General features: G+C 37.3%; 64 protein-coding genes and 3 pseudogenes (2 of these 67 running past the window's edge). 59 read left to right on the top strand and 8 right to left on the bottom strand.

Features of this window, described 5'->3' with window-relative positions; genetic code table 11:
• Positions 1–29: pseudogene (locus tag EJN90_RS03225) on the bottom strand (IS3 family transposase); it reaches 1,110 nt to the left of the window's first position.
• Between the two features lie 357 nt (positions 30–386).
• Here EJN90_RS03225 and EJN90_RS03220 point away from each other — a divergent pair.
• From EJN90_RS03220 to EJN90_RS03170, 13 genes and pseudogenes are all read left to right on the top strand, one after another.
• Positions 387–677: a hypothetical protein gene (locus EJN90_RS03220; protein ID WP_126108839.1), complete on the top strand. Its 291-nt coding sequence runs from the start codon at positions 387–389 to the stop codon at positions 675–677.
• Between the two features lie 122 nt (positions 678–799).
• Entirely contained in the window at positions 800–1,006 is a 207-nt protein-coding gene (locus EJN90_RS13950; RefSeq protein ID WP_174919252.1) for a hypothetical protein, read from the top strand.
• A 107-nt stretch (positions 1,007–1,113) separates the two neighbouring features.
• Positions 1,114–1,386 carry a hypothetical protein gene (locus tag EJN90_RS13945; protein ID WP_174919250.1) on the top strand — a complete coding sequence of 91 codons (273 nt, stop codon included), beginning with the start codon at positions 1,114–1,116 and terminating at the stop codon, positions 1,384–1,386.
• Between the two features lie 76 nt (positions 1,387–1,462).
• On the top strand, positions 1,463–1,678 hold the full coding sequence (locus tag EJN90_RS03210) for a phage holin family protein (RefSeq protein WP_227872566.1): 216 nt from the start codon (positions 1,463–1,465) through the stop codon (positions 1,676–1,678).
• Positions 1,679–1,780: 102 nt separating this feature from the next.
• Complete coding sequence (locus EJN90_RS14010) at positions 1,781–2,470, top strand: hypothetical protein (protein ID WP_227872565.1); 690 nt, start codon at positions 1,781–1,783, stop codon at positions 2,468–2,470.
• A complete protein-coding gene (locus tag EJN90_RS14005) occupies positions 2,421–3,182 on the top strand; it encodes a hypothetical protein (RefSeq protein WP_227872564.1) in 762 nt (253 codons plus the stop codon). Before EJN90_RS14010 ends, EJN90_RS14005 begins: the two co-directional genes overlap by 50 nt.
• A 170-nt stretch (positions 3,183–3,352) precedes the next feature.
• Complete coding sequence (gene istB / locus EJN90_RS03200) at positions 3,353–3,910, top strand: IS21-like element helper ATPase IstB (protein ID WP_227872605.1); 558 nt, start codon at positions 3,353–3,355, stop codon at positions 3,908–3,910.
• 21 nt (positions 3,911–3,931) lie between these two features.
• Entirely contained in the window at positions 3,932–4,246 is a 315-nt protein-coding gene (locus EJN90_RS03195; RefSeq protein ID WP_456077583.1) for a phage holin family protein, read from the top strand.
• 2 nt (positions 4,247–4,248) lie between these two features.
• Positions 4,249–5,187 carry a GH25 family lysozyme gene (locus tag EJN90_RS03190; RefSeq protein ID WP_126108837.1) on the top strand — a complete coding sequence of 313 codons (939 nt, stop codon included), beginning with the start codon at positions 4,249–4,251 and terminating at the stop codon, positions 5,185–5,187.
• Between the two features lie 157 nt (positions 5,188–5,344).
• Positions 5,345–5,629 (top strand): annotated as a pseudogene (locus tag EJN90_RS03185) (conjugal transfer protein); the annotation flags it as partial.
• A 196-nt stretch (positions 5,630–5,825) separates the two neighbouring features.
• The gene (locus tag EJN90_RS03180; RefSeq protein ID WP_126108835.1) at positions 5,826–6,422 is read left to right on the top strand and encodes a TetR/AcrR family transcriptional regulator; all 597 of its coding nucleotides are present in this window, start codon (positions 5,826–5,828) and stop codon (positions 6,420–6,422) included.
• 11 nt (positions 6,423–6,433) lie between these two features.
• Positions 6,434–6,979: a GNAT family N-acetyltransferase gene (locus EJN90_RS03175; RefSeq protein ID WP_126108834.1), complete on the top strand. Its 546-nt coding sequence runs from the start codon at positions 6,434–6,436 to the stop codon at positions 6,977–6,979.
• Between the two features lie 42 nt (positions 6,980–7,021).
• On the top strand, positions 7,022–7,213 hold the full coding sequence (locus EJN90_RS03170) for a cysteine-rich KTR domain-containing protein (protein ID WP_126108833.1): 192 nt from the start codon (positions 7,022–7,024) through the stop codon (positions 7,211–7,213).
• A gap of 56 nt (positions 7,214–7,269) precedes the next feature.
• Here EJN90_RS03170 and EJN90_RS03165 read toward each other — a convergent pair whose 3' ends face one another.
• A complete protein-coding gene (locus EJN90_RS03165; RefSeq protein WP_126108832.1) occupies positions 7,270–7,623 on the bottom strand; it encodes a helix-turn-helix domain-containing protein in 354 nt (117 codons plus the stop codon).
• Between the two features lie 280 nt (positions 7,624–7,903).
• Here EJN90_RS03165 and EJN90_RS03155 point away from each other — a divergent pair, with 280 nt between their 5' ends.
• From EJN90_RS03155 to EJN90_RS03030, 26 genes and pseudogenes are all read left to right on the top strand, one after another.
• Complete coding sequence (locus EJN90_RS03155) at positions 7,904–8,122, top strand: hypothetical protein (protein WP_126108831.1); 219 nt, start codon at positions 7,904–7,906, stop codon at positions 8,120–8,122.
• Positions 8,097–8,414: an rRNA biogenesis protein rrp5 gene (locus EJN90_RS03150; RefSeq protein WP_126108830.1), complete on the top strand. Its 318-nt coding sequence runs from the start codon at positions 8,097–8,099 to the stop codon at positions 8,412–8,414. The genes EJN90_RS03155 and EJN90_RS03150 overlap by 26 nt, the downstream gene beginning before the upstream one ends.
• A complete protein-coding gene (locus tag EJN90_RS03145; RefSeq protein ID WP_126108829.1) occupies positions 8,407–9,543 on the top strand; it encodes a DUF2800 domain-containing protein in 1,137 nt (378 codons plus the stop codon). Before EJN90_RS03150 ends, EJN90_RS03145 begins: the two co-directional genes overlap by 8 nt.
• Before the next feature lie 14 nt (positions 9,544–9,557).
• Entirely contained in the window at positions 9,558–10,100 is a 543-nt protein-coding gene (locus EJN90_RS03140; protein WP_425354863.1) for a DUF2815 family protein, read from the top strand.
• Between the two features lie 73 nt (positions 10,101–10,173).
• Positions 10,174–12,114: a DNA polymerase gene (locus EJN90_RS03135; RefSeq protein ID WP_126108828.1), complete on the top strand. Its 1,941-nt coding sequence runs from the start codon at positions 10,174–10,176 to the stop codon at positions 12,112–12,114.
• A 55-nt stretch (positions 12,115–12,169) separates the two neighbouring features.
• Positions 12,170–12,388: an SHOCT domain-containing protein gene (locus EJN90_RS03130; RefSeq protein ID WP_086035010.1), complete on the top strand. Its 219-nt coding sequence runs from the start codon at positions 12,170–12,172 to the stop codon at positions 12,386–12,388.
• A 61-nt stretch (positions 12,389–12,449) separates the two neighbouring features.
• Complete coding sequence (locus tag EJN90_RS03125) at positions 12,450–14,012, top strand: recombinase family protein (protein ID WP_126108827.1); 1,563 nt, start codon at positions 12,450–12,452, stop codon at positions 14,010–14,012.
• On the top strand, positions 14,013–14,429 hold the full coding sequence (locus EJN90_RS03120) for a recombinase (RefSeq protein ID WP_069980599.1): 417 nt from the start codon (positions 14,013–14,015) through the stop codon (positions 14,427–14,429). It begins immediately after the preceding gene.
• Position 14,430: 1 nt separating this feature from the next.
• The gene (locus EJN90_RS03115) at positions 14,431–15,993 is read left to right on the top strand and encodes a recombinase family protein (protein WP_174919248.1); all 1,563 of its coding nucleotides are present in this window, start codon (positions 14,431–14,433) and stop codon (positions 15,991–15,993) included.
• Positions 15,994–16,253: 260 nt separating this feature from the next.
• Positions 16,254–16,559: a PadR family transcriptional regulator gene (locus tag EJN90_RS03110; protein ID WP_126108826.1), complete on the top strand. Its 306-nt coding sequence runs from the start codon at positions 16,254–16,256 to the stop codon at positions 16,557–16,559.
• A gap of 56 nt (positions 16,560–16,615) precedes the next feature.
• The gene (locus EJN90_RS03105; RefSeq protein WP_126108825.1) at positions 16,616–17,011 is read left to right on the top strand and encodes a hypothetical protein; all 396 of its coding nucleotides are present in this window, start codon (positions 16,616–16,618) and stop codon (positions 17,009–17,011) included.
• A 34-nt stretch (positions 17,012–17,045) separates the two neighbouring features.
• Entirely contained in the window at positions 17,046–17,240 is a 195-nt protein-coding gene (locus EJN90_RS03100) for a hypothetical protein (protein ID WP_076765384.1), read from the top strand.
• Positions 17,241–17,444: 204 nt separating this feature from the next.
• Complete coding sequence (locus EJN90_RS03095) at positions 17,445–17,669, top strand: helix-turn-helix domain-containing protein (RefSeq protein WP_089981969.1); 225 nt, start codon at positions 17,445–17,447, stop codon at positions 17,667–17,669.
• Between the two features lie 12 nt (positions 17,670–17,681).
• Entirely contained in the window at positions 17,682–18,107 is a 426-nt protein-coding gene (locus EJN90_RS03090) for an SMI1/KNR4 family protein (protein WP_126108824.1), read from the top strand.
• Positions 18,108–18,111: 4 nt separating this feature from the next.
• Positions 18,112–19,017: a teneurin-3 gene (locus EJN90_RS03085; RefSeq protein WP_126108823.1), complete on the top strand. Its 906-nt coding sequence runs from the start codon at positions 18,112–18,114 to the stop codon at positions 19,015–19,017.
• A gap of 358 nt (positions 19,018–19,375) precedes the next feature.
• A complete protein-coding gene (locus EJN90_RS03075; RefSeq protein ID WP_126108822.1) occupies positions 19,376–20,137 on the top strand; it encodes a hypothetical protein in 762 nt (253 codons plus the stop codon).
• A complete protein-coding gene (locus EJN90_RS03070; protein WP_164543989.1) occupies positions 20,130–20,873 on the top strand; it encodes a restriction endonuclease in 744 nt (247 codons plus the stop codon). The genes EJN90_RS03075 and EJN90_RS03070 overlap by 8 nt, the downstream gene beginning before the upstream one ends.
• Before the next feature lie 423 nt (positions 20,874–21,296).
• A complete protein-coding gene (locus tag EJN90_RS03065) occupies positions 21,297–22,088 on the top strand; it encodes a recombinase family protein (protein WP_126108820.1) in 792 nt (263 codons plus the stop codon).
• Positions 22,089–22,140: 52 nt separating this feature from the next.
• Positions 22,141–23,271 carry an SAP domain-containing protein gene (locus tag EJN90_RS03060; RefSeq protein ID WP_126108819.1) on the top strand — a complete coding sequence of 377 codons (1,131 nt, stop codon included), beginning with the start codon at positions 22,141–22,143 and terminating at the stop codon, positions 23,269–23,271.
• Between the two features lie 67 nt (positions 23,272–23,338).
• Positions 23,339–23,545 (top strand): hypothetical protein, encoded by a 207-nt coding sequence (locus tag EJN90_RS03055; RefSeq protein ID WP_126108818.1) that lies wholly within the window; start codon positions 23,339–23,341, stop codon positions 23,543–23,545.
• 293 nt (positions 23,546–23,838) lie between these two features.
• Positions 23,839–24,717 carry an AraC family transcriptional regulator gene (locus EJN90_RS03050; protein ID WP_126108817.1) on the top strand — a complete coding sequence of 293 codons (879 nt, stop codon included), beginning with the start codon at positions 23,839–23,841 and terminating at the stop codon, positions 24,715–24,717.
• A 431-nt stretch (positions 24,718–25,148) separates the two neighbouring features.
• The gene (locus tag EJN90_RS03045; protein ID WP_126108816.1) at positions 25,149–26,084 is read left to right on the top strand and encodes an ABC transporter ATP-binding protein; all 936 of its coding nucleotides are present in this window, start codon (positions 25,149–25,151) and stop codon (positions 26,082–26,084) included.
• Positions 26,077–26,847 (top strand): annotated as a pseudogene (locus EJN90_RS03040) (ABC transporter permease). Before EJN90_RS03045 ends, EJN90_RS03040 begins: the two are co-directional and overlap by 8 nt.
• A 16-nt stretch (positions 26,848–26,863) precedes the next feature.
• Positions 26,864–27,322 (top strand): GNAT family N-acetyltransferase, encoded by a 459-nt coding sequence (locus EJN90_RS03035; RefSeq protein ID WP_126108815.1) that lies wholly within the window; start codon positions 26,864–26,866, stop codon positions 27,320–27,322.
• A 2-nt stretch (positions 27,323–27,324) separates the two neighbouring features.
• A complete protein-coding gene (locus EJN90_RS14110; protein ID WP_265415842.1) occupies positions 27,325–27,450 on the top strand; it encodes a hypothetical protein in 126 nt (41 codons plus the stop codon).
• 172 nt (positions 27,451–27,622) lie between these two features.
• A complete protein-coding gene (locus EJN90_RS03030) occupies positions 27,623–29,143 on the top strand; it encodes a carboxylesterase/lipase family protein (RefSeq protein ID WP_126108814.1) in 1,521 nt (506 codons plus the stop codon).
• Between the two features lie 252 nt (positions 29,144–29,395).
• On the opposite strand, the gene EJN90_RS03025 is transcribed toward EJN90_RS03030, so the two are convergent.
• Positions 29,396–31,411 carry a right-handed parallel beta-helix repeat-containing protein gene (locus EJN90_RS03025; RefSeq protein ID WP_126108813.1) on the bottom strand — a complete coding sequence of 672 codons (2,016 nt, stop codon included), beginning with the start codon at positions 31,409–31,411 and terminating at the stop codon, positions 29,396–29,398.
• Between the two features lie 235 nt (positions 31,412–31,646).
• Between EJN90_RS03025 and EJN90_RS03020 the strand changes: the two genes are divergently transcribed.
• The 7 genes from EJN90_RS03020 (at position 31,647) to EJN90_RS02985 (ending at position 37,818) form a co-directional block, all read left to right on the top strand.
• Positions 31,647–31,946, top strand: coding sequence for a DUF2089 family protein (locus EJN90_RS03020; RefSeq protein ID WP_126108812.1), 300 nt, complete (start codon positions 31,647–31,649; stop codon positions 31,944–31,946).
• A 549-nt stretch (positions 31,947–32,495) separates the two neighbouring features.
• Complete coding sequence (locus EJN90_RS03010; RefSeq protein WP_126108811.1) at positions 32,496–33,401, top strand: LysR family transcriptional regulator; 906 nt, start codon at positions 32,496–32,498, stop codon at positions 33,399–33,401.
• Between the two features lie 115 nt (positions 33,402–33,516).
• Entirely contained in the window at positions 33,517–34,110 is a 594-nt protein-coding gene (locus EJN90_RS03005; RefSeq protein ID WP_227872563.1) for a LysE family transporter, read from the top strand.
• A gap of 338 nt (positions 34,111–34,448) precedes the next feature.
• Positions 34,449–34,577, top strand: a complete 129-nt coding sequence (locus tag EJN90_RS14105) for a hypothetical protein (RefSeq protein ID WP_265415841.1) — start codon at positions 34,449–34,451, stop codon at positions 34,575–34,577.
• 998 nt (positions 34,578–35,575) lie between these two features.
• Positions 35,576–36,691: a YibE/F family protein gene (locus tag EJN90_RS02995; protein ID WP_227872562.1), complete on the top strand. Its 1,116-nt coding sequence runs from the start codon at positions 35,576–35,578 to the stop codon at positions 36,689–36,691.
• Entirely contained in the window at positions 36,688–37,455 is a 768-nt protein-coding gene (locus EJN90_RS02990; protein ID WP_126108810.1) for a YibE/F family protein, read from the top strand. Before EJN90_RS02995 ends, EJN90_RS02990 begins: the two co-directional genes overlap by 4 nt.
• A 57-nt stretch (positions 37,456–37,512) precedes the next feature.
• Positions 37,513–37,818 (top strand): hypothetical protein, encoded by a 306-nt coding sequence (locus tag EJN90_RS02985; protein WP_126108809.1) that lies wholly within the window; start codon positions 37,513–37,515, stop codon positions 37,816–37,818.
• Positions 37,819–38,086: 268 nt separating this feature from the next.
• On the opposite strand, the gene EJN90_RS02980 is transcribed toward EJN90_RS02985, so the two are convergent.
• Positions 38,087–39,556: a PTS transporter subunit EIIC gene (locus EJN90_RS02980; RefSeq protein WP_126108808.1), complete on the bottom strand. Its 1,470-nt coding sequence runs from the start codon at positions 39,554–39,556 to the stop codon at positions 38,087–38,089.
• Positions 39,557–39,815: 259 nt separating this feature from the next.
• Here EJN90_RS02980 and EJN90_RS02975 point away from each other — a divergent pair, with 259 nt between their 5' ends.
• Together EJN90_RS02975 and EJN90_RS02970 are read left to right on the top strand one after the other, a co-directional pair.
• Positions 39,816–40,295 carry a UPF0158 family protein gene (locus EJN90_RS02975; RefSeq protein ID WP_126108807.1) on the top strand — a complete coding sequence of 160 codons (480 nt, stop codon included), beginning with the start codon at positions 39,816–39,818 and terminating at the stop codon, positions 40,293–40,295.
• Between the two features lie 99 nt (positions 40,296–40,394).
• A complete protein-coding gene (locus EJN90_RS02970) occupies positions 40,395–41,216 on the top strand; it encodes a polysaccharide deacetylase family protein (protein WP_126108806.1) in 822 nt (273 codons plus the stop codon).
• Between the two features lie 231 nt (positions 41,217–41,447).
• Here the strand turns inward: EJN90_RS02970 and EJN90_RS02965 are convergent, their stop codons facing one another.
• Positions 41,448–41,762, bottom strand: a complete 315-nt coding sequence (locus EJN90_RS02965; protein WP_126108805.1) for a DsrE family protein — start codon at positions 41,760–41,762, stop codon at positions 41,448–41,450.
• Positions 41,763–42,143: 381 nt separating this feature from the next.
• A complete protein-coding gene (locus EJN90_RS02960) occupies positions 42,144–44,828 on the bottom strand; it encodes a YhgE/Pip domain-containing protein (protein WP_164543988.1) in 2,685 nt (894 codons plus the stop codon).
• Between the two features lie 171 nt (positions 44,829–44,999).
• On the opposite strand from EJN90_RS02960, the gene EJN90_RS02955 reads away from it, so the two are divergent.
• From EJN90_RS02955 to EJN90_RS02930, 6 genes are all read left to right on the top strand, one after another.
• Positions 45,000–45,617: a TetR/AcrR family transcriptional regulator gene (locus EJN90_RS02955; protein WP_227004630.1), complete on the top strand. Its 618-nt coding sequence runs from the start codon at positions 45,000–45,002 to the stop codon at positions 45,615–45,617.
• A gap of 158 nt (positions 45,618–45,775) precedes the next feature.
• Complete coding sequence (locus EJN90_RS02950) at positions 45,776–46,621, top strand: endo alpha-1,4 polygalactosaminidase (RefSeq protein ID WP_126108803.1); 846 nt, start codon at positions 45,776–45,778, stop codon at positions 46,619–46,621.
• Positions 46,622–46,756: 135 nt separating this feature from the next.
• Positions 46,757–47,791 carry a 3-deoxy-7-phosphoheptulonate synthase gene (locus EJN90_RS02945; RefSeq protein ID WP_126108802.1) on the top strand — a complete coding sequence of 345 codons (1,035 nt, stop codon included), beginning with the start codon at positions 46,757–46,759 and terminating at the stop codon, positions 47,789–47,791.
• 234 nt (positions 47,792–48,025) lie between these two features.
• Positions 48,026–48,373, top strand: coding sequence for a hypothetical protein (locus EJN90_RS02940; RefSeq protein WP_126108801.1), 348 nt, complete (start codon positions 48,026–48,028; stop codon positions 48,371–48,373).
• A 295-nt stretch (positions 48,374–48,668) separates the two neighbouring features.
• Entirely contained in the window at positions 48,669–48,857 is a 189-nt protein-coding gene (locus EJN90_RS13845) for an LbetaH domain-containing protein (protein ID WP_076768574.1), read from the top strand.
• 103 nt (positions 48,858–48,960) lie between these two features.
• Positions 48,961–49,899, top strand: a complete 939-nt coding sequence (locus EJN90_RS02930; RefSeq protein ID WP_126108799.1) for a TIGR01212 family radical SAM protein — start codon at positions 48,961–48,963, stop codon at positions 49,897–49,899.
• 155 nt (positions 49,900–50,054) lie between these two features.
• Here the strand turns inward: EJN90_RS02930 and EJN90_RS02925 are convergent, their stop codons facing one another.
• Positions 50,055–50,921 (bottom strand): nuclease-related domain-containing protein, encoded by an 867-nt coding sequence (locus tag EJN90_RS02925; protein ID WP_227872604.1) that lies wholly within the window; start codon positions 50,919–50,921, stop codon positions 50,055–50,057.
• 494 nt (positions 50,922–51,415) lie between these two features.
• On the opposite strand from EJN90_RS02925, the gene EJN90_RS02920 reads away from it, so the two are divergent.
• The 5 genes from EJN90_RS02920 (at position 51,416) to EJN90_RS02900 (ending at position 56,313) form a co-directional block, all read left to right on the top strand.
• Positions 51,416–52,198 (top strand): L-threonylcarbamoyladenylate synthase, encoded by a 783-nt coding sequence (locus EJN90_RS02920; protein ID WP_126112231.1) that lies wholly within the window; start codon positions 51,416–51,418, stop codon positions 52,196–52,198.
• A 61-nt stretch (positions 52,199–52,259) separates the two neighbouring features.
• Positions 52,260–53,645, top strand: a complete 1,386-nt coding sequence (gene leuC, locus EJN90_RS02915; protein ID WP_126108797.1) for a 3-isopropylmalate dehydratase large subunit — start codon at positions 52,260–52,262, stop codon at positions 53,643–53,645.
• Positions 53,646–54,245 (top strand): 3-isopropylmalate dehydratase small subunit, encoded by a 600-nt coding sequence (gene leuD, locus EJN90_RS02910; protein WP_126108796.1) that lies wholly within the window; start codon positions 53,646–53,648, stop codon positions 54,243–54,245.
• Between the two features lie 109 nt (positions 54,246–54,354).
• On the top strand, positions 54,355–55,092 hold the full coding sequence (locus EJN90_RS02905) for a hypothetical protein (protein ID WP_126108795.1): 738 nt from the start codon (positions 54,355–54,357) through the stop codon (positions 55,090–55,092).
• Positions 55,093–55,131: 39 nt separating this feature from the next.
• Entirely contained in the window at positions 55,132–56,313 is a 1,182-nt protein-coding gene (locus EJN90_RS02900) for an MFS transporter (protein WP_126108794.1), read from the top strand.
• A 244-nt stretch (positions 56,314–56,557) separates the two neighbouring features.
• Here the strand turns inward: EJN90_RS02900 and EJN90_RS02895 are convergent, their stop codons facing one another.
• Positions 56,558–57,671, bottom strand: partial view of a BglG family transcription antiterminator gene (locus tag EJN90_RS02895; RefSeq protein WP_227872603.1) — the 3' portion only. It continues 371 nt past the right edge of the window; only the last 1,114 of its 1,485 coding nucleotides appear in the window; its start codon lies off the right edge, out of view — the gene reads right to left on this strand; its stop codon occupies positions 56,558–56,560.

Genomic DNA, 57,671 nt, shown 5'->3' with positions numbered 1-57,671 from the left:
GGTGTAAATGTTCGACGTTGACGTGTCATAGTAGCACGCTCCCTTATAGTTATAGTCTAAGTTTCCTAGCCCTTATTTTATTTGTCCAACTTAGTGTAACCTATCCAAATTGTTAATGATGAAACAACCTTTAAGGAAAGTAGGCTATGGTGGCATTATTGGAGAACAACTTGTTGATGAAAGTTAAAGAAGAATATATCCTTAACAGCAGGTACACATACCATCAAAGTTAAAGCAAGAATACCCAGTGTACAGTTTTATGGTGTAGAGTTATCTCAGACTTCAGGCAATCATCTAGCGCGGGTGAAGCAGAATTTTTACTTGCTCCGCGAAAATATAGAAGGGTAAATGGTCAAACGGTAGAACCTGACCGGGCATTTAAATTATTGATCGAAGTGTTGAGAAGAAAACCTGACTCAGCTCTTATTTGGTACGAAGACTCCAGGGATGAAAATCCGCTACCTAGCAATTATTGGACAACCCTAAGAGGTGAATGGGAAGTATGGAAAAAAGATGATTTTAACAATCCACGTACTTATCCACAACTTGATGGAAAAGGTGAATTGACATGGAGATATTTAGGTTTTAAAGATATACTCATTCGAGCAAAAATTGGATTCCCACAAAACGGAAGTGGGAGAGCAGAAGTTTTTGTGGAGATTTGTTTTGTTGTTTAAATTATACTTCTCAACATCTAGAGTTGTATAAAAGTAATCCATTTCTGGGTAGTTATAATGTTCAAATTGAACGAACATCAAACGCTAATTTACGAACTGCTCCTAATCTGTAGACGACTGAAATGCGAATCGGTAATAATTCTGTCATGGTGTATTCCGGGGCAGCAAACATATTCAGATTTAAAGTGGATATAAATGATTTCAGAGGAGGCTATGCAGGGATTCGTTCAGATAAACGTATGATAACTGACTTACTTCGTTTAGGAGATGCTTGGACATACGAACCATATGAAAGTGTAGATATAACTTTTCCAATGGAAACACAGTAGAATTTGGAAGAATACCAAGAACAGGAGTTACCAGTGATAATGAGTTCCAAGTCTTTAAAATAAATAATGATGTGGAAGAGATAAGCACAAGAAATGATGATATATCAATGGATTATGATTTCTTAAACTCACAAGAATTACCATTAATTGCAGGAAATGATTATACCGTCAAAATAAAACCAAAGGATATTAATCTTTGGATATCACGATTATTTCTAGGAGATGCCGATGGTTTTTCGATTCTTTATTATCAAGATGTCGATAGTCTGGTTTATTGGGCAAATGAAGCGGCTTACCGATGGAAATTACGAGGGATTGCCATTTGGTCATTAGGGCAGGAAGATATGCGAGTGTGGGAAGCATTACCCAAACAAATATGAATAATTCAAGGGTGTCTACAAAATGTGGACACCCTTTTTATATAGATGTTTTTAAAACTGAAGGGGGAAATTTTCTATGAAGGACATATGGAACTGGATACAGATTATCGTTACAGCGCTAGGCGGATTTATTGGTTGGTTTTTAGGAGGGTTAGATGGCTTTTTGTATGCGTTGATCATATTGATTGTTGGTGATTATATCACTGGAATTATGTGTGCAATTGTTGATAAGGAACTATCTAGTGAGAATGGTGTTTGTGGCAGAATAAAAGTACACAACTTTGCAGTGTAAAAGTGCAGAGTTTTGCAATGTAAAAAATCATTGCCAGCCACCCGATAAACCTTTAATGTTTTAGTGTCGAAGCTAAACATGGAGGTTGAGAGGATGCTGACAATGACTGACATTAATACTATCAAAAACTTAAAAAATAATCACGGATATTCGGTAGACAAGATCCGAAAAGATTTAAAAATCAATTGGCGAACGGCTAAAAAATATGCGGACGATGACCAATTACCGCTTGATGTTATTCATTTAAAAAAAGGAATGATGTACGATGACAAATGGGGTGACATTGTTAGTTCATGGCTGGCAGAGGATGCTAGGCTGACGAAGAAAAAACGTCGGACGACAGTGCAATTCCTTAAGGAATTAAAGGCAATTGGTTTTACTGGGTCTTATCGCACGGTTTGTATGTTCGTTCAAGAATGGCATGTGACCCATGTAGAAGGCGGCGTGGATGATGGGAGTGAACGGTTGGAACACCCTCCTGCCGATGCGCAGCTAGACTTTGGTACCATGGAAGTGGAACACAAAGGAGAATTTAAAGACGTCAAGGTGTTGGTAATGTCGTTTCCGTATAGTAATGCGGGATTTGCCGTCGCCCTTCCCTCCGAAAATCAAGAATGCCTGCTTGAGGGTATGAAACAGCTCTTCAGTCAAGCGGATGGCGTCCCTAAAAACATCCGCATTGATAACATGTCAACGGCGGTCAAGGAGACCAAATCGAAGTTCGAACAAGCGCAATTGACCGATGGCTTTCAGCAGTTTGCCAACCATTACGGCTTCCACACAAGTCTGTAATCCGAGAAGTGGGAATGAAAAAGGAAGTGTGGAAAACAAAGTCGGCTACGTACGGTATAACTTCTTTCCAACCGCTCCTCGCATGGCGGATTATGAATCTTTAAACAAGGATCTTTATACACAACTTCTGAAAGATCGGAACCGCCAGCACCATGAAAAACCGTCACTGATTGAAGAGTTGTGGGTAGAAGAAGGGGCTGCCCTTTGGGCGCTTCCTAATCATGATTATCCGGTGAGGAGAGAGTTAGTGGTGACTTCGAACAAGTACAACGAAATCGTGTTGGATAAGACCAGAATCCATATTCCGCGGGCAAGGAACCACTCTCTGCTCACGGCACGTCTGACATGGGATAAGTATCAAATCGTTTCTGGAAATGGTGAGATTATTGACGAGGGGAATCGTCCCTACATGGGGAAATCTCGCAAAATCCCCTGGGAAATGATCCTGAGGGATTGGCGCCGGAAACTAAATACCGTTCCTTATTCACGATACTGGAAATACTTGCCCGGTAGAATCCAGCACTACTTAAACACAGAGGACTTGCGTGTGCGCTACGACCGGGTTTCAGAGCTTCTAGAGTTGTTGCCACACAACGATATGACAACCATTAATGAGCGTTTTTTTGAACTGGTTGGGGAACGCTCAGAAGGCGTGGATCCTTATGAAGTCAGATGGTCTGCCTACGATAAACTGACAAAGGGGGAAAACTAGTTGGGGAATGAGTTGGAAGAATTATGTAAGTCACTGAACCTGTCGCATGTGGCAAGACGGGTGGGAGAGATTGAGCATGATTCAAAAGAAACCTTCTTAATCAACTTACTCCGACATGAAATAAGTTGCCGGGAAGCAGCGAAAATAGAACGGTTTCAGAAAAGTGCTAAATTCCCTTCGCGAAAGTCCTTGGGGGGTACGAATGGCACCCGCACATCAAGCTGCCGACGGCAGAAACGCGTATCGAGTTAGAATCCTGTGCTTTTATTCAGAGGGCTGAGAATGTCGTTTTAGTCGGTTCTCCGGGAACGGGAAAAACTCATTTAGCGATTGGTCTTGGACGCAAGGCGTGTGAATTGGGTTATGAAACGAGGTTCCTACGTGTGTCTGACCTTGTGATAGAACTGGAAAAACACTGGCGGAATCACACCCTCGAGCAGTTTAAGAGACGGTTTGATAAAGTAAAATGTGTCATACTCGACGAGATGGGCTATGTCCCGTTCACGAAGGAAGGCTCTGAGCTGCTCTTTCAGCTCATCAGTGATTGGTATGAAACGAAAAGTATCATCATTACATCGAACCTTGAATTCAGCCAATGGAACCGTGTTTTCGTTGACCCTCGGTTAACGGCTGCACTGGTGGATCGCTTGATTCATCATGCGCATATTTTAAGTTTTACTGGCGAGAGCTACCGGCTGAAAAACGCGCTATCAAATACATCAAAATAACGGAAATATCGGGTGGCAACATTGTGTACTTTTCTTTGCAATCTTGTGTACAAAACTATTGCAAAACACACCATCGCTGATAAGACCCTATCAAGTGAAGTGGGATTTATCGGAATCAGCCGTAAAGTGCTGATTTTTGTTTTAGTGGGTGTAGCCAATATTTTAGACGTTTATGTGATTGGTGATGGGAGCGTACTAAGAACAGCGATTGTTTTCTTCTATCTATCAAATGAGGGAATTTCGCTGTTAGAAAATTCAGCTCACCTTGGACTACCGATCCCAGAGAAACTAAAAGATGTATTAAAGCAGCTCCATAAAAAGAACGAGGAGGAATAATCATGAAAACTACAGGAATTGATATTAGTACGTGGCAAAAACCAAGTCAGATTAACTATGACCAACTTGCAAAAGAAGTTGATTTTGTCATCCTTCGAGCAGGATATACGGGCCACGGTACAGGAGTAAGTTTGCACAAGGATGATGCCTTTGAACAACACTACAAAGCCTTTCACGAGAGAGGTATTCCTATCGGTGTTTACTGGTACAGCTGTGCCAATACCAAAACCAAGGGCATAGCAGAAGCGAATAAATGCCTAGAAATTATCAAAGGCAAGACCATCTCTTATCCCGTATTTATTGATACAGAGGATAATTATCACCAGCGACCAAGTGGCAAGAAAGCCATTTCCGATGCTTTAGTAGGCTTTTGTGAAACCGTAGAAAGTGCTGGCTATTACGCCGGCATCTATGCGTCTAGTTCTTGGTTTCAAGATTTAACAGAACTGGATCGTATAGCACCTTATGATTTCTGGGTCGCTCAGTGGTCCAGTAAAGAACCGACACTTCGTCATGGTCTCTGGCAGTACACAAGCAAAGGTAAACTGAATGGTTATTCAGGCAATTTGGATATGAACTATGCCTATAAAGATTACAAAGCGATTATCCAAAGTGCAGGGCTTAATTATCTTGGTAAAGAAGAAAATGCACCTGCTCCTACACAAAAGAAATCGGTCGAGCTGCTGGCCAAGGAAGTCATTCAAGGGTTATGGGGTAATGGTGAAGAACGAAAGAAACGCTTAACAGATGCAGGCTATGATTATGCGGCGGTGCAATCAAAGGTCAATGAAATGCTATCTAGTAAAAAGTCTATTGATGCCATCGCAAAGGAAGTCATTCGTGGCGATTGGGGTAACGGACAAGATCGAAAAAACAAACTTACAAAAGCCGGTTATGACTATATTTCAGTACAAAAAAGGGTCAATGAACTCTTGAAATAAGAAGTATCAAAAATGCTTATTGTACACTTTGCATATATTGAAAGTGACTAGAAATAAACTCAAAAATTCTATTTAATCGCAAAAAGAAAACCTGTGAAATCAATCTTTGTTATGGACTGATTTCACAGGTTTTAAATTATTTAGGGTTTATTTCCTAGTCCCAACCAATGAAATCAGTGAGTTTATAACCACGTTCTTTAAGCTCTATCCTATAGCTACAGCCAATGAACTTTCCTACTATGTGAATGATGGGATATTAAAACCAATCGGCAAATATTATATCTTTCAAGAACTGGTAAACCCTATTTACAATCGCAAGGGTAATCAAATCACGGTATCGCTGGCAGTGAAGTACCTCGACCAACAGACTAAAGCAACGCAGGTATCGCAATTTGACTTGGTACTTGAAAAGAGCGGAAGTAACTGGAAGATTATAAAATGAAGTGAGATAGTGTATAGTCCACATATATGTGATCTATACGCTATTTTTTTTGAAATTAAACATTTTTGAGATATTCGCTATCTAGTGCTTTTGCTAAATCACTGGTAGGCAAGAAAAATTCATCATTGATAAAGTTAGAATAAAACTATATACTAAAATAGACAACAGTGTCTATTTTGTTGCAGGAGGATTATCTATGCCACAAGTCAGTGAGAAGTATATAGAAAGTCGAAAAAATATGATAGCAATATCAGCAATAAATGTCTTTGCTAAAAAAGGGTATTCTAACGCTTCAATGAGAGATATTATGAATGAAGCTAAAATTTCAAGAGGGGGGTTATATGCACATTTTAAAAATATTGATTCCGTTTTTATAGAGGTGCTCAAATATGAAGATTCGCTACAAGCCAACCAGTTACTAAACCCTGACTTGAATAAGCCCTTACTACCTCAACTAAATGATTGGAGTTGTGAGATTGTCCTATCCATTCAAAATACAGAAACTAATTTAATTCGTGCTAAATCAGAATTTTTTCTCTCACATAATATTAAAGATGTTCCATATTTACGTGAAAGACATGAAAAACTTTCGCAAAATATTCAACAATTTATTAGTGTAGGGGTTGAGAAAGGCGAATTTAAAAAACAGATTGATGTAATCTCTTTTTCTGAATTATTAATTTCAATGATTGATGGGGTTATGCTACACCAATATTATCAATATTCTTTTGATACTAATCTCGTACAAATAATTAGTTTGATGAATAATATGATTGAGAATATCTTAACTTAGGAGGGTTGTAAATGTTTGAAAATAAAATTATTAAGCTACGGAAGTTATCAACTAATGATTATAGCACTTATCATAACTGGCGTAATGATATAGAGGTCATGAAAACGACCAGTCCTCAACTTGACATATACACGCTGGAGGAAACAGAGCAATTTATTTCAGTAATTGCTTCTCAAGCTAATGCTAAAGGTTATATGATTGAACATAAAGAATCTGGACAAACTGTCGGTATTGTTTCTCTAATAAATATAGATTATAAGAATCGTTCTGCTGAATGTATTCTTGATATTGGTGCAAGAGATATGTGGGGTAAAGGTATCGGAACTTCGGCTATGTCCTTAATACTTGGATTTGCTTTTTATGAGCTAAATTTACATCGAGTATATCTACAAGTATTTTCATTTAATGAAAGAGCAATAAAATTGTATGAAAAAATGGGATTTACACATGATGGAAAGTTTCGAGAAGCAATTTACCGTGACGGAAGATGGCATGATACTGTCATTATGAGTATTCTAAAAAAAGAATACTTAAACAAAGAGCAATCTGACCTGTAAATATGTTCAGATTGCGAATGTGGAACATAAGGGTTGATTAATATGATTGAAAAAAGTAAGTGGATATTCTGTCCGATTTGTAATTCCAAAACTCGTATAAGGATACTTTCCAACACGGTATTGACTAATTTCCCCTTATACTGTCCAAAGTGTAAACAAGAAACTTTAATAAATATAAGTTCTTTACAAATAACAGTAATTAAAGAGCCAGATGCAAAGACGCAGAGCCGATAATTTGAGGTTAATTCAATCTCATCTTATCGGCTCTTCCTGTTATGTATGAACTTTAACTAGTCTTTGACATTTCTTGATTCATTGATACCATTAGCTAATGCTTCCATGAGTGCTAATTCTCTATCAGTGAAGTTATCCATAAGTTTTTCTACCTGTAACCGTCTGGTGCTTTTTACAAGATCGTTGGCAGGTAAGAAAAATTCATCAACGGACACATGAAGTAATGATACAAGGTCATAAAGAATTTGTATACTTGGGTGTTGCCCCTTATTTTCAATATTGGTTAAGTAACGTGGGTCAATTTCAATCAATGCTCCCACTTGTTCACGAGTTAAACCTTGCTTCAATCGAGCTTCTTTAATGGCTAAACCAAAGGCTCTAAAATCATATCTATCTTCCTTTTTACGCATAATAAACCACCTCTATACATTTTACTGTTCCTATCAAATTAGAAACAGGATGTCACTCCAAACATTTTGAAACATACATTCTGTACTAACTATGTAAATGAAGGAATGGATACGAAAGCATTACGGTATATTATGGGTTCACAAGTATAAACATGGCCTATCAAGGAGTACTTCTCTTTGGTAGGCTTTCTTTTTTTCTAAACCGTCAGATTCTATCACCTCCCGAGGCTACTAGGTAGAGGGCAATAAATAAATCGCCCTTTGGAAAGAGGTGATGGATATGAAACACAATCTCAAAATTAGTGTTTCTAAGAAACCACAGACAGGCGGACTTGTTGCCTACCGTAATGTGTCCGTAAGGGAACGAATTCTTCGCTTTCTTTTAGGGAGTATACAGCGTGTAACGATTGTGATCCCTGGAGATAGCATCGAGGAACTATCTATCTGTGAAATTATGAAAGGAGGAACTAACCTTGAGCAAAATAAAATTACTGCTTGAAGTGGTCAATGATATGCGAAGTCTTGCTGACAGCATACAGGCAGTTTGCGATGCGATGACAGAAGGAGATCCTGCTCCAGGTGCAAAAGCTACAACTGAACAAGAACCAGTAAAAGAGCCGGATATCCCACTTGAAAAATTGCGTATGGTACTTGCTGAAAAGAGCCAGATTGGGTTTACTGCCGAAGTGCGAGGACTCATTCAGAAGTATGGTGCAGACAAGTTAAGTGCTGTTGATAAGGCTTATTATTCTGACATCTTGAAAGATGCGGAGGAGCTTGGAAATGGGTAATCATGCAATATTATCTGCATCCTCATCCCACAGGTGGCTTAACTGCCTACCCTCTGCAAGACTTGAACTGGAGTTTGAAGACCAAAGTGGTGAGGCAGCAAAAGAAGGCACAGCGGCTCATGACCTGTGTGAACACAAACTAAAAAAGGCACTTCATATGAGAAGTCAGCGACCTATCGCTGAGTATAACTCTGATGAGATGGAGGAATGTACAGATGCTTACGTGGACTTTGTTATGGAGCAGGTGGAACTTGCAAGAAAGTCTTGCACAGATCCTATCGTTCTTATTGAACAACGTCTTGACTTCTCTTGTTATGTTCCAGATGGTTTTGGGACAGGAGACTGTGTAATCATTTCAGATGACAGACTTCACATCGTAGACTTTAAATATGGAATGGGTGTGCTAGTTGATGCAGTGGACAATCCACAGATGAAGCTCTATGCCCTAGGAGCACTTGGAATCTATGATCACCTGTACGACATTAAAGAAGTGTCCATGACGATCTTTCAGCCTAGAAGAGAAAATGTCAGCACCTGGACAATACCGGTGGAAGAACTAAAAGGCTTGGCGGAAGAGGAACTAAAGCCCAGAGCTGACAAAGCCTTCAACGGTGAGGGTGAATACATTCCCGGTCCATGGTGTACCTTCTGTAAAGCGGCAAACAGATGTCGGGCCAGAGCCGAAGAAAAGCTAAAACTTGCAGAGAAAGAATTCAAGATGCCACCTCTGCTGACGGATGCTGAGATAGAAGAAATCTTACTTATTCTTCCCGACCTTACCAAGTGGGCGAATGAAATAACAGCCTATGCCACTGATGCAGCAGTCAATCACGGTAAAGAGTGGAACGGTTTTAAAGTTGTGGAAGGTCGCTCGGTTCGCAAGTACAAAGATGAAGGAGCCATTGCAGAAAAAGCCGTGGCAGGTGGATATAAGGACATTTACAGAAAGAGCCTTATTCCGCTGACAGAGATGCAAAAACTGATGGGTAAATCCAAATTTGAGGAACTCCTCGGTGACCTCATTTACAAACCACCGGGTAAGCCGACTCTTGTTCCAAACTCAGATAAAAGACCGGCAATGAACGTAGCAGATGCTAAAAACGAATTTAACGAAATTATGGAGGATTAAATATTATGGCAAATATGCAAAACAAAACAAAAGTTATCACAGGTGTAAACTCAAGATTTTCTTACTTCCACGGATGGGAGCCTGTATCTATTAATGGTGGTGCAGAAAAGTACAGCGTATCCGTCCTTATTCCAAAGGATGACAAGGAAACCATTAATGCTATCCATGCAGCAGTTGATGCTGCCATTGAGGAAGGTATCGCAAAGTTTGGTGGTAAGAAACCAAATAAGGCAGCCATTAAACTACCGCTGCGTGATGGTGATGTAGAGCGTGATGATGAGGCTTATAAAGGCCATTACTTCATCAATGCGAATAGCAAGACAGCGCCACAGATTGTAGACAAAAGTGTTAAGCCGATACTGGATCGTAGCGAGGTATACAGCGGTTGTTATGGTAGGGTTTCTCTTAACTTCTATGCTTTCAACTCAAATGGTAATAAAGGTGTAGCTTGTGGTCTTGGTAACATTCAAAAAATTAGAGACGGAGAACCTCTAGGCGGTAAGACTTCTGCAGTAGATGATTTTACGACTCTTGTCGATGATGACTTCCTTGCCTAAAAGGAATAGAAAACTTGATGGTGGTGGAGGACTTCCCTCTGCCACCTTTTTTCATTTAGGAAAGGTGGTAGCTATGAAGAACTTAGAAATTGATATAGAAACCTATTCTTCTACCAATCTACAAAAAAGTGGTGTTTATCGTTACGTAGAAGCAGATGATTTTGAGGTGATGCTGTTTGGTTATGCGGTTGACGGTGATGAAGTCAAGGTCATCGATTTGATGAATGGAGAAAAGATTCCAAAAGAAATCCTAGATGCCTTAACCGATGAAACCATTACGAAGTGGGCATTTAATGCTCAGTTTGAGCGAGTATGCCTTTCACGTTATTTGGGCTATCCCACTGGGACTTATCTAAATCCTTCCTCATGGAAATGTTCCATGGTTTGGTCTGCCTATATGGGTTTACCTCTTTCTTTAGAAGGTGTAGGTGCAGTGCTAGGACTTGAAAAGCAAAAGCTGACGGAGGGTAAAGACCTGATACGATATTTTTGTCTTCCATGTACTCCAACAAAAATAAATGGTGGTAGAACCCGTAACCTACCCACTGATGAAATCGATAAATGGCAGCAGTTTAAAGTATATAACAAACGTGATGTGGAGGCAGAAATACAGATACAACAAAGATTGATTAAGTTTCCAGTACCAGAGGACATCTGGGATGAGTATCATCTCGACCAAGAAATCAACGATCGAGGCATAAAGGTGGATATGGATTTTGTTAAGCAGGCCATCGCCATGGATGACATATCTCATGAAAAACTACTAACTGCTATGCAGCACATAACACATCTCGAAAACCCTAACTCCGTACAACAGATGAAAGACTGGCTTTTCGAAAACGGTCTAGAGATGGAGACACTCGGCAAAAAGGCGGTTGCAGAGAAACTTAAAGAAACAGACGGAGAGCTAAATGAAGTTCTTTCGCTCCGTCAGCAACTGGCAAAATCCTCGGTAAAGAAATATAGAGCAATGGAAAATGCAGTTTGTATTGATTCTCGTGCCAGAGGAATGTTTCAGTTTTATGGAGCTAACAGAACAGGACGCTTTGCCGGAAGGCTTGTGCAATTACAAAACCTCCCTCAAAACCATATGCCAGACTTAAAAGAGGCGCGAAATATTGTTAGAAATGGTGATGTTGAAACACTAGAACTGCTCTATGAAGATATACCTGATACCCTCTCACAACTGATTCGTACAGCCTTTGTACCAAGAGTTGGTCATAAGTTTATTGTGGCTGACTTCTCAGCCATTGAAGCTCGTGTGCTTTCATGGCTCGCAGGCGAAACATGGCGAACAAAGGTATTTGCTAGTGGTGGCGATATCTACTGTGCATCTGCCTCCCAGATGTTTAAAGTCCCCGTTGAAAAGCATGGTGTGAACGGTCACTTGAGACAGAAGGGTAAAATCGCTGAATTGGCACTTGGATATGGTGGTTCTGTTGGTGCGCTAAAAGCCATGGGTGCATTAGAGATGGGGCTTGAAGAGGAAGAATTAAAACCGCTTGTGAATGCCTGGAGAGAATCAAATCCAAACATCGTGAAATTCTGGTGGGATGTGCATAGGGCAGTTAAAAAGTGTGTTAAAGAAAAGAGATCTCAGAAGACATATGGTATGGAGATTCATCATATAAGTGGAATGCTCTTTATTGTTCTTCCATCTGGAAGGCGTCTTTCATATGTGAAACCTCTTATAGGTGAGAATAAGTTCGGTGGGGAGTCTGTGACCTATGAAGGAGTAGGTGGAACAAAGAAATGGGAGCGTCTTGAAAGTTACGGACCTAAGTTTGTAGAGAATATTGTTCAAGCTATATCCCGTGATATTTTGATGTATTCAATGAAGATGCTTAGTACTTATCGTATTGTGGCTCATGTCCATGATGAAGTAATTATTGAATCTAATCCTCAAATATCGGTTACTGAAGTATGTAAACAGATGAGTCAAGTGCCACCTTGGGCAAAAGGGCTGCTACTTGATGCCGATGGCTATGAATGTGACTTTTATCAAAAAGATTAATAAAACCATCAGATTTCACCTCCTGCCGTGGCTACTAGGTAGGAGGTGTTTTTCTATGAACATTTTTGAAGTAAAAGACGGTTGTCCTACTATCAAGGGCAAAGCAGAACAGATGACAACAGAAGATTTGCAGAGGGAATATGACTTTCATATGGCGGAGAGCATTATCAAAATGCTTTATAAAGAAGGCAAAATTACAGCGGATGAATTACACAAAATATCAGCATTAAACCGAGAGAAATTCTCCCCTCGACTAGCCAAGATTATGTCCTAAAAGCCTTGCTATTAATGGCTTTTAGAGTGATATATGTAATGGATGAATGCGAGGTGAGATGATGAAAAAGATAACAAAAATAGATGAACTGCCCCAAGGACAACTACCTAATACGAAACTTAGGGTTGCCGCCTATGCCAGGGTCTCAACCGATAGTGATGAACAGCTTGAAAGCCTTAAAGCACAGCGTGAACACTATGAGCGCTATATTAAGTCTAATCCTGAATGGGAGTTTGCTGGTCTTTATTATGACGAAGGGATCTCCGGCACCAAGATGGAGAAACGGACTGAACTGCTCCGCATGATACGAGATTGTAAGCAAGGTCGGATAGATTTTATTATCACCAAATCAATCAGCCGCTTTGCTCGTAATACAGTAGATTGCCTAGAGTTAGTAAGAAAGCTGATTGATATCGATGTTTACATTTATTTTGAAAAAGAGAATCTAAATACGGGTGATATGGAAAGTGAGCTGATGCTTTCTATCCTTTCAGGATTTGCTGCAGAAGAGTCTGCATCTATTTCACAAAACTCAACATGGTCCATTCAAAAGAGATTTCAAAATGGCAGTTATGTTGGTACTCCACCCTACGGCTACACCAATACAGATGGTGAAATGGTAATCGTCCCAGAAGAAGCAGAAATCATCAAACGTATTTTTGCTGAGTGCCTTTCAGGGAAAGGTGGAGGTACTATAGCAAGAGGTTTGAACAAAGACAAAATCCCAGCAAGAAGAGGTAATCACTGGAGTGCAGGCACGGTAATAGACATGCTCCGAAACGAAAAATACATGGGAGATGTTTTGTTACAAAAGACCTACACTGATAGTAACTACAACCGCCATTCGAATACAGGTGAAAAAGACCAGTACTATTACAAGGACAATCATGAACCTATTATAAGTAGAGAAGACTTTGCTAAGGCACAAGATCTCATTGATGAAAGAGCCAAGATGAAGTGTAAGGGCGTGAAAAAGAACGTTTATCTTAATCGATATGCTTTAAGTGGCAAGATTGTCTGTGGAGAGTGTGGTCGCAATTTTAGGAGAAAGACAAACTACTCAGCTGGTAGGAGTTACATTGCTTGGAGTTGCATCGGTCATATCGAAGACAAAGAGAGTTGCTCCATGTTGTTCTTGCGAGATGGAGAAATAAAAGCCACATTGACAACCATGATGAATAAGCTTGCTTTCAGTCATAAGCTAATCTTAGAACCGCTATTCAAATCAATTAGCCAAATTGATGAAGAAAGCGACCGTGAAAGAATGGATGCTATTGATAAGCGAATGGAGCAACTCATGGAAGAACGCAACACCCTTATTACACTGATGGCCAAAGGTTTCCTTGAGCCAGCTCTTTTTAATCAGGAACGGAATGTTATAGATAGTGAGATTAAAAATCTTACTACCGAAAAAACAAACCTGGTAACGAACTCTACGAGTGGGGTTTTACGAGCAAACGATATAAAGGACCTCATTGATTACGTGTCAGCAGATAATTTTAATGGTGACTACACAGAAGAATTATTTGAAGAATTTGTAGAGAACATCATTGTTAATTCCAGGGATGAGCTGACATTCAATTTGAAATGCGGTCTTTCCCTGAAAGAAAAGGTGGTGAGATAAATGGCATATATTCCATATGGATACAAAATTCAAGATGGAGAGGTTACTGTCGATGAAAAGGCAGCAGGTCAAGTAAAGGTATTCTTTGAGAAATACATATCAGGACTATCCCTTACAGTGGCTGGCGAACAGGCAGGTATTGATAAGACACACTCTGTGATGGGACGTATTTTGAAAAACGTCAACTACCTTGGAAATGATACGTATCCAGCAATCATTGATAAAGAGATATTTGATAAAGCTGAAGAAGTTAGAGATAAGCGTGCAAAGGATTTAGGACGAGTGGTAGAGCTTGCCGCTTTCACCTCTCCCCCTCCCAAAGAACGATTTAAAATGAGAAAGGCAGATAATAAGATGCCAGTTGATCCTTTTGAACGAGCAGAATACTTATATAGTCTGATAGAAAGCGAGGAATAAAGTGACAGAGAAAAATATAATGGTTATTCCTGCTCGTAAAAGAGTAGGAAGTACAGCCGCAAAAGAAAAGATAAAGAAACTTCGTGTTGCTGCCTATTGCCGTGTTTCTACAGAAACAGAAGAACAAAATTCTAGCTATGAGGTTCAGGTCGCACACTATATAGAGTTTATAAAGAAAAATAATGAATGGGAGTTTGCTGGCATCTTTGCAGATGATGGTATCTCCGGTACAAACACTAAAAAGCGTGACGAATTTAATCGTATGATTGCAGAGTGTATGGATGGTAACATCGACATGGTTATTACTAAATCCATCAGCCGATTTGCACGTAACACCCTAGACTGCCTTCAATATATTAGACAGCTCAAGGATAAGAACATATCCGTTTATTTTGAAAAAGAGAACATCAACACCATGGATGCCAAAGGTGAGGTTTTGCTGACTATTATGGCATCTTTGGCACAACAGGAAAGCCAGAGCCTTTCACAAAACGTTAAGCTTGGGCTACAGTACCGATACCAACAAGGAAAGGTGCAGGTCAACCATAAGCGATTTATGGGCTACACCAAAGATGAAGATGGAAATTTAATCATTGTTCCCGAAGAAGCTGAGATTATCAAACGCATCTACCGAGAATACCTTGAAGGTCAGAGTCTAGTGGGCATTGGTCGAGCCCTTGAAAAGGATGGTATTTTAACAGCAGCAGGAAAACCAAAATGGCGACCGGAATCAGTTAAGAAGATCCTTCAAAACGAAAAATACATCGGAGATGCCCTTCTTCAAAAGACCGTCACAGTAGATTTTCTGACCAAGAAAAGAGTTAAGAACGAAGGTCATGTTCCACAGTATTATGTTGAAAATAGCCATGAAGCGATTATTCCCAAAGAATTATACTTGCAGGTGCAGGAGGAAATTCATCGAAGAAGCAACATCTACACAGGAGCAGGCAAGAACAAACGAATTTATAGCAGCAAGTACGCTTTAAGTGCCATCACCTTCTGTGGAGATTGTGGCGATATTTATAGGAGAACCTATTGGAATATCCATGGTAGAAAAGAGTTTGTCTGGCGATGTGTGACTAGAATCGAGCAAGGTCCTGAAGTCTGTAAGAACCGAACCGTAAAAGAAGATGAACTCTATGGTGCTGTAATGACCGCAATTAATAAGCTGCTTGCAGGTGGCAATAACATGATAAAAACACTGGAAGAAAATATTCATGCTGTGATTGGAGAAACCACAGAATACCAAATTTCAGAGATTAACAATTTACTAGAAGAAAAACAAAAAGAACTCATCAAGCTGGCCAATAAGGGTCAAGATTATGAACATCTAGCAGATGAGATTGATGAGCTGAGAGACAAGCGACAGACCCTTTTAGTAGAAGATGCCTCCCTCAGTGGCGAGAATGAACGAATCAATGAGTTAATTACGTTTATACGCAAGAACAAGTTACGATCCCTAGAATATGACGATAGGCTAGTAAGGAAGATAATCGAGAATGTCACAGTCTATGAAGACCACTTCATCATATCCTTTAAATCTGGCATTGAAATGGAAATATGATTTAAAAACAGAGCATGGGTTATGTCCATAGGTAACTAAAACCTTTAGGAACTAAACTAATGCTCTGCTTTTAATTAACAATGAATTAAGTTCACATATTTCTCGTTGATAGACAGTTGATATAAAAGTTTATGATGTATTATATACATTTTATTAGTGTGTGAAGTGAAAAAATAATTGACAAACCATTTTTTTCGAGATACTATTACGTTAGACGTTATAACGTTACGCGTATTAATTGAAAGGAGATGACAAAATATATGAGTTCAACTGACCGGTTTTCTGAACCAACTTTGTTTATTTTAATAAGCTTGGCTGAGGAAAATAAACATGGTTATGCAATTATGGAAGATATCGAACGCTCATACGATATTAAAATAGGACCTGGGACCTTATATGGTGCTATTAGTAGAATGGAGAAATCAGAATTAATTAAATCTATTCCCTCACAAGATAGAAAAAAACCTTATCAAATTACTTCTGCCGGCAGGCAGTATTTACAAGAAAAATTAAAGGAAATTGAAATAGTAACAAAATTAGGATTTGAAAGGTTAGGTCTAATATGAAGTGGCTTATCCGTCTATACCCCCGAAAATGGCGACGACGCTATGAAGATGAGTTCATGTGTATTTTAGAAAATAGGGATATTTCCTTTAGGGAGGTAATAGATGTAATAATTAATGCGATAGATGCAAGATTTTTAGATTTAGTAGAAAGGATGATTAATATGAATAAGAAAATTCATGATATTATGTTTGATTCTATTGTTGCAAGATACCTAGTTATTGGTTCAGCAATGTTTATAGGTTTGTTTGGTGGATACTGGATTTCAAAAAGTATTCCCGAGTTTTTGGAAATTCAACCTAAATTATTGCTGATAATTGGAGTTGGAATGGGACTGTTTGTTGGTTATATCGTTGGTGTTGCAAGAGGTATTCTGAGAGTAATTAATGTTACAAAAAAGGAAGATGTATTTCTTCCAACTGGTAAGCTAAAGTTCGAAAAGTCGAATAACTAAATACATCTTCAAATCCAGCGAGGTGAAGCAAATAATGAATTATAAAGTTTTGAAAGATAAAAAAGTAGTGATTGGATTAATTTCAGCTATGGTATTAGCAATTACTGCAATACTATTAGCAATTTACGATATTAGTTATTGGGTGTTATCTTCAGGGTTATCAATAGTGATCCTATATTCAAGTCTCGGTAGAGCTGATAGAATAATGAAAGATGATAGCAAATCGTAGATAATGATAAATTCATTTCTTGAAGGATTACTTCTTGTTTTTATAGAAGGGCAAGAAATAAAAAATAAATTTCCGATAGCCCATAACTCTACAGTAGAGTTGTGGGTTTTATTTTGTCTATTTAATATAATAATATTTTAATAACTATTGTTATCATCAACCAAATGGTTTATAATATTCTTATAGTAAACTTGGAGGTGCTGTATGACTACGGCAGAAATGATTAAAGAACTGTGTGAGCAAATGAATATAAGCGTTTCTGAACTCGCTAGACGTATTGGACAGACTCCACAGAATTTCAATAAGAAATTAAAACGGGAAACGGTAACCTTGGATGAGTTGAAAGCCATCGCTGATGTGCTTGGTGTCAAGTTTGAGCAGGCTTTTATATTGCCTGATGGCAATGAAATAAAGACGGGTAACGAGTGAAGGAGGAAAACAATGGTTTCTGCAGAATTAAAGCTAATTATTGATGAATTAAGTACACAGGGTAAAATGATTTTTCATGAGGCGACTACAGAAGAAAAAATCACAACCTTTGAAAAAGAAAATAATGTCGTTCTTCCATCCAAATACAAAGAATGGCTGCAGCTTTCTGATGGTGGTGAGTTCTTTTTGCCAGCAGGTATTCAATTATATGGAATTGAACACAAGCCAGTGATTAATGTAAATGATAATTCACGACCAAACGATGACTATATCGTTATTGGGGCTTTAGCATCAGGCGACCCAATCATCTGCGCAAAAAATAGCGAAAAAATAGCTATATATAATCAAGAAGCTGGAAGGATAGAAGACGATGAAATTTATGATGATTTTATAGTCTTTCTTAAACATCTGCATGATTTGCTTGGCATAGGTGGTTGATTATATGTTAAGAAGAACAGCAGAATCTAACAAGGCGATACATGCGGCTTGGAATAAGGAGCAGGAACTTGTCCAAGAAGGAAAAGGGACAAGAGAATGGACTGCCCAACAACAGAAAGATATTCTTGATAAAGGTAAAGCCTATGATGAGAACGGTGTAGCTTTTCAAGGACAGCATATGAAAAGTGTGGAAAGATATCCAGAATATCAAGGGGACCCCGGAAATATTCAGTTCCTAACAAGAGCAGAACATTTAGAGGCCCACGATGGGGATTGCAGAAATCCGACTAATTGGCATTTTAATCCTGTTACAAAAGTAAAGACTGACTTTGGAGATGGAAAATTTATTCAATGCGAAACAATACAATTAGCCGATCCTGTAAACAAAGCACAAAATAAACCAGAAATTGAGAAAGAAGTTAATCAAGAGTCTGTAAGTGGAGTTCAGAAAAAGGCAGAGTCAAACAAAAAATATGAATCTCTACACGAGACTGTACCACCTAATAACATAGAAGACATAACGAAGCAGGAATTTGTACCGAAATTGAAGAGCGGCTTCAAAACCATAAGTAAAACAATTATAGAATTTTCAGATAAACACCCGAATGCAATAAAAGCAATAAAGGGCGTTGGATTATTTGTGGCTACTGTGGCTGTAGCTGCTATCAAAGAATCATCAAGGAGCGGTTCATCAAATTCAGAATACGAATGGTCAGATGATGACCGCGCTGAGTACGAAGATTCATATGATGATTATCCTGCAGATCAGGACACTTCAGAATCCTCGGAGCGTTCTTCTCCGAATGAACACACAGTGAGAGGACATGGACAGCATTATCATTATAAAGATGGTAGTGTTAAATGGAAAGATAAGGATCCATACCCGCGTGGTGGAAACAATGAGGAATAACAAAAGACCCCCCTGGCATTATAATTGATATAATAATGGATATGTTCCCACATACTAAAGTCCACTGTGGATATGTTCCCTCAAAGAGAACTTCAACTAAAAATATTTAGGTTTTTAATTATTGACAGCTATCCCTTCATCTCAAAACATGTGGAGTGTGTATCGTTGCTACAAAGAAAAACTATATAGAAATCCTTAGTTTTAAACACTTTCACAAGCATTTCGTGTTTGTGGGATAAGGTGAAAAAATGAGAAATAAAGTACTGAAAAACCACATTACCGTTTCGGTGGTAATTGATCTGGGGTGTGGGAATACAATAAATGTTAATCAGTTGATATGATTAAGAGGAGGGAAATAGTGGAAGCAAGAGAGAATCCAGGATTAAAAGCTAATGTGATTTCAATGTATAAAAGTCGTTTTCAAAGGGAGGGATTTTTTAGGCCTAAGATTGTAGAAGACTGGAAAATCCCTGGGAAATTGAAAAAACAACACTCGGTTGATATTTATTTTGAATTTATTCAGATGAATAATTTAGAACGGACAATAATAAAAACAATAGAGGGCACAGAAGTAACGGAGGAAGATGTTTGGGAATTCGCTTGTGTTTTAAATGACCTACGTTTTTTTGCAAAAGGGATTCTATACTATGATGATAAAGTCTCTATTGGGGCAAAAAAAGCAGCTGAAATGGCAAATATAGATTTGAAGAAATTTAATTTCTTAAATGAAGTACAAAAAAGCGTTATAAGTGCGCTCAAAATGATGCTTCCAGAGGATGATATAGTGGGAGATCCGTTTTGGGTTGTTATGGAAACAATAAAAAACAATAATGATGAGAATACAGGGAATTATGATATGGTTAATGATAAGATTTTGCTGTTTTTATCAAAAAAACAGGCGGATAGTTATTGTGAAAAATTGGAAGAGAGCTCTAGAGTGTTTGGGATTTCGCAAAACCATCTCAAGATATTAGTTAGACTACAGGAAAATGGGATATGTCCAGATTTTAATATAGTTTTGCCTAAATTTGAGCAACCAGAGAAAGATTCCATCGCATGTTATAGTATTAGCCATGAAAAGTTCAGAAAATTTTATTTGCGAGGTGATGGTAATGAATAATACATCGCAAATAAAGGGAGAGAAATTTGAATCTATTGTTGAAAAAATCTATATTCAAATCGCAAACAACGAACGGATAAAAGCTAAAGTTGAGAAGCGCGTACCAATGTTAGGTGCTGATGGTGCAAGCCACGAAATTGATGTACTTTACTCATTTGAACATTTTGGTGTAAAATACAGGGTAGCAGTTGAATGCAAAAACTGGAAAAACCCAATAAATGTTAGTCAATTAAGAGATTTCTCTTATAAGTTAGAAAAAATAGGGAATATAAATGGAATTTTTATTTCAGCAGAAAGCAAGTTTCAAGACGGAGCTCAAAAAGTATCTACTTATAATGGAATTAAGCTTATAAAATATGACGAATTCGATAGATTTATTAATGGGCAAAATGATCAATATTTGGTTCCGGATTACAAAACTATAGGAGATCCGTTTTGGATGTTCATGAATTCAACCGGAAAGAATTCAATAGAACAAAATGTATTTTTGGAAGAGGGAATTTTACTTTTTGAAAACAAGTATTTTGCGGAACAATTTCAAAAGCTTTGCTTATTGAATTACGGTGACATAAAACTTGTAGGTGTTTCTCAATCACATTTAAATGAGATAAAATCTTTAAAGAATAAGAACAAAGTTTCTGTGAAATTATTCAATCAGTTTACAAGTGATTTATACAAAACGCCTTATCATTTCTGGGATTTAGATGCCTCTGATATTGAAATGTATATAAGGTGAATATAAGCACTTGCAGTTTTCAGTATTACGCTAATACGTGGTAAAAAGACGCCTTTGATTATTTAGGAAATTGTTTATTAAAAAATCTTAATCATGGACATTGATGTTTTGTAGACATGTTTATAGCGTGAACTCATGTTGAATGTGTGGTATTGATGGAAAAGAAACAAGAAATAATCGCTTAACAGAGGGGTTTCTAGACATTGTGCAAGTGTCTAGGAACCTCTTTTTTTGAAATTATGGATAAACTTTTGTCGAATTTATCGTTTGGAGCAATAAAGGTTGGGTATATATGTGGGAACAGGTCGAGCCTTGAAAGGTTGATATAATAGTATTCCTTCTCGGAAACAAATACTATAGTTTTAAATAACCTACTCTGTTATATTATGAATAGATAAGTAGCCTTCTGAGGGAGAAAAGATAATGGTTTATAATCCTAAAGTTCATTATATACCGACTCGTCCTAAGCCTATTAAGCGAATAGGAATTTATTGTCGAGTATCATCAGCCAAGGGTGAACAATTGAAAAGCTTGTCTAATCAAATCTCAGGTCTGACTCGCAAGGTAGCTAATATTTCTTCGTGGAAAATCATAGATATGTATGTGGAGATTCAATCCGCCAAGGAAGAAACAAATCGCTCAGAGCTTAATCGTCTGATAGAGGATTGTCAGAATGACAAGTTGGATATTGTTGTTCTAAGAGATGTCAGCCGATTAGGCAGAGATACTGTAGAAACCCTAGAAAGCTATCGAGTCATTAGAAATTCAGGAGTACGTGTCATTTTTGATAATAATGGGCTAGATACAGATCAGGATTCAAATGAATTTATTTTGAGTGTGTTAGAAGCAGTATATCAGGCAGAAAATGAATCGCGCAGTCAGAATATTAAACTTGGTATGCAGCAAAAGGCCCAGGAGGGAACGTCTGGGTTTTATCACCGTAAGTGTTATGGATATACAAAAAATCGTGAAGGTCATCTTATTCCTCATGAGGATGAAGCTAAAGTGGTTCAACAAATTTTTGGTTGGTACTTGGAAGGTAAGAGTGTGTTAGGCATTGTAAAGGCTCTTGAAAAGAGTAGCCTTTCTTCGCCTTCTGGGAGAGAGAAATGGCCAAAGCGAACGGTGGATGTGCTTTTGTCTAATGAGAAGTATATCGGTACAGTTTCAAGCTGTCCAAGAAGAAAAAGCCAGACGAAGCGTCCGGCAAGGTAATGAACTGAAAAGGACTGATCGGAGATATAAAACTAAGGAATAGTATCAATAGATGAAAAGTGAAGGGGAAGAATTTATGGGGTTATTTAATTTCTTTAAGGGTAGTGGTAAGGGAAAATCTTTATCACCAGACCAAGCATGGAATAAACCAGTTGCAAAAGAGGATAAGAAATTTTATCAGCCGGATTCATACTATACAAGGGCCTCCTATGAAGGAACCATGATGGGAAAAAGAGTAGTCACTTATCCAGAACGGAAAAAGACCGCAATTTCTTCCGATAGAGGTCTATATCCTTCAGAAATTTTATTGCTGGAATACTGTAATAAAGGTATCTATCCAAATCCTGAAAATGGATATCCTGGATTTTGGTGGTTTGAATACGGGATTAGGAATGTAGGAGTTATGCTGAAAACATTAGAAGATAGGGGGTTTATCATTCTAGGTTCACATGAGGATTCTGTTAATAGCCTTAAGGTAAATGAGATAAAAGAATTACTTAAATCTAAAGGTTTAAATACCACTGGGAAAAAGTTAGAATTAGTTGAAAGAATTATTGGCAACATTACACCGAATGATGTACAAATATATGGTCTTCAAGCAAAATATAGATTAACTAATTTAGGACAGCAGGAGATAAGGGATAATGCTTACGTTGCATATATGCATAACCATAAGAAGAAAACTATAGAGAATAATTCCTTCGGACCTAATTTTAACGTCTGGGGAATAAACAATAAATTAGGTTCAGGGGATAAGTCTAATTGGAAAAATATAGTTGATCGATTAGAAAAAGAAATGGATGATGAATCAAGAAATAGAAATATAGAATTCATGAAGAATCTAGAAAAATCAGATCCTGAGATGCATAAAATTCTTGATGGCCAAGATAAACAATTAGAGGCGATTAAAGTAGCAAGAGAAAATTATGAACAAGACAACAATCTAGAGAGATATATAATTTTTTGGGAAGAAATTTGGAATAATGGTGGATTAAAATTTGAAGGATCAAAATGGCATTTCGAACTTCCAGATTTGTATATTAAATCTAAGGACTATGACTCTGCTCTAAGACTACTCAAGAGAATAAAGAACACTAAGCCAAATTATTCTGAAAAATCAGACAAGTATTCTGATAGAATTAAAAAACTTATCGAAAAAGAAATCAATAAGAAGAATATGTAAGCCACACAATTAGAAGGGGAAAATTATAACTAATAAATTAACCTACTTATCTATCTGATTTAAACTATTGAAGATTCATGTTGAAATAATGGGCTTTTTAAAGGCCAAAGATAGCCTAAAAATTACATGTGGAATATGTAGTGTTGATGGAAAAGAAATAGAACAGAATCGCTTAATAGAGGAGTTTTCCAGAGCTTTTAATCCAATAGGAAGCCTCTTTTTGGAGTTTGAAACGGCAATTTTAAATGAAATGAGTTATTTTGATAATAAATAGTAAATCATTGTGTGGAAACAAATCGACTCTATAAACATTGATATAACAAGTATCTAACTAATCTAGCTAAGTGTATGATTTTTCTCGGCAATACCATTCGGAAGGTGAACAAAAAGAGGGGACACTTAGACTACTATAGGTTTGCCGCTTAAATATAGTGTAGAGAAAGTCTCCCATGAGAAATAGTGTAAATATTTATCCTGCTATGAAACAGACTCGACTATATTGTGCACAGATTGTCGGATGGAAAAACTCACCCTTTGATAATATTGATGATGAAAGGAGGTTGTTCAATGGATTCTTTAAGAAGTATGAATAATGCATTGGCATATATTGAAGAGAACTTAACAGAAGAAATTGATTATAGTAAAGTATCTAAAATTGCTTATTGTTCAGAGTATCATTTTAAGCGGATGTTTTCTTTTTTAGCAGGCATAAGTTTGTCAGAATATATTCGGAGAAGAAGATTGTCGTTGGCTGCACTTGAGTTGAAAGATAAGGATTTGAGGATAATTGATGTAGCTGTCAAATATGGCTATAATTCGGCTGATTCATTTTCCCGTGCTTTTCATTCCCTGCATGGTATTCTCCCTTCTAAGGCAAGAAGTGAGAATACACAATTAAAAATTTATCCACGAATGACCTTTCAATTATCAATTAAAGGAGGATGCGAAATGAACTATCGTATTGTTGAGAAAGGACCTTTTAAGTTAGTAGGATTTAAGAAGAGAGTTCCGATTGTATTTGAAGGTGTCAATCCAGAGATTGCAAAAATGACCGAACTTTTAACTCCGGAGGTTATTAAACGATTAAAAGCTATCTCAAATGTAGAACCAACAGGTATTATTAGTGCTTCCGCTAATTTCTCAGAAGGAAGAATGGATGAAAAGGGTGAGTTGGATCATTACATCGGGGTAGCAACTTCAGATGATGAAACAGCAGAATTTGATGTGTTAAAAATTGATGCTTGTACCTGGGCAGTATTTGAATCGATTGGACCATTCCCACAAACACTTCAAAATGTATGGGGGAGAATATACTCAGAGTGGTTTCCATCTTCAGGATATGAGGTAGTTGAAGGCCCTGAAATTTTGTGGAACGAGAGTCCAGACACTGGAAATCCAAAGTATCGAAGTGAAATCTGGCTTCCGGTAAAGAAAAAAGTCTATTAATTACATTATTTTTTTCGTAAATGCTACGATTGGTGGATATTTTTCCAAGAACGGGCATGTTCAAATGACATTCATTTTATCAACTCATCACATATAGAAATTCTCAATTTTAAACACTTTCACCAGCATTTCGTGTTTGCAGGAGAAAGAGAAAACTTGAGAAATAAAGTACTGAAAAACTATATTACTGTTTCGGTGAGAATTAATCCGAGCGTGGGAACACAATAGAATAAAATTATTTTTAGGCGTTCAACTAAAATGAACGTCTTTTTGTTTGTCCAGCAACGGCACATTCTAAAGAGTGAAAGTCCCAAGCGTGACCTAATAGCGATAGGGTAACAACGCTTAAATCCATTTCATATTAAATGACGCATATAGAAGACAAATCCATGTTAAAATAAGGAATAATATCATAAGGAGACAACAAATAAATGACATATGCATTAGAAATAAAAGATTTGAAAAAAGTATATGCGACTGGTGTTGAAGCACTTCGAGGGATTGATTTGGCTGTAGAAGAAGGCGACTTCTACGCTTTACTGGGACCTAATGGTGCTGGCAAATCAACCACCATTGGCATCATTACATCACTTGTCAACAAGACATCAGGGCAAGTAAAAGTTTTTGATTATGACCTGGATACTGATTTAGAGCGGGCAAAGCAGCAAATCGGTTTGGTACCTCAGGAGTTTAATTTCAACCCCTTTGAGACGGTTCAACAAATTGTAGTTAATCAGGCAGGTTATTACGGTGTTTCACGTAAGGAGGCACTTAAGCGGAGTGAGAAGTATCTCAAGCAATCGAGTTTATGGGAGAAGCGACATGTTCGTGCCCGTATGTTATCAGGTGGAATGAAGCGTCGTTTAATGATCGCTCGAGCGCTGATGCATGAACCGCGATTACTGATTTTAGATGAGCCGACTGCGGGGGTAGACATCGAATTAAGACGTGATATGTGGGCATTTTTAAGAGAATTGAATAAAAGTGGGACAACGATTATTTTAACCACTCACTACTTAGAAGAAGCTGAAATGCTTTGCCGAAATATTGGGATTATTCAATCGGGTGCATTGATTGAAAATACAAGTATGAAGTCACTTCTTTCTAAGTTACAGTATGAAACGTTTATTTTCGACTTGGATACCTATGATTATAAACCTGAAATCAAGGGTTATAGCTATGAATTTGAGGATGACCTGACATTGACGGTAGAGGTTGAACGCAATCAAGGAGTCAATGACATCTTTAATCAACTAAGTAATCAAGGGATTAAAGTCTTATCGATGCGGAATAAATCAAACCGCTTAGAAGAACTATTTTTGAAAATCACAGAAGAAAAGCACCAATTGGAGGAAAGAAATGTTTAGTCTTTATTTTACAGCTCTAAAAAGTTTAGCGATCAAGGAAACAAACCGTTACCTGCGTATCTGGGTACAGACCTTGGTACCACCTGTTATCACCACATCATTGTATTTCGTTATTTTTTGAAAAATGATCGGTGGACGCATAGGCGATATGGGTGGATTCTCTTATATGGAGTTTATTGTACCAGGGTTAATCATGATGTCAGCTATCACGAGTTCTTACTCAAATGTTTCTTCATCATTTTTCTCACAAAAATTCCAAAAAAATATTGAGGAATTATTAGTAGCCCCAGTGCCGACGCATGTGATTATTTGGGGATTTGTCTTAGGAGGATTAGGGAGAAGTCTGCTGGTGGGTACACTGGTAACCATTATTTCGTTATTATTTGTTCCATTGAATGTTTTCTCTTGGTTAATTGTTATTCTGACATTATTAATGACGGCTATTCTGTTCTCTCTAGCTGGGCTAATAAATGGCGTTTTTGCACAATCATACGATGATGTGTCGATTGTACCGACCTTTGTATTACAACCATTAACTTATCTAGGTGGTGTATTTTATGCCATTTCGATGTTACCGCCATTCTGGCAAACCGTATCAAAAGTAAACCCGATTGTTTATATGATTTCTGCTTTCCGTTATGGGTTCTTGGGGACGACTGATGTGCCGATTATGGTTTCGCTTATGATTCTGGTTCTGTTTATTATTATTGTCTATTCGGTGTGTTACTATCTGATTAATACAGGAAAAGGGATAAGAAGTTAGAGAGGTAGGAGAGCCAATGACACCATTATTTTTCAGAGATATTGATGCAAACAATGAGGCCGCTGTTAGAGCCATAAGTTTAAAAGATGGGCAAGAAGGATTCATTGAAACGGTGGCTGAATGTTTAGAGGAAGCTGCACGCTATCCAGAATGGCAACCAGTATCTATCTATCACGAAGAAGAATTAATTAGATTTGCTATGTATGGGTCTTTTGGCGTCAACAAAGACACTTGGACTGATCGTATTATGATTGATAAAAACTATCAGGGAAAAGGCTTTGGAAAACAAGCGATGAAGCAGCTCATTGAGATTGTCTCAAAGGAATACGACATTAAATCCATCTATTTAAGTATTGTTGAAGAGAATAAAGTGGCCTATCGGTTATATAATAGTATCGGCTTTGAGTTTATCAATGAACGAGATCCGAATGGCGAGTTGATTTTTCAATATCAGTTTGATGAGAAGGGGGTATAACAATGGATGCAAAAGAAAAAATGAAGGCACTAATAAAAGATAAAAAATCTGGCAACAAAGTGAAACATCATACTGTCGCAAAGAATGACGGAAAATTCATGCGCAAAGCACCGATACTACATAAGTAAATCAGATTATTCACACCCTGAAACGAGTATTTAATACTGTTTTCAGGGTTTTATTGACTCTAAAGAAAGCGAGTGATACATTAAAATTGTAAAAAAATTTAAAATGACTGACTAAATTTACGGTTTGAGTCATTTTGTACAAGTGGCCTATAATCGAGAGGAGAAATGCTTGATGTTAAGAAAGGTAAAAGTAGAAAATGGTTTTATTCAAGGATTGCCAGCAGCTGATCCCCGTATAACAGCTTTTAAAGGGATTCCGTTTGCAGCACCGCCTGTAGGCGAGAATCGTTGGCGGGCACCACAAGCTGCAGCCGATTGGGAAGGTACGCTGAAAGCATTTGAGTTTGCACCGATATCGATGCAAGCAAGGCCGGGCGTCAACCCGGATGATTTTTATTCGCGTGAATGGCACGTAGATCCAAACGTGCCGATGGATGAAGACAATCTATACTTGAACGTGTGGACACCTGCTAGTCATACCGATGAAAAGCTACCGGTTTATGTGTGGATTTTCGGTGGTGGGTTCCAGTATGGTTATACATCAGAAATGGAATTTGATGGCGAGCGCTTAGCACGTCGCGGCGCGATTGTGGTTACGGTCAACTATCGCTTGAACGTATTTGGTTTCCTAGGCCATCCGGAAATCACGGCAGAAGCACCGGATGCACCAACCAACTTTGGTCTACTGGACCAACAAGCAGGAATTGAATGGGTCAAACGTAACATCGCTGCATTTGGTGGAGATCCCGATAACATTACGGTCGGCGGTCAATCGGCTGGTGGCGCGAGCGTGATGCACCAATTAACCGCACCGCAAAATGAAGGACTATTCCATAAGGCTGTTGTTTTGAGTGGTGTTTTTGCAAACGTATACAAAAGTGGCGGAATACCAGGAAGTGGTCGAACATTAGCCGAAGTCGAAGAGGCGGGCGTGCAGTTCTTTGAGTTCATGGGGGTGTCTTCATTGGAAGAGGCACGGGCGCTAGACGGAGAATTCGTCCGCGAAAAACTATTGGAATATCAAGCTTTCTGGGGGCCTGTCGTAGACAAAAAATTTGTCATGGGAAATGCCTTCGAACTGTTTATGGAAAACAAACGTTTGATGGTTCCTGTTCTGTTGGGGCAGACGTCATCTGAGTTCTTCGGAGTTCCGGAAGTTTCTAGTTTGGATGCATTCAAGGAATTGGCCGACAAACTCTTTGGGGCGGATGCGGATGAGTTTCTGAAGCTATGTAACTTTGAATCAGGAGACTTTGATACAATTAAACAAAATGCATCGATTCCAATGATTGAGTATGCAATCCGTGTTCTGGGTAAGGCAAACGCAGACACCGGCGCTGATATGCCACTCTACTATTACAATTTTGATCCAGAGATACCGGGCTGGGATGATCCCGGTACCTTCCACTCTGCCGATCTGTGGTTCTTCTTTGAGACCTTGGCAAAATGCTGGCGTCCGTTTGTAGGCAAACACTACGATTTGGCGCGGGAGATGAGTAATTATTTAGCCAACTTTATCGCTAGCGGTGACCCGAATGGCAAAGATGTGACAGGTGAAAAAATGCCACAGTGGAATCCCTATACCTTGGATGCACCTTATGGCATGGTGTTTGGCGACAAGTCAGAATTTGTTAAAGAGCAACCGAACGAATTGATGACCTTCTTGGTGAATCAAACCTTCAAGAATAAATAGAAAAACGCGATGGGGCCGGGAAAAAACTCCCGGCCCCTTTCCTATACCCGAATAATGTAGCGTAAATGTGCTCAAAAAGGCAGCCCCGACGTCCACTTCACGAATCATGCTCAGATGGTCTGCAACCATCTTGCGCTTATTCGCTCCAGTGATTCGGATCTAAACGCCTTTTTTCCCACTTTCATCGCATTTTGTTTGAGTAGGGAAGCCTTCCTCATTCAAATCATTTTTTCCATTTGAGCGCTTCATTTCCTAAAACTCAAATACCACAGCTTCCGTTACTTCAAACGGTCCTGGTGTCTTCACAGTTCTTTCGTTTTCGAAGAAATCCGTATCAAAGTGATAAGGAGTCCCGTCTGGCTGTTCGAAGTTCATGTCAGCGTGATAAGTTTTGCCTAATACATTTGTCGAGACAGGGACTGTATCGGATCCGTTAACCGACGCAGCATCTGTGACAGCAACCGTCACAGCACCTGTAGATGGATTTGTTGTGATTTCAAATCCACTCTTTTCAAAGACAGTTGCTTGTGGTTCGTGGCTACTACTTGGGAGCGCATCGTTCAGATAGAGATTGCCATCTACTGCTACAGGCAGTACAGCATTTCCAACAAAGAAATCTTTAGCAGCATCTCCGAGGGCTATCAGTTCCTCTTTCGTATATTCCCACAGTTGTTTATCGTTTGCGTTAGGATGTTTGTTATAACCACCTAAGCCGACTGGGTACAGATAACAAATGGAATCATCTGGAACGCCGTCCATGACAGTCTTGCCATTATCTTCTGGGAGTTCGCGCGGTTTAAGCGGCAGGTGTTCAAAGAACGTAATTGGAACAGGTTCTTTATTAGAGTCGTTATCACCCAAGAAAATATTGTTATAATAGCGGTCATCCCCGCTCGAAATATTAGAATAGCCTGCCATCGCTGTTTCATGAGGGAAGTGGTAAGGCGTAATTCGACTAAGTTCGGACTGTACAACGAATCGACCAGCAAACAAGTTATGAACAAAAGCGCCACCTTGTGCCATATTTCTAAAATTCATCGGTGATAAAAAGAGATTATGGTCTACCAGATAAGGTCCGTGACAAACTTCCATGAATAAATCTTCAGACAAATGATCAAACAACACATTGCGGTTGATGCGAGTTCCTTGTGCTTGCCAATCCAACCAAATACCACGATAACAGCTATGGATTTTATTATCACTAATTTGTGTATCTAGGGCAGCGTGCAGCTTAATCCCAGCAACTTCCGCGCCGTGTCTCAAGCGTTTGTGATGGACATTGTAAATATGGTTTTGGTAAATCTCACTGAAGGCACATCCCATATGGCCAACAATGGCGGCTTGTTCGCAATCATGAATGACATTGCCACGAACAATATGACTGCCGACAGTGTCCTTGTGCCAACCAGCATGCAACGCCCGTAAAATAACCTCTTGCTCACGTTGCGTACCACCTTTTTTGTGCTTACCTGCATATTTCACATGCCCCGTGCCGATTTTAGTTCCCAGACTGATGCCGACACTTTTAGATTCAGAGATAATGTTATTTTCAATAATCCAGCCTTTGCTCCAATGTGGCCCAATCAAGCCTTCTTGGTAATCTGTCGGAGGTGCCCATTGGGGGGAAGCTTGGCGTAAAGTGAATCCGCTTACGGTAATGTAGTCAAGACCTGACTTTTCCGGCCAGAAACAATGTGGACGGACGTTAATTTCAACATTTTCCTTGCGAGGGTCTTTACCAGCAAAATTTGCCCAAATCTTTGTTGTAGAAGGCCCTGCTTCACAATACCATTTCAACAGTGAGTCTTCTGAATATTTCGCTTCTGGCCACACTTCGGGATTTTCAACTTCTGCCATACTTCCGCATTCATAAAGTGATTTATGATCTAAATAAACATCACCTAAATGAGCTTTCAAGGCGCCATCAAACAACCAGTCACCACTCAACTCCACTTCATAAGGATTACGAACCGTAAAGAGGGCGTTTGGTACTTCTGTACGCCAAACATTTTCTCCCTCAGCTTCCCAGTCGGTGATACGGTCTGCACCAGTAATAATCACTTCACCGTCATCAGCAGACTTATAAGTAATGCGTTGGTCGATAGTTCCACCGTTAGCTGGCTTTACCCATTCACGGTAAATTCCGGCGTGGACAACGACTGTATCCCCGGACATTGCCACTTCGGCAGCGCGTGAAATCGTTAGAAACGGTTGTTCCACCGTTCCACTTGCTTGATCGTTTCCTTGCATTGACACATGATAGTTCACACAATCACTCCTTATATCAATCTAAACAATTATAAAAGCCCTCACATTTAGGACAATATCTATATTATATAGAAGATAAGTGCTTAAATCACTCCTTTGAACAGCTAAATTTAAACGAAATCTTGTAAGAAAAACTGAATCAAAAAGCCCAGGCAATTAATTTTTGGTAATAGAGTAACGATTGACTTTAATAATGTTAAAAAGTACGCTTAACTTTATTAAAGGAGGCTATGATATGGCAATAAAGGTTGTAGCCGAATGGATGATAAACCTTGAAGATGAAGATATATCATTTATTAAGAAGTTTCTCTTGGCTTCTGGTTCATTAAAAGAAGTTGCAAATCAATATGAAGTTACTTATCCAACTGTAAGACTTAGGCTTGATAAATTAATACAAAAAATCCAAGTAAGCGAAGATACAGCAAACGAGCCCTATGTTGCTTTGATTAAACGCTTAGCTTTAGATGACAAGTTGGACTTTGAAACTGCTAAATTACTGATTTCAGAATATAAAAAAACTAAAGGGGTTAAGTAATATGGGGATAACCGTAGTAATGTTGTTCATTGTGATGGCCTTGTTAATTGGAGCGATTTTTCTTCAAATATTCCTATCTAAAAAGAAGAGTAAGTGGTTTGGACTTATACTGCCAACAATATCATTTATATATTCTTTATTGATGATTTCAAGCATTGTAGTTTTTGATACAATGAGGGGTGGGAAATATTTATGTTAATTGCCTCTACTTCTCTAATTAGTAATATTCCAACTATCTTTTTATTTGGGATTTATTTTGCTTGTCGTGAGAAAATGAAATTTCTTTCTCAGCTTAATAAAATGAATATTCAAGATTTGGAATAATATCTTATTTTGAGAATAAAAACTTGATTATGAGAAAGAATAGGAAAAAATGTACTTACATTTGGTTAAAATTCGTAAAAACGTCAATTCTATCAGCTTGTACCCTATTGAGTGTGTGGTGTAGCTACAAAAAGAAGCTATATAGAAATTCTCAATTTCAAAGATTTTCACGAATATTTCGTGTTTAACGGAACTATTAAATTCTTTAAAAAGGTGGTGTTTAGTTTGACTTTACAACAATTAAAGTATGCATTAGAAATAGCAAGTAAAGGCTCTATGAATGAAGCGGCAAAAAGTTTATTCATCTCTCAGCCGAGTTTGTCGAATGCAATTAAGGAATTAGAGCAGGAAATTAAAATCACTATATTCGTTAGAACGAATAGGGGCGTTACTGTTTCTAATGAAGGATCAGAATTTTTGGGTTATGCTAGACAAGTATTGCAGCAGTTTAACATGCTTGAAGAAAAATATATAAGTGAAAAAACAGCTAAGCAACATTTTTCGGTATCAAGTCAACATTATACTTTTGCAGCCAATGCTTTTGTAGAACTTGTAAAAGAATTTGGAGCTTCCGAATATGAATTTACATTTCGTGAATCGAAAACGTATGAAATAATTGAAGATGTAAAGAATTTACGAAGTGAATTAGGGATTATTTATTTAAGTAATTATAATGAAGCGGTAATATCAAAATTGTTAAGCGAAGGAAACATAAGCTTTTCAGAATTATTTACTGCAAAACCTCATGTGTTTATTAGTAAAAGCCATCCCTTATCCGATAAGGAATCGATTAATATGGATGAATTAGATGATTATCCATGCCTTTCATTTGAGCAAGGAGAATACAATTCTTTTTACTTTTCAGAAGAAATTTTAAGTACTCGAAGTGTAAAGAAAAGTATCAAAGTAAGTGACAGAGCAGCGATTGTTAATTTTATGATTGGTCTTGATGGCTATACGATTTCCTCGGGTGTTTTCCCCCGGTACCTTCATGGAGATGAAATTATTGCGGTCCCTCTTAATTTCGATGAGGTGATACGTGTTGGGACAATCAAACACAGAGATCTTACATTAACGAGACTTGGTGAAATCTATTTGGAAGCATTAAAAAAGTTTGCGCAAGGACTATAAATAATCAGCCTGGTATATCTATTGACTATACCAGGCTATAGTGTTTTAGTATTATGCTATATCAAGAAAGCTCCCTATAATTAAGAATAATGATTACAATCAATAGGAAAGTAGAGTGAATTTTGATATGGGTATTCAAGTATTATTCTCATTTGCTATATACGCACTAATAAACGCCTTTACACCAGGACCTGGCAATATTCTAGCATTAAATACGATGACTAATTATGGATGGAAGAAAGGCAAACCTTTATTCATGGGGATTTTCATCGGATATTTTTTTGTGCAAACATTATGTGCTGTATTTGTTTTTGGATTAAAGAACTTAATAAATCCAGTAATGTCTATCCTTAAATATGCAGGAGTCATTTATATTCTATGGCTTGCATATCAAATTGCGATTAGCAAGCCTCACAATAAAACAGCGGGAAAACCACCTTCTTTTTGGAATGGCTTTATTTTGCAAATTGTTAATGTAAAGATATTTTTGTTTGGTATAACTTCTTTAACAGGATACGTAATTTCATATTATAGCTCATTTGGTATGCTTTTATTTTTTGAAATGATTATTGCCATCATAGGTACCATTGCTACATTGAGCTGGATACTATTTGGAGGATTATTTCAAGAGACATATTTCAAACATTTTAGAATAATAAATATGATATTGGCGTTATTACTTTTACAGTGTGCAGTCGCACTTTTATAGCAGATGGGACTTTGAGAATTTATATTCATATTCAAAATTGTGAAGAACAGAACTTCATTTTTTGAATATGAAACAAATCTTCAGCACAATAAAAAATGTTTGTTAGTTCAATCGTTTTCCTGTATAATTCATTGATTAATGTAAAACCAGATATTGTAATGGTATGCAAAGAGTATGGGAAGAACAGTGGGTTTAGTAATAAGCTATATGGGCAGTTTGAGGAGTGAATCATCATTTCTAAAAAAAATTGCAGATATTAGAAAAAATTCCATTCGTTTAGTCATCGATCCTCTTGTTTCATTTAAGTATTTAGTATTACGAACAAGGCGGTGTAAATAATGAATTCAAAAGAGAAAATGTTAGAACTAATTAAAAAGAAACAGGGTGGCGGAAAATCTAAACAAACCGACGATCCAAAAAATGATATAAAAAACATGCGAAAAGGTCCAAAGATTTATAATAAGTAAGCTGGTTTATAAAGGTTTGTTTATATACGCCATCTAAGGCATCTGCTTCTTGCAGGTGTTTTTTTATAGGCTAGGAGATTATAAGTTCAGCCATCAATGTCTAGCTCCCAAGTCCTGACCTAGTGAAAAAAAGATAAATTTGCCCCATTGCGCGCTTCGCTGCTCGCTAACGCATATCATTCGACTAACCCGCTGAAGCGTGAAGTCTCCTGACAATTCAGGGTCAAATTTCCTATTTTTTCATAGGCCAAGGCGGACTTGTACGCTTTTCTTATGAATATCTGCACGGTGCATATTTATGAACTTACGAATACGGTATGAACGGTGATTTTTAGCTGATAAGTAACGGATCTCGAGGAAAGTGCAAGCTTCAAACAGTAAAATACATCTGAAGCTTGCACATTTTATTAGATAGAAGGAGTTGTTTATGGAAAGCATTTCTATTCAGCATGGCTATAAGGAAATCCTCTTCGACTAAACTAGTGGATTATAAGTTCTGCTTTCTACATCCATCTGTTAGTCCTACCTTGCTGAAAAAGAGAATTTTGTCACAGTAGAAACTTCGCTATGATAGTCTTTTGAAAAAAAATGGAATAGAGGATATTCAATAGATACATAATCGATGTCGAACTTGTAAAAGAACTGATTTTTGAATAGAGTTTTTCTTTTGTTGTGATAAGAAGATAGGTATCAGTGGAACAATCTGATTCACTGATACTCTAAAGAAAACTAATTGCACTTGCATATTGAACGTTCGAAAGAAATTCCTTTTGTAAGTGGCATTACTGCCAATTACATTATTTCTAAACTTGAGCGAATTCATCGCTTGTCATTTAAGAGGTGAGCGCTCTCTTATGTATGCTTTGTTTATTCTCCCATAAACACCCAGTTATTTATCACAAAAAACTTGTGTGATACAATACAAATGCTAGATTTTCTGACTTTATATGTAAAAATCGGAGTGAGGGAATAGCAATTTTTACAATGGGGGCATACCTTTGAAAATCAAATGGAAGAAAAAAGCATTTTTTATATATGGCACTATATTACTCTGCATAGTGACATCTATGTGGTTTGTACAAAATAACTTCTATCTATATGAACAATCGATAGCAGAAGTCGTAGAAGCAACACTGACCGTTGAACAAGAAACGGTTGACTCACTTGAAAATAAAGATCATTTGTTTCAACAGCAATTGATCGGTGAAATAAAAAACGGCGTTCAAAAAGGACAATTAATCTTATTGGAAAATCAATACGCATCATCTGGAACAGTAGATCAGGAATATCAAGTAGGTGATATGATTTTCGTGACGATTGAAAGTGAGGGGGATCAATATTATGAAGGTCGTATTGATGGACCTAAACGAGATGTATATGTTTTAGGAGCAGCATGGTTATTTATATTGACTGTATTGATTGTGGGGAGGAAAAGTGGTTTGTTTTCTCTTGTTAGTTTACTGGTCAACGTCCTAGTCTTAATGGTCGCCATGCATTATTACACTAGTTTACAAAACGTCGGACTCTTACTGACTTGCAGCGGTTTAGTCATCTTCTTTACAATCGTTTCTTTGATTTTAGTCAGCGGAAATAATGAGAAAACTTACGCAGCTATTATTGCGACTCTGGCGGGTACTTTTTCCGCCTTGTTGATCGCTTATATTGTGATAGTTTTGACTGGTGGGAAAGGGCTCAGATATGAGGAGATGGAGTTTATAACGCGAAATCCTCAAAGAGTATTTCTAGCCAGTATTCTGGTAGGGTCATTAGGAGCCGTAATGGATATCGCCATTACGATTACTTCTTCGCTGTATGAATTAAATGACAAAAATAACAGTATTCCACTAAAGAATCTAAAGATATCTGGCAGAGAAATAGGCAAAGATATCATGGGAACGATGGCAAACGTCTTGTTTTTTGCTTATGTCAGTGGCAGTATACCCATGATTCTTCTTTACTTGAAAAATGGCGTAGCAGTAAATTATATCTTATCAATGAATTTGTCCTTAGAATTGACTAGAGCGCTGGTTGGAAGCATTGGAATTGTATTAACGATTCCAATCAGTATTTACACGGCGACTTATTTTATTCAGAAGAGGAGGACAGTGAAATGAATGTATTAGTTGGGCTGGCAATTATTTTATTTGTGCTCATGAAAGTCATTGGAGGAGAAAAAGGAATACGATCTTTTATGGCTTTATTTTTTAATTTTGGTGTCATACTGCTAGCGATTTTTTTGATGGCAAATCAAGGAAATAATCCGATTGTTATTACGCTGCTCGCTTGTATGGCAATCAGTTACGTGAATTTATTTTATATCAATAAGTTCAATTTCAAATCAATTACAGCCATTATTTCTACCATCATCACCTTAGTTTTTTTGATTCTGCTTATTTTTGTAATTGTGGAGAGATCTAAAATACAAGGGTTTGGAATAGAAGAAGTAGAAGAGTTACAGTTTTTCTCGTTCAATGTCGGCATCGACTTTAGCAAAATAGCGATTTCTACGATTATTATGGGAACGATTGGTGCCATCACAGATACGGCTATTTCCATTTCATCTGCAATGAATGAAATTTATCAACATAATCCCTCTTTGGATAGTCATAAGCTTTTCAAATCGGGAATGAATGTTGGGAAAGATATTCTAGGCACTACTACCAATACTTTATTTTTTGCTTTTATTGGCGGATATCTGGCTTTGATCATTTGGTTTAAAGATTTAGCCTACTCTTTTGGCGAAGTAGTAAATTCTAAAGTATTCAGTTCAGAAGTGATTTCTATTTTTTGTACAGGAGCAGGGGCTATCCTGATTATTCCTATTACTGCTTGGCTCACTGCCTATAGTTTAGTTACATACAAAAAGCAGAAAAAATGAAATTGTGTAAGAAGTAGGCTATGATTACCTTATATTTTATTTGAAGGGATTATTGACATGGGAAAAGAAGTATCAGGACAAATTATTTTGTTGTTAATTACTATCTTCGGAATATATGTGTTGTTTGGGCTATATACGAGTCTGCTTTCAAAAATGACTCTGCGCTCTTTAGAAAAAAGAATTGCTAAAGGGAAAATTGACGATAAACAATTAATACGATTATACGAAACGACGGAAAGAAATAAAGGGAATCATTTTGTTAGTTTTTTTGTTTATGGCATTTTCTATAAATCACATATCCGTATGCAGGAAGAAATTAATCAACTATACAGAAATGAAATGGAAAAGCGAAACTTATTGTAAAGAAGTATATTTATGCCTAACCTAAGAAAGACGAACAGAAATATCTGCTCGTCTTCTTTTTTATAGACTAGGGAATTATAAGTTCAGCCATCAATGTCTAGCTCCCAAGTCCTGACCTAATGAAAAAAAGATAAATTTGCCCCATTGCGCGCTTCGCTGCTCGCTAACGCATATCATTCGACTAACCCGCTGAAGCGTGAAGTCTCCTGACAATTCAGGGTCAAATTTCCTATTTTTTCATAGGCCAAGGCGGACTTGTCCGCTTTTCTTATAATTTGGCAAGTTTTTCTTTAGCAGGATTTTTTGGTTTTTGACGTTTTTCTTGCATTTCCATGGTATCGTTGTAACCCCACATATAAGTCAGTACGAACGATAGAGCGAGAGTTACGACTGTGACGAGAACGGCATACCAAAAGTTGGAAGTGATGCCATTGACCGGATCAATAAATGAAGGAAGACCAATGATTGATCCAATGATACTCCACATATTGATTCGGAATATCCCTGTCATAAATCCACCGACTGCACTGGCAATACTTGCACAGATAAATGGTTTACGAAAGCGTAAATTGATCCCGTAAATAGCGGGTTCGGTAATGCCACAAAATGCTGAGATTGCACCAGCATAGCCCAGTTCTTTTATTTTTGCTTTCTTTGATTTTACTGCTACAGCTAGAGCTGCGCCACCTTGCGCGACAATGGGGACACTTACCATGGCAGAGAGATAGCTATAACCTAGTGTGGCAAAATCATTAACGTAAATCGGGATGATTCCCCAATGCAATCCGAAAATTACTAGAATTTGATAAAAGCCATCAATAATAGCACCAAAGATAGGAGCATTCAAGCTCAGTAAGGATTGGAGTCCCACGGCTAAAGCTTGTGAAAGCCAGGTAATGACAGGACCGGTGAACAAGAACGTTGTTGTGGATACGACACCGATGACTACAATCGGGATGAAAATTGCTTGAATATAAAGAGGCACCCACTTTTTTAACCAAAGTTCTATTTTTTTCACTAGCCAGGCAGCAAGAATCATAGGAAAAATAGAATACGTATAAGCTACAAAGGGAAAATTAAAATTCCCCAGATTTAAAATATCCAAGCCATTATTGGCAGCGTCAAGAACAGTAGGATGGATAATAACTCCTCCGACAACTGCAGTCAACAAAGGATTACCATCTATTCGCTTTGCTGCATTAAAACCAATTAAAATTGGTAAAAAATAAAAAACTGCATCAGCCATCGCATTAATCATCAAATAAATACTGCCTGAATCAGAAATAAGATTTGTAGTAGTTAGGATAGCGAGAATACTTTTTATAATTCCGGAAGCTGCTAAAATACTGATGATGGGCATCATCGAACCCGTAATAATTCCCAGTAATTGATTCAAGGCATGCTTCACTTTCTCTAGTGCTGTACGATTTTCAGAAGAACTTGAACTTGTTTGTTCATCAAAGGAGCCATTGTCAGTAACAGACAGCTGTGCCATGGTTTCTTTGTAGATATCATCGACTGCAGGACCGACGACGACTTGGAATTGCCCGCCGGCTTCTACTATACCCATAACACCATCAAGATTTTCAATTTCATCTTTTTTCGGTAAGCGATCGTCTTTTAAATAAAAACGAAGTCGAGTCACGCAATGAATGACGCTCTCGATATTTTTTTCTCCTCCTACCAATTCAATCACTTTTGTAGCTAAGGCCTGATAATCTTTTTTGTTGTTTTTCATGGTCGCCATCTCCTTGTGTTCTATAATTTTGGATTCGATCTCTTATCATCAGTTTTGATATTCATTATAAAGGAATAGGTGAGAGAAAACATTTTTGAAGCATTTAGAAGCTTTTTAAAGTAAAAAGTTAAAGTTGGGTTACTCAAATGAAAAACAATAATAAGACCACTTTTTTTGAAAGTAATTACTAGAATTTCTCTTCTGATGGGTATTTTATATTATAATAGTAGGAAGGAGGATTGAAAAGGAGGCAATTGTTATGAAAGTTAAGTTAGAAGAAATTATTCAAGAGATAGAGTCTCAAGGAGATACATTTCGTTCCTTTCTAAACAAGGAAACAGGAGAGCTGGAATCCATTTCAGATGAAGAATTTGAAGCGGCCGAAAATGATTCACCACTAGAAAACTATCCTAGTTGGCAGCAAGGGACAATAAAAAAAGCTGCTGAAATTTTATACGATGGGCACTGGATTGATTTACCGAGTCAATTTGACATCCATGAGTATGAGATAATGGAGAGATTCTGTCTTTCCACCGAGAATGAAAGGGTTGGTGAAATGATGTACGATGATTTGCAGGGAAAAGGAGCCTTTCGTAGATTCAAGGAGAATGTCAGAAAACACAATTTGCTAGAGGCATGGTATGAGTTTTATGAAAATGCTTTGAAAGAAATCGCCATAGAATGGTGCAAATCGCACGGCATTGTCTGTGAAGATTATCAGGGTGAATCATCTGAATAAACATAACAACTAGGAATGAGACCTTTGGAAATAGGTGATAAGTAAAGAAGTATGAACTAATAAGCACAGAAAACTATTTTATTAAAAGGAAGGTATGAAATGAATCAATATTATATTTGTTATCCAAATGGTAAATTTAAAGCCCTTACATTTAGTTATGATGATGGAAAGAAAGCTGATCGAAGGTTGATTAGCATTTTTAATAAATATGGTTTGAAGGGCACTTTTCATCTGAATGGAGGATTATTTCCAGAAGAAAGTGGTGATCAGGAGCGGATTCCAAAATCAGAAGTAAAAGAATTGTATGCTGGACATGAAGTTGCCGGTCACACTTATACCCATCCAACGATTGCTCGGTGTCCCATTGAAAAAGTTGCGGACGAAATAATATTGGATCGCAGGGCACTAGAAGAATTAGTATACTATCCCGTACAAGGTTTTTCTTATCCAAACGGTTCTTATAATGAAAATATCAAAAGCTTACTTCCACTATTAGGCATAGAATATGCTAGAGTGGTTGGCAATTCAAATAACTTTGAGTTGCCGATGGATTGGTTTGAATGGAAAGCTAGCTGTCATCATAATGCAAAGTTAATGGAGTTGGGCAGACAATTTGTAGAGCTGCATAAAAGTCAATATTTATATTTGATGTATGTTTGGGGACATAGCTACGAATTTGATGGTGATAACAATTGGGATTTGATCGAAGAGTTCGCGGAATTAGTTTCAAAACATGAAAAAGATATTTGGTTTGTTACAAATATTGAATTTAAGCGATATATGGAAGATGCAAAGAGGATTGTATTTTCTTCAAATGGAAAGCAAGTATTCAATCCGAATTATCAATCGATATGGATAAGAATCAATCAAAAATTAATAGAGTTGACTCCAGGGATGAACCAGTTAGAAGGCAATTCTTGATTTTTAAGTTCACGACTCAAATCGTTTCCTGTTGAAAGATATTCAATTGCTAAAATATCAGCGAACATCGTTATTTTTTAAAAAAAATGGGGTTCCAAGGTTAAATAAGCATTGAACATCGTTATTTTAAAAAAATAATGGGGTTCAAAGGCCAAATAAGCAGCGAACGTCGTTATTTAAAAAAATGATCAAAAAAGAGGATGACTCCAAAAAGATCATCCTCCCTTTTTATTATGGTTTGATGTAGGCGTAACCCACACTTTGAAGCTCAATGAGATCAAGTACACCTGCTGGAACGATGACGACATTTTCTGGAAGCTGTTCCTTCGTTATATTGTTAGCATGGAGAGCATTATTGCAAGCATGAAAGTGAACTCCAGACATTTTTATAAAGGAGAGATGTTTCTCTTCTAGAAATCCATTGATTGCGATTCCGTTGACTAAAATGACAGTGTCTATTTCTGGAGCGATTTTCACCAGGTTTTTGACATTTTTTGTGGTTTCTTCCCATTTTTCTAATTCATCGATATGAAAGACAACTTTCATAATAACACCTTCTTTTTAATTCTATCCTACCTTTTTCGAAAGGCTGCTTCAACAAATCCAAGAATGTAAGTTTCTAAATTTTTTGAACCTTCTTTTCTTTTTTTCAATATGTATATATGAGAATCGAACAATAATCCTACTAACAAAAATTAGGTATGGTGAGACTCCTGTGGAAAGATCCTTTTTTATTTCTGCCATGAGTTCATTAAAGGGGTTGCTTCTGTAATCAGCGGAGGAGAGATTCAGAATAAGGTTTAGAATTTTTTTGTTTTACTATAGTAGAAGCGATAAATAACAAAAAGTAAAAAAGATGGAACGATAAGGTATTTTTACCGTATCATTCCATCAAAGAAACCTTTCTGAATTTTAAAACGTCTTAAATTAAATTGTTTCTAAATGCTGTTTCTTTTTGTGAGTAAAGAAGAGAATCATGCAGATATTACTTATTAGTAATAATGCTACAAATAAAAAAACATCTGCACTTATTGTACCTCCAATGGAAATAGATTGTCTCAAGGCATCAATTGCATAGGTCATTGGTAAGAACCGGTAAATACTTTGGAAGAAGTTATTTGATAAAACAATTGGATAAGTTCCTCCTGAACCTGCTAATTGTAGGATCATGAAAAGTAGCATGACGAATGAACCGACTTTTTCTAATAAAAGATTGAACAGCGTTACGATTGACATAAACGTCAATGATTCTAAAATCAAGAAACCGAAAACTCTCAAGGGATGGAGGGTAGTCATTCCTAAAATATTTGTTAAAACAAGGAATACAAGAGCAGCTTGCAAGATAGCAACAATCCCTAAAACAGACATCTTGCTTGCCCACCATCCGATAGCTGAACTTGGCTTTTTCTTTGGATCGAAAGCATCATACATCATATTGACAGTTAATGAACCGATGAATAATGCTACAGACATCATATAAGGCGCCATCGAGGTACCATTATTTGCAACTCTGGCTTTATCCTCATGCATTGTTTCAATAGGTTCTGAAACAGCCTTAGCCGATTTTTTATCGGTATTGATTTGCTGAATTTGTTCAGAACTTGCAGAGAAACGTTCATTCAATTGTGATAGTCCCGTTTTCACTTCTCTTAACGAATGTGTCACTTGCTTTTCGCCATCTGCCAATTGTGTGCTGCCGTGAGCGATTTGCGATGCTCCCAAAGTGAGCTGACTTGTGCCCGAAACAAGTTGATCGCTGTTTTCAGTTAACTCCTCGGTGCCTGCTGATAATGATTTTGATCCGGTCAAAAGGGCGTTTACTCCTTCATTTAATGCTGGAATACCATCATTTACGGTTAATAGCCCTTCAGATAAGGAAGTTGCACCCTCTGTTAAAGTTGGAGAGTTCTGCATTAGTTGGCTCGTCCCGTCTTCCAAAGATTGGCTACCTGCCTGCAATTGTTGTAAGGAAGCAACCAAAGCAGGGATACGATTGTTTAACTGACTGGTTCCGTCAGCGATTGCTTGAGCAGCAGGTGCCGCTTGCATTTGGATATTGTATAAACCATTGATTGCAGCAGTCAAAGCTGTTGTTGCTGCGGAACTACTAGTAGACAATTGGTCAGCTCCGGATTTTAGTTCACTGACTTTGTCCATGGGGATATTTTCTAGAGCAGACAAAGCATTAGCAAGATTTTGCAGATCAACTTGTGAGCTGCTTAAGGCTGACATAATTCCTGAAGTATCGATTGATAAACGATCCGCAGCTGCTTCTGTATTGCTCATCTGATTTTGCATGGTTGACAGAACCAAAGATTTTTGTTCATCTGTTAAAGATAAGCCGCTTTCTGTCAAAGCTTGTATAACTGCGATTGCATTCGTAGCCAAATCTTCTTGGTAACTAACTTTGAGCGTATCTTTAGCCGCATCCAAATTAGCATTTAATTGAAAAATACTTTCCTGCATGAGTGCTAAATCATTGCTGATAGCTGGGAAGAAGGCGGTGATTTGGTCACTGTTATTTAAGCTGCTTAAATCCAAGTCGGTAAGAATTTGAGAGACTTGTTGAACATAGGACTGAACACCCACAACATAATTCGTTAATTGTTCTTTATCTTCTGCACTCATAGTCACTGCTTGTAAACTTTCAGCTAATTTTTGAGCACCATCATTTAGCTCTTTGGTTTGGTCTGGAAAAGATTTCGTTTGTTCCACCACTTGACTAAGACCATCGTTTAATTGTGATGTACCACTATTGATTGTATCAACGCCATTTGTATACTGTTGAATCCCTGAAGTTAATGAACGAGCACCGGAACTCAAATCTCCCATTCCCAAACTTAATGTTGGAAGTTGACTGGACAGTGAACGAATCCCACTCGTTAATTGATTAGCGCCATCATTTACTTGATCAACACCCGTTACGTATTCTTGCAAGCCAGCTTGAAGTGTTTGGCTGCCTTCCGAAAACTCCAATGAACGAGCGGCTAATGTTTCTAGATTTTCTTGAATCATTTGAGAGGCATCTGTTAATTTGGCAGTACCATCTTCTAATTTTTGGCTTCCCTCTGCTGCTTCTGTCATACCTAGCCCGATTTTATCGAATTGCTTCAAAAGTGTTTCACTGTACATTTCAGTAACTTCTGCAGAAACTTGGTTCTTTAATTCAGTCACAGCAGAATCTGCCATCTTAGAAGCGATTAGATTGTGACCTTCTGAAGTTTGATAATCGATCACCATTTTTTGCGGATTATCTGTTAATAATGTCGTAGCATTCTCAGAGAAGTTTTCTGGAATGGTAATAATTAAATAGTAATCACCATTTGATAGTCCTGTTTCTGCTTCTTCAGCAGAAACAAAATGGTAATCCAAACTCTCATTTTCTTTCAAGTTGGTTATCAATTCATTTCCAATCTCCAATGTTTGTTCTTGAAAGGCTACCGCTTGATCCTTATTTACAACAGCTACAGGCAAATTTTCAACACTTCCATAAGGATCCCATAATGCTCCTAAAAAAATCAAATTATAAAGTGCCGGAATCAACGCAACGGCACCTAGTACAACCAAAAGAAATTTATGTTTCCAAATAAACTCCCATTCCTTTTTGATCATAAAATATCTCCTCATTTCATCAATATAGCTATGTTTCTTCACAAGTGCAAAATTTTTCAATAGCACATTTTTAGACACTTGTAAAAGCAACTAATTCATGATAAATTGTATTCGAATAGAAGGCAAGAAACAAAATTTTATATCTGTTTGAATTTAGACAGAAATAAAAAAATGCAAAAGGGCCGTGAAAAAATGAAGTATGATTTATCTAAAAAGCCGACGCGTGGTGCACAACGAACGCTGGAAGCTTTTTCCAAAACGATGTTTGCACTTTTAGCAAAAAAAAGCTTTGAGACCATTAGTGTGAATGAAATTTGCGAAATCAGTAATTTTCCTCGCGCTACATTTTATAACTATTTTGATGATAAGTATGACTTGTTAACCTATTGTTGGTATCTATTGAGTCGCGAAGTCAAGATTGAAGAAACTTCTTCTAATTCTTCTCAAAAGATACTAACAGTCTTTTTCGATCGTGTTTACGATTTATTTATGGATCACAGCGAATTATTGAACGGTATTTTCAGGAATAATCCCATCAATAGTCCTTTAATTAATAATTTTAGTGCATACTTAAAACAAATCATGCAAGAAATTTTTTATGAATACCTTGATTTTGACAATAAAAATGTGCCTCTCCAATTGGTTGCAGACCATTTTAGTAATACCGTGATGTTGATTTTAGAGGCAATCTTTTTAAAACAACAACCAATAAGCCTAGAACAAGCCCATGAATACATGCATTACCTTGTGGGACACCTATTAGTGGATTCTCCAAGTGACGAAGGATGAGGAAATTTCATTTTTCAAATCAATAAATAATCTTCGATTATCTTCATCTGTTACCTCGAAAATATTATTCACGTTAACTGCATAAAGTATACATTTCTTTTACTTAAAAAGAGTTTCTTCTATAATAATAAAAACCATAAGAAGCGGAGAGCCCTAATATGAATCGATTTGGAAAAACAATGAAATTTCTTTGTTTTCTGTTGTTTCTAAGCGGATGTGAGCAAAATGTAATTCAGGATAGGGGAAAAAATGAAATTAGTTCTGGTTATCGAGTTATTTTAAGTCTACAAGGAAGCGACGCAGTAATGGCTGGTGAGGGTTACGAAACGGTTGTGGTTGACGCTCAGTATCTTTCAGCAGCAGAAATTGCCTCTATGCAAGAACGTGGCCAAAAGATATTCACTTACCTGAATATTGGATCATTAGAAACCTTTCGCTCCTATTACGAAGAGTATCAGCATTTGACCATGAAACCCTATCTTAACTGGGATGATGAGTACTGGCTGGATGTGACAAATAAAGAATGGCAGAAATTTATAACTTCTACACTGACCAATCAACTATTAGAAAAAGGTATCGATGGTTTTTGGATAGATAATGTAGATATCTATGGACAATCTCCCAATGAGGATATTTATGAGGGAGTGGAAGTCATGCTAAAAGAACTGATGAGCCATGGAAAACCAGTAATTATTAATGGAGGAAATGAATTTGTTCAGTTGTATCTTCAAAGAAATCAGCAAGTGGATGATATTTTAACTGGTGTAAATCAAGAAACAGTATTTTCATCCATTAACTTTGGTGAACAAACATTTGGAACTCAAACGAGTGAGAATCAAAACTATTATTTAGACTATCTGGATGCCATGGATAAGCTGGAGAAAGATGTTTTCCTGCTGGAATATACCACTGACAGTCAACTCTCAAAAGAAATACAAAGATATGCTAATAAACGAGCTTGGGAATACTATATTTCGGATTCGATTGAGCTGGATGGTAATTAATGAGAGCAGAGATTCATGTCGAGAAAGGGACTTATAAACTAGTTCTATCAAAATAGCATTTAATGAAAATATTTCCCACGTCAACATTAAAATCTGTTAAGATAGATAAAATAGTTTCTTACAGGAGGGTATGGAATGAGTTTTAAAGCATTAAGTAAACATATTAATATTGATACAGTCAAATCAATTTCTAAACTAAATGAAGAAGAAGCAGCAATAAAAGCTGCTCGAGATAATGAATTAAAAGCAATTATTGAAGGGAAAGATCAACGTTTTCTTTTGGTGATTGGTCCTTGTTCAGCAGATAATGAAGATGCAGTGTTAGAATATGCAAAAAGACTGTCAAAACTTCAAGAAGAGGTGAAGGACAAAGTATTTATTGTTCAACGGGTATATACAAACAAACCTCGTACAAATGGCGATGGATATAAAGGGTTATTACACCAGCAAGATCCATCTCCAACTGGAGAAATCAATTTAATACGTGGCATGGTTGCTGTTCGTAAAATGCATAAACGTGTCCTTACTGAAACAGGACTAACAACAGCTGATGAAATGCTCTATCCAGATAATTTACAGTTTGTTGACGACTTAGTGAGTTATCATGCAGTTGGTGCTCGCTCTGTTGAGAATCAGCAACACCGCTTTGTAGCGAGTGGGATTGATTTTCCAACTGGGCTGAAAAATCCAACAAGCGGAAATATCAATGTCATGTTCAACGCAGTATATGCTGCTCAGCAAAAACAAGAATTGATGTATAATGGCATCGAAGTTGGAACGAGTTCAAACCCGCTAGCACACGTAATTTTACGTGGCGGTTTGACAGAAGCTGGCGAGATCGTACCAAATTATCATTATGAAGATCTTTTAAAAGTGATTAACACTTACAAAAAAGGAAACTATAAGAATCCATTTATAATGGTAGATACGAACCATGATAATTCTGGAAAGCAGTACAATGAGCAAGTCCGTATTGTTCAAGAAATATTAACAAATCGCTCATGGAACGAAGAGATTCATCAATACGTACGCGGCTTCATGATCGAAAGTTACTTAGAAGATGGACGTCAAGAACCAGGCGGAGAAGTATTTGGGCAATCCATTACCGATCCTTGTCTTGGCTGGGAAAAAACAGAAGAATTGGTTCGCTATATTGCGGCACATTCTTAAAAGTAAATAAAATGAGCTGGCAAGCGGTCGAAAGATCGCTTGCTTTGTTTACGTGTTAAGCGCTGAAAAATATTCAATGAATGAGAGATAGTCAGAGGGAGAAAAAATTTTTCCCTACCATTAATCTATGCTATCCTTAATTTACATAACGAAAATTCCTTTATCTTTTTTCAAGGTAATGTTCAATGACCTAAATATAAAGTAAATACAAAAATCAGTGAAAGGCAGAAGCTTATGAAAAAATTGCTTGCTATATTTTTATTCGTTTTTTTCGCATTAGTATTATTAGCTGGAATAGCCTTTGATATTTATACAAATAGTCAAGGAATAAAGGATATCTTTTACGGAACAGCAATAACAAGTCATATGAGGTATAAATCAAATTTCGTTGGAATGTTTACAGCTATCTCATTTATCGTCCTTAATTTACTATTAGTTGCAGGCTATGGCTACTTTTTCTATGCAAAAGAGAAAAAAATTAAAATTTTTCCGGCTTTATATTCTATAGTTGTCTTTTTTTATACTCTATACATTTTTGTGAGAGGAATAACTTATATTATAGAAGTATTAAGTATGATCTAGCGGTGCCATAAGGAATCTATAAAGATTTGAATCAGACACATTCTTTTGGAAAGACTGGAGAGTCATTTTATATAAAGCCGCCTTTATATGTCAGCTAGGGTAACCATATTTAGTTTGGCGAGAATTTTTATGCGAATCTCGATTGTGTTTTTATGGATCGGAATAAAATAATTTTTGGTGGTAACGTTTTAATTGATCCGAGAGTCAGCTTTTTTACAGCCGGTCATCCAACCAATCCTGATCTACGAGCAAAAGATTTTTAATTTGGACTTTCCATCCTAGCAGGAAATCAAGTTTGGATTGGGGGAACGCTGCTATTTTGCCAAGAATAACAATCGTAAAAAACTCAATTGTTGCGGCAGGAGCAGTTGTTACAAAAGATGTTCCCGCTAATTCAATTTTTGGTGGCAATTCAGCTAAAATCATTAAGAAAATAGGAAGGACCGATAAAAAAATAGGAAAAAGAAATGCAAGCGTATTATGAAAAATTAGAAGAAGGGAATCATCCTATGAATCATGATATAAATCTCTAAAAACTTTATTTTCATTCTTGGATAAACGTGTTAAACTTTTCACGAGGTGACAGAATGAAAACGCAACAACAGAAACGGTATCATACTTGGAACGAACATTTAAAAGAAACATTTGGTGAAAAAGTATTTAAAGTAGCTTTAGATGGGGGCTTTGATTGTCCTAATCGAGATGGAACAGTGGCACATGGCGGTTGTACGTTCTGCAGTGTTTCTGGATCAGGAGATTTTGCACAAAGTAGATTGGATCCTTTACCTGTTCAGCTTAGAAAAGGAATCGACATGATGCATGAAAAATGGCCGAATACTACTAAATATATTGCTTATTTTCAAAACTTCACAAATACTCATGCTGAAGTTGAAGTTTTGAGGCATCGCTATGAACAAGTGGTCAACGAAGAGGGAGTAGTCGGGATCATGATTGCTACCCGTCCGGACTGTTTGCCAGACGAGACGATTGCTTATCTGAGCGAATTGAACGAAAGAATGTATATGTGGGTAGAACTCGGGCTGCAGACCGTTCATGAAGAAACAAGTAAGAAAATCAATCGCGCTCATGACTATGAGACCTATCTGGAGGCTGTGAGAAAATTACGTGCCCATAACATTCGTGTCTGCACTCATTTAATTAATGGCTTACCGGGTGAAACTTACGAAAAGATGCTGGAAAATGTGGAACGAATGATTACAGATTCGGATATTCAAGGCGTAAAGCTTCATTTATTGCATTTGATGAAGAACACAAAAATGGTTCGAGACTACGCTCAAGGAAGATTGGAATTCTTGGACATGGATACCTATGTCCAGCTGATATGTAATCAATTAGAGATGATTCCGAAAGAGATTGTTATTCATCGTCTGACAGGGGACGCACCAAGAGACACGTTAATCGGTCCAGAATGGAGTCTGAAAAAGTGGGAAGTGCTGAATGCGATAGATGCTGAAATGGAAAGAAGAGGCAGTGTTCAAGGGTGCAAAGATGTAAGGTTGAAATGAAACAAGGCTAGAAAGATGTTCAGACTCTAAAATGATGTTGAAAGTCTTTATTTTTCAAAAATAAAGATGTTCAGTACTGTTTTTTACTCCAAACATCTTTATTCTCAAGAAATAAAGATGTTCAGAGACAAAAAAGACTCTGAACGTCTTTTTAGCTAGTTTGATCGAAGGTATTTCCTTAAAACTCTACCGCATAAATCAAGACTGACTACATTTCCACACCACTCTTTGAGAATCGTCGGTGTGAATTTTCGATCCGGGAAAAGCAGGTGGTATTCTTCAATCATTCTCTCTATAGCGCTTGATTTTGTTTCTGATAAGCCACAGCTAGAGCATAATAGACTGCGGTGGCCCTCCCTTAAATGATTTTCCCCACAACTCTTGCACAAAATCCCTTTATCAAGCATTTCGTAAGAATATTTTGGTGTTTTTTCGTAAGGATTTTGAGCTAACTTTATTTTCTCAAGATTGGCTGCGACTTGATGGGGATAGTTCTGTAAAGGATCTGCCTGGCTTTCAATGCTCTTTAAATATTCATTGAGCTGTGATCGAAGGACAATCGGCAAATCAGGTTGATTTCCGTATAATGTGAACTCAGGGTTAATGAAAATCAGCTTTTTTTCAATGAGTGGTCTCATCCCTGTCTTTTTTAAGCTTCCTTCGAGAACATTATATCCTCGATTGAGTTGAGTAATAGGATTGCTCGTAACCTTTTCGTTCCAGCTGGTGTAAAATTCACCATTCCGGTAATGATAATCACCTTTGAAATTCTTGACGTCCAACAAAAAAATCTTGTTTGCAGTAATAATGACAAAGTCCAGCTGTGTTGAGATTCCGCAGGTTAAAAACAAATCATATAGAATCAGCATAGGAAATGAATATTTTTTCAACCATTCATAAAATTCACACTCACCTTCAAAGCCTTTGATAATCCGCCAATAACTTTTTTCATCATCTTCTTCAAATCGCATTCGTCTGTGCAATACTTCTAAAATCTTTACGTTTGTTGGTTTTTCGAGCATCACCAATCCCTCCTTTACCTCATAAATCCATAAGAGAAAGAGAGTTCCGTTTTTCTAAAAAAGAAATTTCCCTTGTAGTTTCAAGATAATTAAAAATAAATGAAAACCATTGTTGACAAATGAGAGTTTTATCATTAATATTACTTTATACTAATGAAACGAAGGGGAGAAATGATACATGGTTTCAGTTAATTCAATGAACATCTTGGATATTTTATTATTAAGCGCGTTATTAGACTTTATTGATTAGTCTTTATAAGGAGCTTAATTTCGATGCTTGCTGTAAAGATTAATTCTCAACAAATTTAATCTAAGCGGGTAGAATATAATGAATCTAAGACATGTATGATTCCTTTCGTTATATACAATTTTGCATAACCTCCTACTTAGATAAACACTGAGTCGGAGGTTATTTTTGTATAGAGAGTATTAATAATGATTTATTTTTTATTATGAGAACAATCATGAATGTAATTAGGAGAGGGATGGAAGTTATGACAACAGACAAATATATAAAATGGGCAGGAACATTACAAGAAGAGGCAGTAGATCTGTTAAAAACTGGTGGAAAAACAATTGTTTGTCCGACAAAGGTTGGTTACATTATCGCAACATGTGATAAAGAGGGACTAGAGCGTAAGTTCTCGGCTAAAAATCGTAAACGTAATAAGCCAGGAGTTGTATTAGTTGGTTCATTAGAACAATTGGATGCATTAGCTGAGATGACTCCTGAAATTAGAAAATTGTATGAAAAATGTTGGAACGAAGATGCTTTGTTGGGATGCATTCTTCCATGGAAAGAGTCTGGGAAACAATACATCCCGAATGATGGTTCATCTGAGTTGATGACCGATGTGCGTGGTACAAGTTGTTTTGTTATCAAGTTTGGCGTACCGGGTGAGCAAATTGCAGCAGAATTATGGAAAGACCAGAATGGGTTGCTTTTCGCAAGCTCTGCTAATCCATCTGGAAAAGGAAACCGTGGTGTCGTTGCGGGGATTGGAGAAAGAATTGAAGCAGAGGCGGATATGATTATCGAAGGGGACGACTATGTTCGTTCGATTCAACCAGATAAAACAGTAGAAACTCGCTACGAGCAAGGTGTAATGATTTCCTTTGTGGATGAAGAGGGCAAACTTGTTCCTGATCAAGGAGACCAGCGTTCGGTAAAACCAGCACCTGTTCTGATCCGTAAAGGATTGGATGTTGAACGCATTATGATGCACCTATCTGATGGTTATAATTCATGGGACTATCGTCATGGTGAATATTATTAAAAAGTAACGAACTTTAACTATGCATATATTCATAACCAATGACAGTAAGGAGGAATCATTCGTGAAGCAAACATTATTTGATAAAGTCTGGCAGCAACATGTTTTGACAGGTGAAGAAGGCAACGCTCAGCTATTGTATATTGATTTACATATGATTCATGAAGTTACTTCGCCACAAGGTTTTGAAAGTTTACGTTTAGAAGGAAGACCTCTCAGAGCACCAGACAAAACGATTGCGACAATTGATCATAATGTACCGACAAAAAATATCTTTACTATTAAAGATGCGATTTCTAGAAAACAGATAGAAACCTTGCAACGAAATTGTCAGGAGTTTGAATTGGAATTAATGGACCATGGTAGTGAAGGACAAGGAATTGTTCACATGATTGGACCCGAGCAAGGAGCTACTCAGCCTGGAAAAACGGTTGTTTGTGGTGATTCTCATACCGCGACGCATGGGGCTTTTGGAGCGATTGCTTTTGGAATTGGATCTTCTGAAGTGGAACATGTTTTTGCGACGCAAACGTTGTGGCAAAAGAAACCGAAAAATATGGGGATAAAAATTACAGGGAATCTTCAGTCAGGTGTTTATGCAAAAGATATTATGCTGCATTTGATTCACTCTTACGGAACTGATTTTGCAACAGGCTATGCAATCGAATTTTTTGGTGATACGATCAGTAATTTATCTATGGAAGCACGCATGACGATGTGCAACATGGCGATTGAGTTTGGGGCGAAGTATGGCTTGGTTGCACCCGACCAAAAAACATTTGATTATCTCGAAGGAAAACCAAAAGCACCAAAAGACTTCGATAGAGCCGTTTCTTATTGGAAAACTCTCTATACGGATCAAGACGCAACGTTTGATTATGTTTTAGAAATCGATGTGGAAGGGTTGGCTCCTTATGTCACTTGGGGAACAACTCCTGCCATGGGATTACCATTTGGCGAAAACTTTCCAAACATTGAAGACCATAACGATGAGCGAGCTTATCAGTATATGGAACTCAATCCTGGAATGACAGCTGGTGATATTCCAATCGAGTACATCTTTTTAGGCTCCTGTACGAATGCTCGTCTGGAAGATCTAATCGAGGGTGCTAAATACATCAAAGGCAGAAAAGTGGCAGATCATATCTCAGCTTGGGTTGTACCAGGAAGTCGTCCTGTTAAAACAGCAGCTGAAGAAATGGGGATTGCGCAGCAATACATTGATGCAGGGTTTGAGTGGCGTGAACCAGGTTGCTCCGCATGTATTTCCATGAATGCGGACCGCGTACCACCAAAAACGCATTGTGCTTCCACAACCAATCGTAATTTTGAAGGACGTCAAGGCAAAGATGCACGCACGCATCTATGTAGTCCAGCAATGGCAGTTTTAGCAGCTGTGAAGGGACATTTTTATGATACAAGACTTGATGATAGGGAGGTGCCAGTATAAATGAGACCATTTACGGTTCACCGCGGAAAAACAGTCGCAATCATGGAAGATAATATTAATACAGATCAAATTTTGCCAAGTGCTTATTTGAATCGAATTGAAAAAACAGGCTATGGCGAATTTCTCTTTGATAACTGGCGCTATCTATCGAAAAATCCAAGAGTTGATAATCCTGACTTCATCTTGAACCATCCAGACCGAAAAGAAGCATCCATCTTAATAACAGGAGATAACTTTGCTGGTGGTTCTTCAAGAGAACATGCTGTTTGGGCATTGAATGATTATGGCTTTAGAGCTGTCATTGCCGGCGGTTTTAGTGATATTTTTTATATGAATAGTTTGAAAAACGGTTTGCTTGCACTTACTTTGCCGTTGGAAGACCGCCAAGAACTCTCTTCGTTAACAAGCAAGGAGACAGTGACGGTAGATTTAGAAAAACAAATTGTGCGCTCTCCTTATAAAGAATATTCTTTTACAATAGAAGAAGAATGGCGCCACAAATTACTAGGCGGCATTGATGATATCACCGAAACAATGACTTACGAAGAATTGATAACCGCATATGAAGAAAAATGGAATGATTTTTATGCCTTTAAGTAAAAGGAATGCAGAACCTCTCTAATTATACTAGGGGGGTCTGTATTTTTTTCTGGCAGATTAGGGTATTATAAGTTCTGCCATCAATGTCTAGCTCCCAAATTCTGGACTAGTGAAAAAAGATAAATTTTTCCATTGGCACTTCGCTGAATTATCAGGGCAAAATTTCCGATTATTGAAGTATGGGGTATTGATTGATATAACCGTGGTACTATATTATATCGGAATTTATTTGATGTTCCTTTTCTCCATGCCAACAGAAGAAGCGCTCTATTTGGCAGGATTTGATCGATATGCATCAAATATTGTTGTGCTCGTTTTAGGGATTGTGATGATGGTTCTAGCTCGAGAAATTGATTATTCTTTTTATGAGCAAAACGTGCTTTCTAGGAACTATCGCAGTTTTAAAAGTTTGAAAACTAAAAAATGGTATCAATATAGTACGTTAATACTATTATTTTTTGCTACCATATTAGTCTTATCTGAGAATAACGGCATGCTGTATAATAATATTCAATTCGAGGATTCTGTTCCCGCGAGCTTTTCTAAAGTGACAGATAATCAAATGAAGCTAAATGATAACCGATATTTAGTCGTCACTGCCCGTAAAGCTGATGTGGAAAGTTATTTAGTTGGGTATGTAGGAAAATATTACCTTTATTCACCCTTCGTAGAGGGGCGAGAAGACTTCATGATGGAAGACCAGACGTTTAATAATCTTTTAAAGAGCTACGATTATCTTGTTATTCTGGATGATCATTTTACTTTTAACGCGATGTCGGAAAAAATCTATCATCGTACATTCGAACCAGGAGTGTATCAAGTATCGGATATAGTTGGAAGAGAATAAAAAAGAAATAGAAGTATATCAAGGAGGAAGTAACAAGATATGTTCAGTTTGCTTTTGGCAATTATTTATCTTGCTTTTATTAGTTTAGGCCTGCCGGATGCTCTTTTAGGTTCTGCCTGGCCTACGATGTTTAAAGAATTTGGTGTACCGGTTTCTTATGCAGGCGGAATCTCAATGGTCATCGCTGCAGGAACAATTATATCCAGTTTACAAAGTGACCGTCTCACTCGAAAGTTTGGAACAGGGAAGGTTACTGCCATTAGTGTGGCATTGACAGCTTCTGCATTATTCGGCTTCTCATTAAGCCATTCTTTCTGGATGCTTTGTCTATGGGCTATTCCATATGGACTTGGGGCAGGTGGCGTAGATGCATCATTAAATAATTATGTTGCTTTACATTATGCCAGCCGACACATGAGTTGGCTTCACTGCATGTGGGGAGTAGGAGCCTCTCTTGGGCCTTATGTAATGGCGTACGCTTTAAACGGCGGAAACCGTTGGAACATGGGCTACAATTATATTGCTCTCATTCAAGTTGTTTTGACGGCTGTTCTATTGTTTAGTTTACCTCTTTGGAAAAATAATCATCGTAATAAAATAGAAGAAGGCAGCAATACAAACGGAAAACCACTTTCTTTGCAAGAAATCATAAAAATTCCGGGGGCAAAAGAAATCATGGTAACTTTTTTCTGTTACTGTGCTTTAGAACAGACCGCAGCACTTTGGGCAAGCAGTTACCTTGTCTTGTATAGGGGATTATCTTCCGAAACTGCAGCCGGTTTCGCTAGCTTATTTTTTATTGGAATCACAGTTGGCAGAGCAGCCAGCGGTTTTTTGACCATAAAGGTTAATGACACACAGATGATTCGATTGGGACAAAGTTTGATTTTTGTTGGAATTTTATCTTTATTATTACCATTCGGTGAAGCAACTTCCCTTTTAGGATTGGTAATGATTGGTTTAGGATGTGCACCCATTTATCCATGTATCATCCATTCCACACCAAGTCTTTTTGGAGTGGATAAATCACAAGCAATTATTGGAGTTCAAATGGCAGCAGCTTATCTTGGAACTTTGATGATGCCGCCCATATTCGGCCTAATCGTTAATTATAGCAACGTCTCATTGTTTCCCGTGTATTTAGGAGCTATCTTATTTATGATGGTACTGATGCATGAAGCATTGCTTAAGAAGAAACAAGAGAACGAAATTTTAGTATAATGGTATTTATAAGTTCAAAAAGAAATACCATAATCAGAATAACTCCCATAAAAGTCATTAGACAATTTTATGGGAGATATTTTTTATAGACTAGGGGATTATAAGTTCAGCCATCAATGTCTAGCTTCCAAGTCCTGACCTAGTGAAAAAAAGATAAATTTGCCCCATTGCGCGCTTCGCTGCTCATTCAGGGTCAAATTTCCTATTTTTTCATAGGTCAAGGCGGACTTGTCCGCTTTTCTTATTAATTAGCATTCAGACAAGCAGTAATGGCTTGATAAATATTGTGGATATCCTTTTTAGAAGGAACATTTTGTATACAGATTATAGAAGATGCTTCCATATTCTGTAGGGAAGTAGTGGTTATTACCAGATCACTGTTCAATTTCGCTAAATTTTTTTCCGTCAATCTTGGTTTCACATAGACGGAAGATTCAATCAAATCTCGAAAATGAATCGAAAGAAAATCTTCTATCATTTTTGCATGTTCCAGATCATAGTGGCTTACAATGGCTAACTTTACTTTTTTTCTTTTCTTTTGCAATTCAATCAAAAGACTGTCCCAATGAATAGTAATAGTGTAAAGAAGTTCATTAATACCAAATTCACTGAAGAAGAAATCACTTTTTTTCTGATAAACCTTTAACGCTTTCAAAGCTAGCTGAATGAATTCAGGATACTCATTTTTAATGGAGTGAATAAAATATTTCTTCTGGTTAAATAAAATAAAGGAAATATAATTTACACCATCTTTTTTTCCTGCACTAATGTAGGACATATTGAACAAATCTAAAATCAAATGTTCTCGATTGGGAACGGAAATTTTAAGTTTTTTTGATAAAAAATCTATCACATCTATAATTAGAAGCATGTTTTTATGAAAGCTTTCATTCTTTTTAGTTTCGGAGAGGAGATTATCAAAAGTCAGGATAAACTCTTCCTTTAAAAAACTTGAAAAGATTTGCTCAAGAAACTCTGGCTTTAATGATATCGATAATTTCTCTTCAAGAGAACCAAACAGCAAGTGAAGCTTAGAAAAATCGGGCAACATTTTTGAAAGCTTATTTTGCTGGATATCCAAGTAATGGTGATGGTTGGTCCGAACAATCGCTACCGCCACCCAATTTTTTACTCGAACAAAATCTGAAAAATTCAACTCAACTTTATTGAATTTCGTTAAAAATAAAATAACTTTCTCGAATAACTCTTCATCAATATTTTTGTAGGGCCAGTCTGAAAAAGAGTAACGTTCTGAAAAATAATGTATAAAGAATGTCCGAATTTTTTGTTCATTTCCAATAATCATACAATTTTTAGTAGTGCTAACTCGAAATTCGTATGGTTCTAGGGTACTATTG

It is taken from the genome of Jeotgalibaca ciconiae, assembly GCF_003955755.1.
Lineage (GTDB): Bacteria > Bacillota > Bacilli > Lactobacillales > Aerococcaceae > Jeotgalibaca > Jeotgalibaca ciconiae.
This window is presented reverse-complemented; position numbering and strand designations above follow the sequence as displayed.

Bases quoted from the DNA above. Each gene is read 5' to 3' on its own strand.
- EJN90_RS13950 (WP_174919252.1), top strand. From the start codon at position 800: ATGCGAATCGGTAATAATTCTGTCATGGTGTATTCCGGGGCAGCAAAC.
- EJN90_RS13945 (WP_174919250.1), top strand. From the start codon at position 1,114: ATGGATTATGATTTCTTAAACTCACAAGAATTACCATTAATTGCAGGA.
- EJN90_RS03210 (WP_227872566.1), top strand. From the start codon at position 1,463: ATGAAGGACATATGGAACTGGATACAGATTATCGTTACAGCGCTAGGC.
- EJN90_RS14010 (WP_227872565.1), top strand. From the start codon at position 1,781: ATGACTGACATTAATACTATCAAAAACTTAAAAAATAATCACGGATAT.
- EJN90_RS14005 (WP_227872564.1), top strand. From the start codon at position 2,421: ATGGCTTTCAGCAGTTTGCCAACCATTACGGCTTCCACACAAGTCTGT.
- EJN90_RS03190 (WP_126108837.1), top strand. From the start codon at position 4,249: ATGAAAACTACAGGAATTGATATTAGTACGTGGCAAAAACCAAGTCAG.
- EJN90_RS03180 (WP_126108835.1), top strand. From the start codon at position 5,826: ATGCCACAAGTCAGTGAGAAGTATATAGAAAGTCGAAAAAATATGATA.
- EJN90_RS03175 (WP_126108834.1), top strand. From the start codon at position 6,434: ATGTTTGAAAATAAAATTATTAAGCTACGGAAGTTATCAACTAATGAT.
- EJN90_RS03170 (WP_126108833.1), top strand. From the start codon at position 7,022: ATGATTGAAAAAAGTAAGTGGATATTCTGTCCGATTTGTAATTCCAAA.
- EJN90_RS03165 (WP_126108832.1), bottom strand. From the start codon at position 7,623: ATGCGTAAAAAGGAAGATAGATATGATTTTAGAGCCTTTGGTTTAGCC.
- EJN90_RS03155 (WP_126108831.1), top strand. From the start codon at position 7,904: ATGAAACACAATCTCAAAATTAGTGTTTCTAAGAAACCACAGACAGGC.
- EJN90_RS03145 (WP_126108829.1), top strand. From the start codon at position 8,407: ATGGGTAATCATGCAATATTATCTGCATCCTCATCCCACAGGTGGCTT.
- EJN90_RS03140 (WP_425354863.1), top strand. From the start codon at position 9,558: ATGCAAAACAAAACAAAAGTTATCACAGGTGTAAACTCAAGATTTTCT.
- EJN90_RS03135 (WP_126108828.1), top strand. From the start codon at position 10,174: ATGAAGAACTTAGAAATTGATATAGAAACCTATTCTTCTACCAATCTA.
- EJN90_RS03130 (WP_086035010.1), top strand. From the start codon at position 12,170: ATGAACATTTTTGAAGTAAAAGACGGTTGTCCTACTATCAAGGGCAAA.
- EJN90_RS03125 (WP_126108827.1), top strand. From the start codon at position 12,450: ATGAAAAAGATAACAAAAATAGATGAACTGCCCCAAGGACAACTACCT.
- EJN90_RS03120 (WP_069980599.1), top strand. From the start codon at position 14,013: ATGGCATATATTCCATATGGATACAAAATTCAAGATGGAGAGGTTACT.
- EJN90_RS03110 (WP_126108826.1), top strand. From the start codon at position 16,254: ATGAGTTCAACTGACCGGTTTTCTGAACCAACTTTGTTTATTTTAATA.
- EJN90_RS03105 (WP_126108825.1), top strand. From the start codon at position 16,616: ATGTGTATTTTAGAAAATAGGGATATTTCCTTTAGGGAGGTAATAGAT.
- EJN90_RS03100 (WP_076765384.1), top strand. From the start codon at position 17,046: ATGAATTATAAAGTTTTGAAAGATAAAAAAGTAGTGATTGGATTAATT.
- EJN90_RS03095 (WP_089981969.1), top strand. From the start codon at position 17,445: ATGACTACGGCAGAAATGATTAAAGAACTGTGTGAGCAAATGAATATA.
- EJN90_RS03090 (WP_126108824.1), top strand. From the start codon at position 17,682: ATGGTTTCTGCAGAATTAAAGCTAATTATTGATGAATTAAGTACACAG.
- EJN90_RS03085 (WP_126108823.1), top strand. From the start codon at position 18,112: ATGTTAAGAAGAACAGCAGAATCTAACAAGGCGATACATGCGGCTTGG.
- EJN90_RS03070 (WP_164543989.1), top strand. From the start codon at position 20,130: ATGAATAATACATCGCAAATAAAGGGAGAGAAATTTGAATCTATTGTT.
- EJN90_RS03065 (WP_126108820.1), top strand. From the start codon at position 21,297: ATGGTTTATAATCCTAAAGTTCATTATATACCGACTCGTCCTAAGCCT.
- EJN90_RS03060 (WP_126108819.1), top strand. From the start codon at position 22,141: ATGAAAAGTGAAGGGGAAGAATTTATGGGGTTATTTAATTTCTTTAAG.
- EJN90_RS03050 (WP_126108817.1), top strand. From the start codon at position 23,839: ATGGATTCTTTAAGAAGTATGAATAATGCATTGGCATATATTGAAGAG.
- EJN90_RS03045 (WP_126108816.1), top strand. From the start codon at position 25,149: ATGACATATGCATTAGAAATAAAAGATTTGAAAAAAGTATATGCGACT.
- EJN90_RS03035 (WP_126108815.1), top strand. From the start codon at position 26,864: ATGACACCATTATTTTTCAGAGATATTGATGCAAACAATGAGGCCGCT.
- EJN90_RS14110 (WP_265415842.1), top strand. From the start codon at position 27,325: ATGGATGCAAAAGAAAAAATGAAGGCACTAATAAAAGATAAAAAATCT.
- EJN90_RS03030 (WP_126108814.1), top strand. From the start codon at position 27,623: ATGTTAAGAAAGGTAAAAGTAGAAAATGGTTTTATTCAAGGATTGCCA.
- EJN90_RS03020 (WP_126108812.1), top strand. From the start codon at position 31,647: ATGGCAATAAAGGTTGTAGCCGAATGGATGATAAACCTTGAAGATGAA.
- EJN90_RS14105 (WP_265415841.1), top strand. From the start codon at position 34,449: ATGAATTCAAAAGAGAAAATGTTAGAACTAATTAAAAAGAAACAGGGT.
- EJN90_RS02990 (WP_126108810.1), top strand. From the start codon at position 36,688: ATGAATGTATTAGTTGGGCTGGCAATTATTTTATTTGTGCTCATGAAA.
- EJN90_RS02985 (WP_126108809.1), top strand. From the start codon at position 37,513: ATGGGAAAAGAAGTATCAGGACAAATTATTTTGTTGTTAATTACTATC.
- EJN90_RS02980 (WP_126108808.1), bottom strand. From the start codon at position 39,556: ATGAAAAACAACAAAAAAGATTATCAGGCCTTAGCTACAAAAGTGATT.
- EJN90_RS02975 (WP_126108807.1), top strand. From the start codon at position 39,816: ATGAAAGTTAAGTTAGAAGAAATTATTCAAGAGATAGAGTCTCAAGGA.
- EJN90_RS02970 (WP_126108806.1), top strand. From the start codon at position 40,395: ATGAATCAATATTATATTTGTTATCCAAATGGTAAATTTAAAGCCCTT.
- EJN90_RS02965 (WP_126108805.1), bottom strand. From the start codon at position 41,762: ATGAAAGTTGTCTTTCATATCGATGAATTAGAAAAATGGGAAGAAACC.
- EJN90_RS02960 (WP_164543988.1), bottom strand. From the start codon at position 44,828: ATGATCAAAAAGGAATGGGAGTTTATTTGGAAACATAAATTTCTTTTG.
- EJN90_RS02955 (WP_227004630.1), top strand. From the start codon at position 45,000: ATGCAAAAGGGCCGTGAAAAAATGAAGTATGATTTATCTAAAAAGCCG.
- EJN90_RS02950 (WP_126108803.1), top strand. From the start codon at position 45,776: ATGAATCGATTTGGAAAAACAATGAAATTTCTTTGTTTTCTGTTGTTT.
- EJN90_RS02945 (WP_126108802.1), top strand. From the start codon at position 46,757: ATGAGTTTTAAAGCATTAAGTAAACATATTAATATTGATACAGTCAAA.
- EJN90_RS02940 (WP_126108801.1), top strand. From the start codon at position 48,026: ATGAAAAAATTGCTTGCTATATTTTTATTCGTTTTTTTCGCATTAGTA.
- EJN90_RS02930 (WP_126108799.1), top strand. From the start codon at position 48,961: ATGAAAACGCAACAACAGAAACGGTATCATACTTGGAACGAACATTTA.
- EJN90_RS02925 (WP_227872604.1), bottom strand. From the start codon at position 50,921: ATGCTCGAAAAACCAACAAACGTAAAGATTTTAGAAGTATTGCACAGA.
- EJN90_RS02920 (WP_126112231.1), top strand. From the start codon at position 51,416: ATGACAACAGACAAATATATAAAATGGGCAGGAACATTACAAGAAGAG.
- leuD (WP_126108796.1), top strand. From the start codon at position 53,646: ATGAGACCATTTACGGTTCACCGCGGAAAAACAGTCGCAATCATGGAA.
- EJN90_RS02900 (WP_126108794.1), top strand. From the start codon at position 55,132: ATGTTCAGTTTGCTTTTGGCAATTATTTATCTTGCTTTTATTAGTTTA.